At 73.6% G+C, this 56758-nt stretch carries 52 protein-coding genes (1 of these 52 only partly in view); 28 read left to right on the top strand and 24 right to left on the bottom strand.

What is annotated here, in order from left to right:
- Positions 1 to 46: 46 nt before the first annotated feature.
- Positions 47 to 1159: an SGNH/GDSL hydrolase family protein gene (locus ACFOVU_RS05545; protein WP_378530412.1), complete on the bottom strand. Its 1113-nt coding sequence runs from the start codon at positions 1157 to 1159 to the stop codon at positions 47 to 49.
- A 304-nt stretch (positions 1160 to 1463) separates the two neighbouring features.
- Between ACFOVU_RS05545 and ACFOVU_RS05550 the strand changes: the two genes are divergently transcribed.
- Complete coding sequence (locus tag ACFOVU_RS05550) at positions 1464 to 3455, top strand: acetoacetate--CoA ligase (RefSeq protein WP_378530414.1); 1992 nt, start codon at positions 1464 to 1466, stop codon at positions 3453 to 3455.
- Positions 3456 to 3523: 68 nt separating this feature from the next.
- Positions 3524 to 4807, top strand: coding sequence for a heparan-alpha-glucosaminide N-acetyltransferase domain-containing protein (locus ACFOVU_RS05555; protein ID WP_378530416.1), 1284 nt, complete (start codon positions 3524 to 3526; stop codon positions 4805 to 4807).
- Positions 4808 to 4839: 32 nt separating this feature from the next.
- Here ACFOVU_RS05555 and ACFOVU_RS05560 read toward each other — a convergent pair whose 3' ends face one another.
- The 3 genes from ACFOVU_RS05560 to ACFOVU_RS05570 form a co-directional block, all read right to left on the bottom strand.
- A complete protein-coding gene (locus ACFOVU_RS05560) occupies positions 4840 to 6324 on the bottom strand; it encodes a sensor histidine kinase (protein WP_378530418.1) in 1485 nt (494 codons plus the stop codon).
- A gap of 5 nt (positions 6325 to 6329) precedes the next feature.
- On the bottom strand, positions 6330 to 7079 hold the full coding sequence (locus ACFOVU_RS05565) for a response regulator transcription factor (protein WP_378530420.1): 750 nt from the start codon (positions 7077 to 7079) through the stop codon (positions 6330 to 6332).
- 273 nt (positions 7080 to 7352) lie between these two features.
- Positions 7353 to 8066, bottom strand: a complete 714-nt coding sequence (locus ACFOVU_RS05570; protein ID WP_378530422.1) for a TetR/AcrR family transcriptional regulator — start codon at positions 8064 to 8066, stop codon at positions 7353 to 7355.
- Between the two features lie 207 nt (positions 8067 to 8273).
- Between ACFOVU_RS05570 and ACFOVU_RS05575 the strand changes: the two genes are divergently transcribed.
- The 8 genes from ACFOVU_RS05575 (at position 8274) to ACFOVU_RS05610 (ending at position 18029) form a co-directional block, all read left to right on the top strand.
- Entirely contained in the window at positions 8274 to 9857 is a 1584-nt protein-coding gene (locus tag ACFOVU_RS05575; protein WP_378530424.1) for an MFS transporter, read from the top strand.
- 323 nt (positions 9858 to 10180) lie between these two features.
- Positions 10181 to 11011, top strand: a complete 831-nt coding sequence (locus tag ACFOVU_RS05580; RefSeq protein ID WP_378530426.1) for an AfsR/SARP family transcriptional regulator — start codon at positions 10181 to 10183, stop codon at positions 11009 to 11011.
- Between the two features lie 174 nt (positions 11012 to 11185).
- Positions 11186 to 11542, top strand: coding sequence for a DurN family substrate-assisted peptide maturase (locus ACFOVU_RS05585; RefSeq protein WP_378530428.1), 357 nt, complete (start codon positions 11186 to 11188; stop codon positions 11540 to 11542).
- A 31-nt stretch (positions 11543 to 11573) separates the two neighbouring features.
- Positions 11574 to 11816 carry a cinnamycin family lantibiotic gene (locus ACFOVU_RS05590; protein WP_378530430.1) on the top strand — a complete coding sequence of 81 codons (243 nt, stop codon included), beginning with the start codon at positions 11574 to 11576 and terminating at the stop codon, positions 11814 to 11816.
- A 72-nt stretch (positions 11817 to 11888) separates the two neighbouring features.
- On the top strand, positions 11889 to 15110 hold the full coding sequence (locus ACFOVU_RS05595) for a type 2 lanthipeptide synthetase LanM family protein (RefSeq protein ID WP_378530432.1): 3222 nt from the start codon (positions 11889 to 11891) through the stop codon (positions 15108 to 15110).
- 14 nt (positions 15111 to 15124) lie between these two features.
- Complete coding sequence (locus tag ACFOVU_RS05600; RefSeq protein WP_378530434.1) at positions 15125 to 16063, top strand: Nif11-like leader peptide family natural product precursor; 939 nt, start codon at positions 15125 to 15127, stop codon at positions 16061 to 16063.
- A 56-nt stretch (positions 16064 to 16119) separates the two neighbouring features.
- The gene (locus ACFOVU_RS05605; RefSeq protein WP_378530436.1) at positions 16120 to 17160 is read left to right on the top strand and encodes an ABC transporter ATP-binding protein; all 1041 of its coding nucleotides are present in this window, start codon (positions 16120 to 16122) and stop codon (positions 17158 to 17160) included.
- Positions 17157 to 18029 (top strand): ABC transporter permease, encoded by an 873-nt coding sequence (locus tag ACFOVU_RS05610; protein WP_378530438.1) that lies wholly within the window; start codon positions 17157 to 17159, stop codon positions 18027 to 18029. Before ACFOVU_RS05605 ends, ACFOVU_RS05610 begins: the two co-directional genes overlap by 4 nt.
- Before the next feature lie 51 nt (positions 18030 to 18080).
- On the opposite strand, the gene ACFOVU_RS05615 is transcribed toward ACFOVU_RS05610, so the two are convergent.
- The 4 genes from ACFOVU_RS05615 to ACFOVU_RS05630 form a co-directional block, all read right to left on the bottom strand.
- Positions 18081 to 19532: a PTS ascorbate transporter subunit IIC gene (locus tag ACFOVU_RS05615; RefSeq protein WP_378530440.1), complete on the bottom strand. Its 1452-nt coding sequence runs from the start codon at positions 19530 to 19532 to the stop codon at positions 18081 to 18083.
- Positions 19533 to 19554: 22 nt separating this feature from the next.
- Complete coding sequence (locus tag ACFOVU_RS05620) at positions 19555 to 19830, bottom strand: PTS sugar transporter subunit IIB (RefSeq protein ID WP_378530442.1); 276 nt, start codon at positions 19828 to 19830, stop codon at positions 19555 to 19557.
- Positions 19827 to 20300, bottom strand: coding sequence for a PTS sugar transporter subunit IIA (locus ACFOVU_RS05625; RefSeq protein WP_378530444.1), 474 nt, complete (start codon positions 20298 to 20300; stop codon positions 19827 to 19829). Before ACFOVU_RS05625 ends, ACFOVU_RS05620 begins: the two co-directional genes overlap by 4 nt.
- Before the next feature lie 209 nt (positions 20301 to 20509).
- Positions 20510 to 21190, bottom strand: coding sequence for a hypothetical protein (locus ACFOVU_RS05630; RefSeq protein ID WP_378531186.1), 681 nt, complete (start codon positions 21188 to 21190; stop codon positions 20510 to 20512).
- 204 nt (positions 21191 to 21394) lie between these two features.
- Here ACFOVU_RS05630 and deoC point away from each other — a divergent pair, with 204 nt between their 5' ends.
- The 3 genes from deoC to ACFOVU_RS05645 are packed head-to-tail and all read left to right on the top strand — an operon-like array spanning position 21395 to position 24703.
- A complete protein-coding gene (gene deoC, locus ACFOVU_RS05635) occupies positions 21395 to 22339 on the top strand; it encodes a deoxyribose-phosphate aldolase (RefSeq protein ID WP_378530446.1) in 945 nt (314 codons plus the stop codon).
- A gap of 11 nt (positions 22340 to 22350) precedes the next feature.
- Positions 22351 to 23790, top strand: a complete 1440-nt coding sequence (locus ACFOVU_RS05640) for an aldehyde dehydrogenase family protein (RefSeq protein WP_378530448.1) — start codon at positions 22351 to 22353, stop codon at positions 23788 to 23790.
- The gene (locus tag ACFOVU_RS05645; RefSeq protein ID WP_378530450.1) at positions 23783 to 24703 is read left to right on the top strand and encodes an aldehyde dehydrogenase family protein; all 921 of its coding nucleotides are present in this window, start codon (positions 23783 to 23785) and stop codon (positions 24701 to 24703) included. The genes ACFOVU_RS05640 and ACFOVU_RS05645 overlap by 8 nt, the downstream gene beginning before the upstream one ends.
- Here ACFOVU_RS05645 and ACFOVU_RS05650 read toward each other — a convergent pair.
- Positions 24690 to 25250, bottom strand: coding sequence for a GrpB family protein (locus tag ACFOVU_RS05650; protein WP_378530452.1), 561 nt, complete (start codon positions 25248 to 25250; stop codon positions 24690 to 24692). The two genes, ACFOVU_RS05645 and ACFOVU_RS05650, sit on opposite strands and share 14 nt — an antisense overlap.
- A gap of 264 nt (positions 25251 to 25514) precedes the next feature.
- Here ACFOVU_RS05650 and ACFOVU_RS05655 point away from each other — a divergent pair, with 264 nt between their 5' ends.
- The 3 genes from ACFOVU_RS05655 (at position 25515) to ACFOVU_RS05665 (ending at position 28776) form a co-directional block, all read left to right on the top strand.
- Positions 25515 to 26042, top strand: coding sequence for a GNAT family N-acetyltransferase (locus ACFOVU_RS05655; RefSeq protein WP_378530454.1), 528 nt, complete (start codon positions 25515 to 25517; stop codon positions 26040 to 26042).
- Between the two features lie 200 nt (positions 26043 to 26242).
- The gene (locus ACFOVU_RS05660; protein WP_378530456.1) at positions 26243 to 27049 is read left to right on the top strand and encodes a purine-nucleoside phosphorylase; all 807 of its coding nucleotides are present in this window, start codon (positions 26243 to 26245) and stop codon (positions 27047 to 27049) included.
- Between the two features lie 74 nt (positions 27050 to 27123).
- Entirely contained in the window at positions 27124 to 28776 is a 1653-nt protein-coding gene (locus ACFOVU_RS05665) for a phospho-sugar mutase (protein WP_378530458.1), read from the top strand.
- 29 nt (positions 28777 to 28805) lie between these two features.
- Here ACFOVU_RS05665 and ACFOVU_RS05670 read toward each other — a convergent pair whose 3' ends face one another.
- From ACFOVU_RS05670 to ACFOVU_RS05720, 11 genes are all read right to left on the bottom strand, one after another.
- The gene (locus tag ACFOVU_RS05670) at positions 28806 to 30077 is read right to left on the bottom strand and encodes a thymidine phosphorylase (protein ID WP_378530460.1); all 1272 of its coding nucleotides are present in this window, start codon (positions 30075 to 30077) and stop codon (positions 28806 to 28808) included.
- A 78-nt stretch (positions 30078 to 30155) separates the two neighbouring features.
- Positions 30156 to 30590, bottom strand: a complete 435-nt coding sequence (locus ACFOVU_RS05675; protein WP_378530462.1) for a cytidine deaminase — start codon at positions 30588 to 30590, stop codon at positions 30156 to 30158.
- Positions 30569 to 31831 (bottom strand): ABC transporter permease, encoded by a 1263-nt coding sequence (locus tag ACFOVU_RS05680; RefSeq protein ID WP_378530464.1) that lies wholly within the window; start codon positions 31829 to 31831, stop codon positions 30569 to 30571. Before ACFOVU_RS05680 ends, ACFOVU_RS05675 begins: the two co-directional genes overlap by 22 nt.
- Positions 31828 to 33255, bottom strand: a complete 1428-nt coding sequence (locus ACFOVU_RS05685) for an ABC transporter permease (protein ID WP_378530465.1) — start codon at positions 33253 to 33255, stop codon at positions 31828 to 31830. The genes ACFOVU_RS05680 and ACFOVU_RS05685 overlap by 4 nt, the downstream gene beginning before the upstream one ends.
- Entirely contained in the window at positions 33252 to 34820 is a 1569-nt protein-coding gene (locus ACFOVU_RS05690) for an ABC transporter ATP-binding protein (RefSeq protein WP_378530467.1), read from the bottom strand. The genes ACFOVU_RS05685 and ACFOVU_RS05690 overlap by 4 nt, the downstream gene beginning before the upstream one ends.
- A gap of 144 nt (positions 34821 to 34964) precedes the next feature.
- A complete protein-coding gene (locus ACFOVU_RS05695) occupies positions 34965 to 36035 on the bottom strand; it encodes a BMP family lipoprotein (protein WP_378530469.1) in 1071 nt (356 codons plus the stop codon).
- Positions 36036 to 36293: 258 nt separating this feature from the next.
- Entirely contained in the window at positions 36294 to 37046 is a 753-nt protein-coding gene (locus tag ACFOVU_RS05700; RefSeq protein ID WP_378530471.1) for an alpha/beta fold hydrolase, read from the bottom strand.
- Positions 37047 to 37143: 97 nt separating this feature from the next.
- The gene (locus ACFOVU_RS05705) at positions 37144 to 37464 is read right to left on the bottom strand and encodes a biotin/lipoyl-containing protein (protein ID WP_378530473.1); all 321 of its coding nucleotides are present in this window, start codon (positions 37462 to 37464) and stop codon (positions 37144 to 37146) included.
- 5 nt (positions 37465 to 37469) lie between these two features.
- Complete coding sequence (locus ACFOVU_RS05710) at positions 37470 to 38438, bottom strand: alpha-ketoacid dehydrogenase subunit beta (RefSeq protein ID WP_378531188.1); 969 nt, start codon at positions 38436 to 38438, stop codon at positions 37470 to 37472.
- A 50-nt stretch (positions 38439 to 38488) separates the two neighbouring features.
- Complete coding sequence (locus tag ACFOVU_RS05715; protein ID WP_378530475.1) at positions 38489 to 39529, bottom strand: thiamine pyrophosphate-dependent enzyme; 1041 nt, start codon at positions 39527 to 39529, stop codon at positions 38489 to 38491.
- 226 nt (positions 39530 to 39755) lie between these two features.
- Entirely contained in the window at positions 39756 to 40115 is a 360-nt protein-coding gene (locus ACFOVU_RS05720; RefSeq protein WP_378530477.1) for a hypothetical protein, read from the bottom strand.
- Positions 40116 to 40359: 244 nt separating this feature from the next.
- Between ACFOVU_RS05720 and ACFOVU_RS05725 the strand changes: the two genes are divergently transcribed.
- The gene (locus tag ACFOVU_RS05725; protein WP_378530479.1) at positions 40360 to 40914 is read left to right on the top strand and encodes an Lrp/AsnC family transcriptional regulator; all 555 of its coding nucleotides are present in this window, start codon (positions 40360 to 40362) and stop codon (positions 40912 to 40914) included.
- Positions 40915 to 41029: 115 nt separating this feature from the next.
- Here the strand turns inward: ACFOVU_RS05725 and ACFOVU_RS05730 are convergent, their stop codons facing one another.
- Together ACFOVU_RS05730 and ACFOVU_RS05735 are read right to left on the bottom strand one after the other, a co-directional pair.
- Entirely contained in the window at positions 41030 to 42022 is a 993-nt protein-coding gene (locus ACFOVU_RS05730; RefSeq protein WP_378530480.1) for a pectate lyase family protein, read from the bottom strand.
- Between the two features lie 390 nt (positions 42023 to 42412).
- Positions 42413 to 42958 carry a hypothetical protein gene (locus ACFOVU_RS05735; protein ID WP_378530482.1) on the bottom strand — a complete coding sequence of 182 codons (546 nt, stop codon included), beginning with the start codon at positions 42956 to 42958 and terminating at the stop codon, positions 42413 to 42415.
- A gap of 157 nt (positions 42959 to 43115) precedes the next feature.
- On the opposite strand from ACFOVU_RS05735, the gene ACFOVU_RS05740 reads away from it, so the two are divergent.
- The 11 genes from ACFOVU_RS05740 (at position 43116) to ACFOVU_RS05790 (ending at position 55613) form a co-directional block, all read left to right on the top strand.
- Entirely contained in the window at positions 43116 to 45509 is a 2394-nt protein-coding gene (locus ACFOVU_RS05740) for a phosphoketolase family protein (RefSeq protein ID WP_378530484.1), read from the top strand.
- 143 nt (positions 45510 to 45652) lie between these two features.
- Positions 45653 to 46870: an ergothioneine biosynthesis glutamate--cysteine ligase EgtA gene (egtA, locus tag ACFOVU_RS05745; protein ID WP_378530486.1), complete on the top strand. Its 1218-nt coding sequence runs from the start codon at positions 45653 to 45655 to the stop codon at positions 46868 to 46870.
- A complete protein-coding gene (gene egtB / locus ACFOVU_RS05750) occupies positions 46867 to 48225 on the top strand; it encodes an ergothioneine biosynthesis protein EgtB (RefSeq protein ID WP_378530488.1) in 1359 nt (452 codons plus the stop codon). Before egtA ends, egtB begins: the two co-directional genes overlap by 4 nt.
- Entirely contained in the window at positions 48225 to 48980 is a 756-nt protein-coding gene (gene egtC, locus ACFOVU_RS05755; protein WP_378530490.1) for an ergothioneine biosynthesis protein EgtC, read from the top strand. Before egtB ends, egtC begins: the two co-directional genes overlap by 1 nt.
- Entirely contained in the window at positions 48977 to 49939 is a 963-nt protein-coding gene (egtD, locus tag ACFOVU_RS05760) for an L-histidine N(alpha)-methyltransferase (RefSeq protein WP_378530492.1), read from the top strand. Before egtC ends, egtD begins: the two co-directional genes overlap by 4 nt.
- Before the next feature lie 86 nt (positions 49940 to 50025).
- Entirely contained in the window at positions 50026 to 50769 is a 744-nt protein-coding gene (gene dapB / locus ACFOVU_RS05765; RefSeq protein ID WP_378530494.1) for a 4-hydroxy-tetrahydrodipicolinate reductase, read from the top strand.
- 110 nt (positions 50770 to 50879) lie between these two features.
- Positions 50880 to 51569 carry an urease subunit gamma gene (locus ACFOVU_RS05770; protein ID WP_378530496.1) on the top strand — a complete coding sequence of 230 codons (690 nt, stop codon included), beginning with the start codon at positions 50880 to 50882 and terminating at the stop codon, positions 51567 to 51569.
- Positions 51562 to 53280 (top strand): urease subunit alpha, encoded by a 1719-nt coding sequence (locus ACFOVU_RS05775; RefSeq protein ID WP_378530498.1) that lies wholly within the window; start codon positions 51562 to 51564, stop codon positions 53278 to 53280. The genes ACFOVU_RS05770 and ACFOVU_RS05775 overlap by 8 nt, the downstream gene beginning before the upstream one ends.
- 17 nt (positions 53281 to 53297) lie before the next feature.
- Positions 53298 to 54053 (top strand): urease accessory protein UreF, encoded by a 756-nt coding sequence (locus ACFOVU_RS05780; protein WP_378530500.1) that lies wholly within the window; start codon positions 53298 to 53300, stop codon positions 54051 to 54053.
- Positions 54046 to 54792, top strand: coding sequence for an urease accessory protein UreG (gene ureG / locus ACFOVU_RS05785; RefSeq protein ID WP_378530502.1), 747 nt, complete (start codon positions 54046 to 54048; stop codon positions 54790 to 54792). The genes ACFOVU_RS05780 and ureG overlap by 8 nt, the downstream gene beginning before the upstream one ends.
- Positions 54792 to 55613 carry an urease accessory protein UreD gene (locus tag ACFOVU_RS05790; RefSeq protein WP_378530504.1) on the top strand — a complete coding sequence of 274 codons (822 nt, stop codon included), beginning with the start codon at positions 54792 to 54794 and terminating at the stop codon, positions 55611 to 55613. The genes ureG and ACFOVU_RS05790 overlap by 1 nt, the downstream gene beginning before the upstream one ends.
- 80 nt (positions 55614 to 55693) lie before the next feature.
- Here ACFOVU_RS05790 and ACFOVU_RS05795 read toward each other — a convergent pair whose 3' ends face one another.
- Positions 55694 to 56443 (bottom strand): MIP/aquaporin family protein, encoded by a 750-nt coding sequence (locus tag ACFOVU_RS05795; RefSeq protein ID WP_378530506.1) that lies wholly within the window; start codon positions 56441 to 56443, stop codon positions 55694 to 55696.
- A gap of 181 nt (positions 56444 to 56624) precedes the next feature.
- On the bottom strand, positions 56625 to 56758 hold the 3' end of the coding sequence (gene glpK, locus ACFOVU_RS05800) for a glycerol kinase GlpK (protein WP_378530508.1). Its footprint extends 1360 nt past the window's final position; 134 of the gene's 1494 nt are visible here — the last part of the coding sequence; the start codon falls outside the window, past its right edge; it ends in the stop codon at positions 56625 to 56627.

Here is a 56758-nt window from a genome sequence, read left to right on the forward strand (position 1 = left end):
GCCTCCCGCCGCCCGGGGCGCTTCCGTTTCCCCCGGTCCGGCGGCGTCAGTCGGCCTCGGCGGCGAGGACGTCGGGGCTCGCGTTGTCGACGGTGGAGCGGGTGGCGTAGAGCGGGCGGCCGGGCCCGGCGTCGATCTGCGCCCGGACGCGCTCCGCGAGCGCGTCCTGCCCCGCAGAGGTGGGGTGGAAGGTGCTCCGGTCGATCGAGATCCCGCTGGTGAGGTCGCGCAGCAGGACGCCGTTGAGCCAGGCCTCGTCGGTGCCGACCTCGTGCCCGTTGAGCGCGGTGAACACGTCGACGTACTCGACGCTGCCCACCTGCCCCTCGTCGCCGATCTCGGTGTCGGCCTCGGCGACGGCCTCGGCCACCTGCCCGTTGAACCGTTCCAGGGTGTCGTTGAGCCACTCCTGGTCGTTGGCGTTGAGCGTGTAGTACATGCCGTCGGGATCGGACGGGAACAGCCGCGGGTAGCCCACCACCAGCATGCGGGCATCGGGGGCGCGCTCGCGGATCTCGTCGACGAGGTCGGCGAAGGTGGCCTCGAACAGCCGCATGCGGCGCTCGATGTCGGACTCCTGGTCCTTGCACGCGGTGGTGTCGACCAGGGGCAGCCGCACCATGCAGGTGCGCAGCACCGAGGTGAAGCCGAGGTCGTTGCCGCCGATACCGATGGTGACCAGCGAGGTGTGCGCGGTCACCCGGTCGATCTGGGAGTCGGTGGAGCCCAGTTCGTCGAGCATGGCGTGGCCCCGCTGGCTGCTGCACGCGTAGAACCCCAGCCGGCCCGCGAAGTCGTAGGCCGCGGCGACCGTCTCGGGGTAGGCGTTGGCCGACCGCCAGCACCCGCCGGTGACCGCGGTCTCGGCGACGTAGTCGTCGGCGCCGTCGCCCGAAGAGTAGGAGTCGCCCAGCGCGGCGTAGTGGCCCCAGGTGGCGGCGGCTTCGGGGTCGAGCCGCAGCCGCCAGTCGGGTTCCCCGGGCCGCGGGGCCCCCGGGCCGGGGGAGCCGGGGCAGCCGGTGCCCGTGGTCCGGCACCAGGCGTCGAGCACCCCGCCGCGCGTGGCGGGCACGGCGAGAACGACGGCGCAGACCACGGCGAGCACGATGGCGGCGGCGCCCAGCAGCTGTGTCCGCCTGCTGACATCCGGTCTGCGCACGGTCCCGTCCGCCTCTCGCTCTCGGGCGTCGCCGCCCTGGCGGGCCTTCCCCAGCTCGCAGATTACCCGCAGGGGCTCCGGAACCGGCCGATCGCGGGCGACACGCTCAGGGCCGGGCCCGGCCACCCGGACGCAGGTTGAGGGAGAGGGCATCGCCACTCCCCCGCAGGCTGAGCGGGCAACAGGTCCACCCCCGGCCGAGCCGCCGCCGGGACGCGTGTTGTTAGATGATTGTCGTCACACCCGCACCGGCACGGCGTCCATCCGCGTGTGCGCGCAGTGCCGGAGAACAGGAGGCGCGAGAATGTCGGAGCGGACACAGCCACCGGTGCTCTGGGAACCCGGCGCCGAGCGGCGGGAGCGCGCCGGGGTCACCGCGTTCGCGCGGTGGGCGGGCGAGCACAAGGGTGCGCCCGCGGCGGCCGCCGACGACTACCACGCGCTGTGGCGCTGGTCGGTGACCGACCTCGACGCCTTCTGGTCGGGTATCTGGGACTACTACGGGGTGCGCTCCGACACCCCCTACGAGACCGTGCTCGCCGATGACTCGATGCCGGGGGCGCGCTGGTTCCCGGGCGCGACCGTGAACTACGCGCGGCACCTCTTCGCCGGCAAGGACGACGACACCGTCGCCATCCGGCACGCCTCCGAGCTGCGCGTCCTGGGTGAGTGGACCTGGGGCGAGCTGCGCCGCCGCACCGCCGCCATCGCCACCGGCCTGCGCCACCTGGGCGTGGGCCCCGGCGACCGGGTGGTGGGCTACCTGCCCAACGTCGCCGAGACCGTCGCGGCCTTCCTGGCCTGCGCGTCGATCGGCGCGGTGTGGTCCTCGTGCTCGCCCGACTTCGGGGTGCGCAGCGTCATCGACCGCTTCTCCCAGATCGAGCCGAAGGTGCTGCTCGCCGTCGACGGCTACCGCTACGGCGGCAAGGACTTCGACCGAACGGGCGTGATCGTCCGGCTCCGCGAGGAGCTGCCCACGCTGGAGCACACCGTCGTGCTGCCCTACCTCGGCGCGGCCGGCCCGGTCGAGGGCGCACTGTCCTGGGAGGAGTTCGAAGCGGCCGGCGAGGGCACCGAACTCGCCTTCGCACCGCTGCCCTTCGACCACCCGCTGTGGGTGCTCTACTCCTCCGGGACGACCGGCCTGCCCAAGGCGATCGTGCACGGCCACGGCGGGATTCTGCTGGAGCAGCTGAAGAACCTGAACCTGCACCTGGACGCCCAGAGCGACGACCGGGTGTTCTGGTTCACCACCACCGGCTGGATGATGTGGAACTTCCTGGTCAGCGTGTTGCTGACCGACGCCTCCATCGTCCTGTTCGACGGCAACCCCGGCCACCCCGACCTCGGGACGCTGTGGGACCTCGCCGAGCGCGCCGGGGTGACCGTCTTCGGCACCAGCGCCGGGTATCTGACGTCCTGCATGAAGGAGGACGTGCACCCCGCCCAGGGCCGGGACCTGTCGCGGCTGCACGCCATCGGCTCCACCGGCTCCCCCCTCAGCCCCGAGGGCTTCGAGTGGTGCTACCGGGAGTTCGGCGACCGCCTGTGGCTGTTCTCCACCAGCGGGGGCACCGACATCTGCTCCTGCCTGGTCGGCGGCGTGCCCACGCTCCCGGTCCACGAGGGCGAGATCCAGGCACCCTGCCTGGGCATGGCGGTCGCCGCCTGGGACCCCGACGGCAACGAGGTCGTCGGAGAGGTCGGCGAACTCGTGGTCACCCGGCCCGCGCCGTCCATGCCGCTGCGCTTCTGGGGCGACCCGGGCGGTGAGCGGCTGCGCGACAGCTACTTCTCCGTGTACCCGGGCGTGTGGCGCCACGGCGACTGGATCGAGATCACCGAGCGCGGCACCGCGATCATCTACGGGCGCTCCGACTCCACCATCAACCGCGGCGGGGTGCGCATGGGCACCAGCGAGATCTACCGCGCCGTGTTCGCGCTGGACGAGGTCGTCGACGCGCTGGTCGTGGACGTCCCCCAGCCTGAGGGCGGCTCCCGTATCGAGCTGTTCGTAGTGGTGCGCGACGGCGCCGCCCTGGACGACGACCTGACCCGGCGGCTGGCCCGCCGCATCCGCGAGGACTGCTCCCCGCGGCACGTTCCCGACGCCGTGCGCGCCATCGCCGAGGTGCCGCGCACCCTCTCCGGCAAGGTCCTGGAGGTGCCGGTCAAGCGGATCCTGATGGGCGAGGAGCCCTCCCGCGTCGCGAGCCGCGACTCGCTGGCCAACCCGGGCGCCCTGGACTACTTCAGCCGGCTCGCCGCCGAACAGGGGCGATCCGCCGGCTGAGCAGGCGGCCTGTCGTCGGGACGAACGACAGGGGACAAACCATCTCAACACCACCTAGTGTGGGCGGCGTGGATCAGCAGACCCCTGATACCCCCGCCGCTGTGACCGCCGACCCCCGGCCCGCCCGCCTCGCCGGGGTCGACGTCGCCCGCGCCCTCGCCCTGTTCGGCATGTTCACCGCCCACCTGGGCGTGGGCGCGATCGGCGTGTTCGGCCTGTTCGGCGACGACGCCGCCGAGGCGTTCTACCAGCTGACCCGGGGCCGCTCCTCGGCGCTGTTCGCGTTCCTCGCGGGCGTCGCGCTGGCGCTGACCACCGGGCGGTCCGTGCCCCTCACGGGCACCCCGCTCCAGCGCGCCCGCGTGCGCATCCTGGTGCGCGCGCTGGTGCTGGCCCTGCTCGGCGGGGTGCTCGACGCGCTCGACGCCCCGATCGCCATCATCCTCACCTACTACGGCGGCTTCTTCCTGCTCGCGCTGCCGCTGCTCCGGCTGCGCGCGCCCGCGCTCATGGCCACAGCGGCGGCCGTGGGGCTGCTCGGCCCGCAGGTGTCGTTCGTCATCCGCAGCGCCATGGGCGAGAGCGCGCCGTTCCGGCCGACCTCGATCGGCGGGTTCGGCGACTTCTTCCTGACCGGCTACTACCCGGCGCTCACGTTCATGGCGTTCGTCCTCGCCGGGCTCGCCGTGGGCCGCCTCGACCTGCGGTCGGGCCGGGTGCGCGCGCGGCTGGCCGGCGCCGGCGCCCTGCTGGCGGCCGCCGGCTACGGCGGGTCGTGGCTGCTGCTGAACACCTTCGGGGTGCTCGACCTGCTGCTGCTCAGCCAGCCCCAGGTCGTCCCCGCCGGCACCGACCCCGGTGCGCTCGACCCCGCGCTGCGCGAATCCCTCCGGCAGTGGATGGCCGAGCAGGTCAACGACCTGCACGGCCAGGTCCCCGTCGACTCCCCGTGGTGGCTGGCCGTCGCCTCGCCCCACAGCGGGACCACCCTGGAGATCGCCGGGGCCACCGGCTGCGCGCTGCTGGCGCTGGTGGCGTGCCTGGTGCTCGCCGACGCCACCGGGTGGTTGCTCGCCCCGCTGGCCGCCGCCGGCTCGATGTCGCTCACCGTCTACTGCGGCCACATCGTGGTGATCGCCGTGCTCGGTATGTCGTTCACCGACATCGCCCCGTTCCGGCTGGAGGCGTTCGTCCTCGGTGCGGTCGTCTTCGCCTCCCTGTGGCGCCCGGTGTTCGGCCGGGGGCCCCTGGAATGGGCGCTGGGCGCGGTGTCCGGGCTGGCGGCGTCGGCAGTGCCCGACCTGCCCGAGGACGGCAGGGACGGCCCGCCCCGGAATCTCACGCACTTCTGACCGGGCGGGGTGGCCCCGCTGGGGCGCCGTCCTCACCCCAGCGGGAGCACTACTGTAAACGTCGTTCCCTGATTCCCCGCATCGGCACCGCCGAGCACGACGCGTCCGTCGTGCGCGGTGACGATCGCCGCCACGATGGCCAGGCCGAGCCCGGCCCCGCCGCGGTCGCGGGAGCGGTCGCCCCCGGGCCGGTAGAAGCGGTCGAAGACGTGGGGCGCGTCGTCCGGCGCGATCCCGGGGCCGTCGTCTCGGACGCGCACGACCGCGGTCGAGGCCACCCCGGCGGGCAGCGCACCCACGCCGACCGCGCCCTCCGCGAGCGGGGCCGGGACCGTGCCATGGCCGACCTCCACCCGCACGGGGGTGCCCTCGGGGGTGTGGGTGAGGGCGTTGCCGATGAGGTTGACCAGCACCTGGCGCAGCCGCCGCTCGTCGCCGACCACGCGCACCGGCTCCGGGGCGTCGAGCGAGATGGGGGCGCCCGGGGCGCGCGCCCGTGCGTCGCCCACCGCGTCCCGGGCGAGGGCGGCGAGGTCGACGTCGTCGGGCTCCAGGGGCGGCCGCTCGTCGAAGCGGGCCAGCACCAGCAGGTCGTCGACGAGGCCGCCCATGCGGCCCGCTTCCGACTCGATCCGTTCCATCCAGTGGTCGATCTCGGGCCCGCCCTGGACCCGGCCCTGGTCCCGGCTCTGCCGGTACAGCTCGGCGAAGCCGCGGATGGAGGAGAGCGGGGTCCGCAGCTCGTGGGAGGCGTCGGCGACGAACCGGCGCATCTGCTCGGCGGTGCGGGCGCGCTCGGACAGGGAGTCGGCCAGCGTGCCGAGCATGGTGTTGAGGGCGCGGCCCAGCCGCCCGGTCTCGGTCCCGGGGTCGTCGTAGGGGACCCGCTCGTCGAGCCGTCCGGCGGCGATGGCCTGGGCGGTGCCCTCGATGCGGGTCAGCGGGCGCAGCTGGAGCCGGACGATGGTCACCGCGCCGACGCCCAGCACCACCAGCAGGACCGCCCCGATGCCGGCCTCGATGGCGATCAGCCGGTTCAGCGTGCGCTCGGTCTCGGCCAGCGAATCGGCCACCATGCGCGTGGATCCGTCGGAGGCGCGCACGGTGAGCACCCGCCAGTCGGCTCCGCCGTCGGTGCCCGGCAGGGTGAAGGGGGTTCCGGCGCGGCCGGCCAGTTCGGCGGCGCTCAGCCCCGAGATGTCGGGGCGGTCGGCGTCGTCGGTGGTCTGCCCGACGGACCAGGCGACCCGGCCTGCGGGGCTGATCTCCAGCACGCGCAGGTCGGTGGGGAGCGGCGGCGGCGAGATCGGGATGTCGGGCAGGTCCCCCGGTGCGGGGCCGGCGGCGGTGGCGCGTGCGAGGCCGCCGAGCCGGTGGTCGACGTCGGCCATGAGAGAGCGCTCCAGCAGCGCCACGCCCGTGACGCCGAAGGCGGTCAGGCACGCCGCGGTCAGGCAGAGCACGGTCAGGACGAGCCGGCCGCGCAGCCCGCGCGGCCCGAGGCGGAGCGCGCCCACTCCGGTCAGCCCCGCGTCCCCGGCGCGGGCAGCCGCAGTGAGTAGCCGATGCCCCAGACGGTCTGGATGAGGGGGGTGCCCGCGGTGTCGATCTTGCGCCGCAGGTAGCTGATGTAGGACTCCACCACGCGGCCGTCGCCGCCGTCGACCCCCCACACGCGTTGCAGGATCTGCGCCTTGCTGACGACCTTGCCCGCGTTGATCATCAGGTAGCGCAGCAGGTCGAACTCGGTGGGGGAGAGCCTGATGACCCTGCCCGCGCGCCGCACCTCGTGGCGGTCCTCGTCCAGTTCCAGGTCGGCGTAGCGGTGGCGGCCGTCCTCGCCGTCGTCGGGGCGGCCGGTGCCGGTCCGGCGCAGGATCGCGTGGATCCGCAGGACGACCTCCTGGAGGCTGAACGGCTTGGCGACGTAGTCGTCGGCTCCGGCGCGCAGGCCGGTGAGCCGGTCCTCGACGGAGTTGCGGGCGGTCAGGAACAGCACCGGCAGGCGGGGGGCGACCGTGCGCAGCTCGCGCGCGACCGCGAAGCCGTCGCGGCCGGGCAGGGAGACATCGAGTACGGCGATGTCGGGCACGGCCGCGTGCACGGCGGCCAGCGCGGAGTCGGCGTCGGCCGCGCCCCGGGCCGCGAACCCGCTGAGCGTGAGCGAGGCGGTCAGCAGCTCCAGGATGTTGGGTTCGTCGTCGACGATGAGCACGTCCGCCGCTGCGCGCTCGGATACGGCGGTGGCGGTGGTGGTGGCGCTGTGGGACACGGGGAACCTCGTAGGGCGGAAGGCCGGTGGTGGTGTGGACCCTACGCTCCGCCGCTAAGAGTTCGGTAAGAGCAACGTTGTGCGACCGTGTGTCGCGCGCGCCGGCCGGGTGGCCGGACGTGTCCTGGTTCACACCCTGGCTTCGACGTGCGGGCCGTCCGTGAAGAGGCCGGCGTATCCGCCCTGACCTGCGATGACGCCGTGATGAACGGCGCGGAAAACCACTGGCGGCGGGTCGGCGCCGGGTGCGAGCATGGGCGGGCGCGGCCCGGGTCAGGCCGGCGTCCCTGGGCCGTCCGCCGGTGGTGCCGGGCCGAGCGGCCGCGGCGAAGCGCAGGCCTCTGCCGGGCGGACTGTGTCCCACGGCTCGGTCAGCGCGGGAATGAGCTGTACGAGGCAGTGGTTGACCGATGCGATGAGGGCGTCGACCCCGCCGTCGCCGGAGCGGCAGCAGCGGATGATGCCCACGTGCACGGCCGAGCCGAACGCCGCGGCGACCAGTTCCGGACGCGGGTCATCGGCGGTGTCGGTGCCGGTGCGGTGGGCGATCAGCGAGGCGAGGAGGTTCAGGTTCACGGCGGAGCGCTGGAGGTGCGCGGCGAGCAGCTTCGGTGATTCGTCGGCGAGGCGCATGATCCGCAGGTGGGCGTTGAGCGACTGGGGGTCGAGCTCGGACCAGGTGGCGGTGAGGGCGGCGAGCAGCGAGTCCACGGGGTGTTCGGCCGTGGGCCGGTCCGCGAGCTTGAGCCGGAACGTCTCCTCGGTCTCATCCTGGACGTCCAGGATGATGTCCTCCTTGGTGGGGAAGTAGCGGAACAGGGTCCGCTGTGACACATCGGCGGCCGCGGCGATCTCCTCGGTGGTCGTGGCGCCGAACCCCTGCTCGGCGAACAGCCGCAGGGCCGCGTCGACCAGCGCCTCGCGGGTGCGGGCCTTCTTGAGCTCGCGCAGTCCGCCGTCGGTGGCCTCCATGGTGATCACGCTCACTTCAGAGGGGTGTGGGCGGAATTGTCGCTGGAATTGTCGTCACCCTCGTCGATGCTGGTCATCGCACCCCCACTCGTTCGTGTTTCCGGGATGATACCCATCCATGACAAAACTAGTCAGTCATTGCCACTTGTCAGTGGCTGACATAATCTGTTTCGGGCGGTGCCGAGCCGGCGCGCCCGCCGTGCACGCCGACCAGGGGGACCCATGACCGATACCGTCACGGCCGCGCCAGAGGCGCCGCCGAAGGCACGATTCCGCGGCGGGCCGTGGGGCACGCTCGTGGCCATCGCCTTCGGCGTGATGATGGTCGCGCTCGACGGCACGATCGTGGCCGTGGCCAACCCGGCCATCGGCGCCGACCTCAACGCATCGCTCGCCGAGCTCCAGTGGGTCACCCACGGCTACCTGCTCGGCCTCGCGGTGTTCCTGATCACTGCCGGCAAGCTCGGCGACCGCTTCGGCCACCGCAACGTCTACATGATCGGCGTCGTGGGGTTCACCGTCACCTCTGTGGCGATCGCCCTGTCGGGCACCGTGGCCGTCCTGGTCGGCCTGCGCATCCTCCAGGGGGTGTTCGGCGCCACCATCACCCCCGCCGCCATGGGCCTGCTGCGCTCCAACTTCCCGCCGCACATGCTCGGCCGCGCCTTCGGCGTGTTCGGCAGCCTGCTGGGCGCCGCCATGGCCGCCGGGCCCATCGTGGGCGGGGTCCTGGTCTCGGCGTTCGGCTGGCACTCCGCATTCCTGATCAACCTGCCCGTCGGGATCGTCGCGCTGGCCACCGCCATGTGGCTGATCGGCGCCAACCGCCCCACCGACCCCGACTCCAGATTCGACCTGCCCGGCGTGCTGCTCCTCAGCGCCGCCATCTTCGCCCTCGTCTGGGCGCTGGTCGAGGGGCCGGTCGTGGGCTGGGCGCACGCCGAGACCCTCGGGGTGCTGGGTGCGGCGCTGGTCATCGGGGTCGCGTTCGTGCTCTGGGAGCTGCGGGCGGCCCACCCGCTGCTGCCCATGGGCATCTTCCGGCTGCCCACCATCTCCATCGGCACGGTGCTCATGCTCCTGACCGCGCTCGGGCTGATGGGGTCGCTGTTCTTCGTGACCTTCTACCTCCAGGGCGTCCGCGGGCTGACCCCCATGCAGACCGGCGTCCAGCTGCTGCCGCTGACCCTGATGATCGGCCTCTTCGGCACCCCCGCCGGGCGGATCATGGACCGCTTCGGCACCCGCGTGCCCACCGTGGCCGGCCTCGTCTTCGCCGCCGTGGCCCTGTTCATGCTGTCGCGGCTGGACTTCGGCACCGGGGTCGTCTTCACCTCGGTGGCGTTCCTGCTGCTCGGCCTGGGGCTGAGCCTGGTGATGACCGGGGCGACCGCCGCCATCCTCACCAGCGCGCCGGTCTCCCTGGCCGGCGTCGCGGCGGGGATGCAGCAGGCCGCCATGCAGCTCGGCGGCTCGATCGGTACCGCGGTCCTGGGCGCGATGCTGTCGCTGACCATCGTCGGCACGCTGCCCGGCCACTTCACCGACCAGGGGCTGGCGGAGCCGGGCGCCGACGATGTCGCCTCGATGCAGAGCGCGGTCTCGCAGGGCGGGGCGGTCGTCCCCGAGTCCGCGACCGCCGAGGTCGCCGAGGCCATCACCCGGGCCAGCCACCTCGCCTTCGTCGACGGCATCCACCTCGCGTTCGGGATCGCCGCGGCGGTCATGGCGGCCGCGGCCGTCCTGGCCTGCTTCATGAAGCCGGCCGCCCGCGACGGGTCGGCGGAGCCGGTGGTGCACATCTGATCCACGGGGCGCAACCGCCCTCTCGTCGCTCCACCCGAGCACGCGGCCGTGGCCCGGCGCCGGAATTCCGGCGCCGGGCCACGGCCGTTTCCGATTGGTCGTGGATCGCCCCATGTGGCCGACGGTGGGGAATATGAGGGGCGCCGTCCTTTTATCGAAAAACGGGATGGCTGTGAATTCAAAAATGTGCGCGGCGCCTACGGGCTAAAATTCACCTGCGGCTCCTGGTGTGCGGGGTATCGCCGAGACCGAAAGTCGATTGTGGTCACGTTCTTTGCGGGTTCGTTGCGGTGCGCCCGCGTCACGGGGATGGAGAAACGGTATTGGCTCAAGGTGTGGTCTTCCGTGTCCTGGGTCCGCTGGAGGTCGTCTGCGGTGCGCGGGCGGTCCGCATCCCGGCGGGCAAGCAGCGGACGCTGCTGGCCTCGCTGCTGCTGAGCCCCAATGAAGTCGTCCCGATGGCGGACCTGGTCGGCCTGTTGTGGGACGACGCCCTCCCCGACAGCCCGCGGGCCGCGCTGCACACCTGCCTGACCCGGCTGCGCACGACCCTGGGTCGCCACGAGCAAGGCCTCTCCGGGTTGATCCACAGCTCCGCGGCCGGGTACGCGATCGACGCCGATGCCGGCAGCCTCGACCTGCTGCGCTTCCGCGCCCACATCGCGTCGTCGCACGCCGCCGCGGCGGCATGCGACGACAGCGCCGAAGCCGCCGCGCTGGTCGAGGCGCTGTCGCTGTGGCGCGGCCCCGTGCTGCCCGACGTGCGCTCGGTGTCGCTGCACCGCGATGTGGTCCCGCGGATCACCGAGGAGTGGCTGCGCGCGCGTGAACGCTGCCACGAGCTCGACCTCGCGCGTGGGCGCCACGACGAACTGGTGGGGGAGCTGCGGGTGCTGATCCGCCGCTACCCCTTCCACGAGCGCTTCTGGCACCAGCTCATCCTCTCGCTGTACCGCTGCGGGCGCCGGGTGGAGGCGCTGGAGGCGTTCCGCGATGTCAGCGGGCGCCTGCGCGACGAGATGGGCATGGACCCCAGCGAGCAGCTCCGGTCGCTGCACATGGCCATCCTGCGCGGCGACCCCGGCCTGATGGGGTCGGGCGGCCTAGTGGCCCACAGAAATGGACGTTTGGGGAAATCCGCGGAAATCGGGTGACGGATATCCCATTGGGATGAACTTCGTCAATTGCGGCGATGTGCAAGCGCTAAGAAAGCCGAGTGAAAGCCGTGCCGAATTATATTTGTCGTGCACGGAGCGGAGTAAACGGCGTAGGGCGAGCCATGACCGGCCTGCGTGCCCGCCGAGACTACCCAGCGAGGAAGGCCGTCGATGAGCGTAAAGCCCCCGACCCTTTATGAGGGCGTCGACACGATCCGCCAGATCCAGGGCCTGATGGTCCTGTGCTCACTGCTGCCGCCCGACGGCAGGCTGCGCGAAGTCCTCCAGCTCGCGCTCGCGCTCAACGAGGAGCACCTGCTCCACCGCGTCGAACCCGTGCCGGACGTGCACCCCCACACCGTCAAGGCGTGGCTCGAATCCCTCTGGTTCCACGGCAGTCCGTCCCCGGCGCTGAAGGAGGTCGCCGACTGGCAGAGCGATAACGACAACATGACCGCCGCACTCGCGGAGCTGAAGACCGTAGAAGAACAGATCGGGATGAAGCTGGTCCCGCACAAGATCCCGTGATCCGTACCGCGTCACCGTTCAGGAGGAACGTATGTCCACCACCATGATTCTGCACCAGGCCGCCGTCGACGACGAGTTCCGCAGCGCCGTGCTGGCCGACCCCGCGGCCTTCGGCGTCGCCGCCACCGACATCCCCGCCGGCGTCGCGCAGCAGGACCAGGAAGCCCTGGACGCCTTCACCGACAGCATCGTCGCCAACGAGGTCTACGCCTGCGGGACCACGTGCAGCTTCGGTCCGGCCACCATCCTCTGCGACGGCTCGACCAAGTCGTAGGAGCCGCACGGCGGCGGGCTGGCTCGCCGTGCCCGCCGCCCCCTTCGCCAACCCGGTAGGAGCCCCTCCAGTATGGGAAACGCCTATCCCGTCGACATCGCGGCGAGCGCCTGCAACCTCGCCGAACGCACGCGGATCGCAGCAGTGCTCGGCGCCCCCCGAACGGCGCAGGGATCGGGCGGCCTCCACCCCGCCGACATCTGGAAGATCGACCGCCTGGCGGGCAAGCTTGCGCTGAAGGCCGCCCGCGGAACGCGGGCGGACGGCCCCGCACCGCCCACCAAGGAGCGGCTCGCGGACGTCCTCACCTCCTACCGGCTGCATGAACTCAACCTCGGCGAGGCCGACGACCGCACGCGTCGGCTGCTCGCCGAGACCCACCGGTCGTGGCTGCCCACCTACCGCTCCGCCCTTGACCGCTTCAGCGACCCGCTCGGCGACACCGACGCCGACTGGCGCGGCGCCGATACGTACTACGGGCGGCTGGCGATCGCCGCCGAGCCGTTCCTGCTCGAACTCGGCCGCCGCCTGCGCGCCGCTCTCGAACGCTCGGCCGTCCCAGGGGGCGCGCTCATCGCCCCCCGGGTGGTCGCCGACTTCCAGCACCACCTGCTCGACCGGTTCGAACTCGCTCTGGCCTGGGCGGTCGAGGCCGACGCCAAGGTCCACTGCGCCCGTACCGGCACGGACCCGGCGACCGCCTCCAGCGACGACTACCTGCGCTACCTCGACCACACCTTCCGAGATCCCGGCGCCTATCACGACTTCTACCGGCGCTTTCCCGTGCTGGGGCGCTGGCTCGCCCAGGTCACCGGGCTCCTGGCCGACTTCGGCGGTGACCTGGTCGGCCACCTCTCCGCCGACTCCGCGGCCATCGCCGACGCCTTCTTCGACCGCGGGATCACCGCCGTGCGGTCGGTGCGGCTGGGCAACTCCGACCACCACGCCGGAGCCCGCAGCGTCGCCTTCATCGACGTCGAGCTCGACGGCGGGGCCACCGGAACCGTCGTCTACAAGCCGCGCTGCATCCGCTCCGAAGCCGGCATGCAGGCCCTGCTGCGCCGGCTCGACCGCGACGGCGTGATCGGGTTCGTCCCGCGTGCGGTCCTGCCCCGCGACGGCTACGGCTACGAGGCCTACATCCCGCCGGGCCGCAACCGGGTCGCGGCCCGCGCCGATGCCGAGCACGTCTACCGCCAGCTCGGCGGCTACCTCGGGATCTTCTACGTGCTGGGCGGCGGCGACCTGCACTTCGAGAACGTCATCGTCGCCGACGGCAACGCCTTCATCTGCGACTGCGAGACCGTCCTCGGCGTGCGCCCGGCCGGTCAGCCCGAGAAGGACGGCTCCCTCCTCGACTCCGTCTTCGGCACCGGGCTGCTGGAGTGGCCCAACTCCGCCTCGCGCAGCGGCGACCCCGCCGTCATGCACATCAGCGGCTCCACCGGCGGCACCTCCTATGAGATCCCCGTCGCGGTGCCCCGCGTCACCGGCGACCGCCTCACCTTCCGCAGCGCGGTCGCCAACGAGACCGGGGTCGAGGTCCGGCCCGACGCCGCCAACCGGGTCTTCCTGGGCGACACCCTCATGGAGCCCGGTGATTTCACCGATGCCATCGCCGACGGCTTCCGCCGGGTCTACGACTGGTTCCGGGCGGACCCCACGTCCAGCGCCGCCTGCGTCACCGACGCCTTCGCCGGCTCCTCGGTGCGCTTCATCAACCACGGCACCCAGGTCTACGCGCAGTCCCTGCTGTCGGCGCGCCACCCCAAGGCCCTCGCTGACCCGCTCGAAGTCGACCTGCTCACCACCGCGGTGGGGGCCCGCCCTCGCGCATGGGACGACGGCGGGGTGCTGATCGAGCGCGAACTCGACTCACTGTGGCGGATGGACATCCCGATCTTCACCGCCGCCGCCGACGGCCGCGGACTCACCCACGACCACCGCACCGCCATCCCCTCCTATCTCGCGCTCTCCCCGATCGACCACATCACGCGGCGCATCGGCCGGCTGTCCGACACCAACCTCGCCCGGCAGCACCACTACATCTCCGCGAGCCTGTCCACAGGCGAGATCGCCACCCCGGAGTTCGCGGCGGCCTGCCTGGACCAGGCGGCGCAAGTGGGCGAGCGCCTCTGCGACATGCTCCGCGACCACTCCGCACCCGCGCCGTGGGCGTCCTTCGACCTGAGCAACGGGCGCCCCGTGCAGACCGACGTCGAAGCCGACCTCTACCACGGCTCGGCCGGCATCGGCCTGTTCCTCGCCTACCTCGACTCCCTGGTGCCGCGGCCCGAATTCCGCTCGGCGGCCGGGCGCGCGCTGGCGCATGCCACCGTGTCTTGCGACCCCGGCCGCATCGGCGCCTTCCAGGACGTCGGCGGGCTGATCTACCTGCTCACCCACCTCTCCCGGCTCTGGAACGATCCCGCGCTGCTGGAGCATGCGGTCCGGCTCGCCCGCGGCCTGGACCACCGGATCGCCGACGACCGCCACCTCGACGTCCTCAACGGCTCCGCCGGCCTGATCCCCGTCCTGCTCGGCCTGGCCGGCGCCACCGACGGCCACGGGCTCGACACCGCGCGCAGGTGCGCCGACCACCTGCTGCGGACCGCCCATCCCGACTCCGACACCCTGAGCTGGCCGCAGGCGACCGGAGGTCCGCACCTCACCGGGTTCACCCACGGAACCTCGGGATTCGGGTGGTCGCTCATCATCCTGGGCGTGCACCTCGGCCGGGCCGACTACATCGACGCCGGACGCCGCGCGTTCGGCTACGAGTCCCGGTCCTTCGACGACACCGAGCGCGACTGGTACGACCTGCGCCCCTCAGGGGGCGGGGTGGCGCGCGGCGGCCGCCACTACGCCAACGCCTGGTGCAACGGAGCGGCCGGGATCGGGCTGGGCCGCATCGCCGCGTGGTCCGCGCTCGGCCGCGACGACGACACCCTCATGCACGATGCCCGCCTGGCGCTGGCCGCCACCATGCGCAACTTCCCGCGGCTGCGCAACGACACCCTGTGCCACGGCCGGGCCGGCAACGCCGAACTGCTCCTGCGCTTCGCCCTGCTCAACGACGAGCCCGCCTTCCGCATGGAGGCCAACGTCCAGGTGCAGACCCAGTGGCGCAACCTCGACCAGAGCCGGAGCGGAGCCACCGGCGGCGACTTCTTCCCCGGGCTGCTCCTCGGGATCTCCGGCATGGGCATGCACCTCCTGCGCCTGGCCCGGCCCGAACGGGTGCCTTCCGTCCTGCTGCTCGACCCTCCACCGACCGCAACCGACCAGAGGTAGGTGCAACCCCGCACATGTCGATCGAGTCCTGCACGGAATTCCTGCACACCGCGTACACGTCGCCGGACCTCATGCGCGCGCTCCGCGCCATGACCGGCCCCCAGGAGATCATCGCCCTGGGCGCGCGGCACGGCTACGATTTCCGGCTCGCCGACCTCGCCGCGGCGTCGTCCACGGTCTCACCCGGCTCCGCCGCATCGGGGAACGGCGCGCCGGGATCCGCGCTCTCGGCGGTCCCCGCGGCGGCCGAGGAGTCCCGCCCCCGGCCCGGTGAAAGCGGCTTCTACCACCACGAGTACGCCATCGCCGACATCCCCGGGTTCGACGCCGTGCTCCGCGAACTCCCGCGGCTCAAGATCAAGCCCGATTCCGTCGACCTCGCCCGCTTCGCCGAGAGCTTCCGCAAGGAGGACCTCCGCTCCACCGGCCTCTCGCCGGAGAGCGAGGAGTTCCGCCGCTGGCAGGACGATGTCGAGCGGGAAGACGGCGGCGGCGGCCTCCACCGGCGCAGCTTCCATCTCGTCAACCTCGACGAGCACGTCGACCACCCCGGCTACGCCGACTACCTCGACGCCAAGGGCGCCACCATCGCCGCCCTGGAGGACGCCTTCGGCACCGAGATCCGGTTCTCCGGCTCGATGTGGTACCCGCCCTCCAGCTACCGGTTGTGGCACACCAACGAGACCCAGCCCGGCTGGCGGATGTACATCGTCGACGTCGACGCCCCCTTCGACGACCCCGGCCACACCACCTTCTTCCGGTACATGAACCCCGCGACCGGCGAGATCGTCACCCTGGGGGAGCGCCCGCGCATCGTCCGGTTCTTCAAGGTGGAGCAGGACCCCCGGCACCTCTTCTGGCACTGCATCGTCAACCCCACCGAGCGCGACCGCTGGAGCTTCGGCTTCGCGGTGCCCGAGGACTGGCCGGAACGGCTTGGCCTGGCGACCTGAGCCGGGCAGGACCGTCGCCGCCCACGCGGCGGCGCGACGCCTTTGGAGGCAAGCACATGTTCAGAGATACCTGTCGCCGTCCGCGGGCGGCCCTGCCCGCACAGGCGGCCCCTCCTCCGGGCCCCGGCATCCCGGCGATCCGGGCCATCGGCCTGCGCAAGGGCTACCCGGGGATCGAGGCGGTGCGCGGCATCGACCTCACCGTGGGCCAGGGGGAGCTGTTCGGCTTCCTGGGGCCCAACGGCTGCGGGAAGACCACCACCATCGCCATGCTGTGCACGCTGGCCCGCCCCAGCGAGGGCCTCATCGAGATCGCCGGGTACGACACCATGGCCGATCCCGGAGCGGTCCGGCGCCAGCTCGGGCTGGTCTTCCAGGAGAGCACGCTCGACGGCGACCTCACCGCGCGTGAGAACCTGCGCTTCCACGCCGACCTCTACGGGCTGCCGCGGGCCATGGTGCCGGCGCGGATCGCGGAGATGCTCGACCTCGCCGGGCTCACCGATCGGCGCGACAGCCTGGTGCGCACGTTCTCCGGCGGCATGCGCCGCCGCCTGGAGATCGCCCGGGGGCTGCTGCACCGGCCACGGGTGCTCTTCCTCGACGAACCCACCCTGGGACTCGACCCCGAGGCGCGGGCGCGGGTGTGGGGGCACCTGCACGAGGTCCGCGAGCGTGAGACCCTCACGGTCTTTCTGACCACGCACTATCTCGACGAAGCCGAGCAGTGCGACCGCATCGCCATCGTCTCCGAGGGGCGCGTCGTCGCCCAGGGGACCCCCGGGGAGCTGAAGTCGGTCATCGGCGCCGACCGGGTGGTGCTGCGGACCGGCGACGACCCCGCAGCAGCGCGCGACCTGCGCGAACGGTTCGGGCTCGACCCCGTCGGGGGCCCCGACGGCGTCACGGTCACCGCCGAGGACGGCGCCCGGCTCGCCCCCCGCCTGTGCGCGGGGCTCGATGTCCCCGTCTATGCGGTGACCGTGATCCGGCCCAGCCTCGACGACGTCTTCCTGCACCACACAGGCCACCGCATCCGCGACGACCCCGCGCCGGGGCCACCGGCGCTCACCGCCCCGACGGGAGGACGCGGGTGACCCGCACCTGGAACGCGCCGGCCGCGGTCATCCCGGGGATCCTCGGCGGCCTGGCCGGCGAGGCGCGCGCCGGGCGCATGGTCTGGCGGCGCGAGATGCTGCACTTCGTGCGCGACCCGGTGCGCGCTATCGTCTCGCTGCTTCAGCCCTTGGCGTTCCTGTTCATCCTGGGCGTGGGGCTGTCGCGACTCTACTCCCAGGCGGGGGCCGGCTCCGGTCAAGGCGAGGGCTACCTCGCGTTCCTGTTCCCGGGCGTGCTGCTGATGGCCGCGCAGACGCCGGCGGTCTCCGTGGGGGCGTCGATCGTCTGGGACCGGCAGAGCGGATTCATGCGCGAGATGCTGGTGGCGCCGGTCCGCCGCTCGACCCTGCTCTTCGGCAAGTGCCTGGGCGGTGCCACCGTCGCCACCTGCACCGGCACCGCGGTGCTGGCGTGCGCCGGGCTGGTGGGCGTCCCGTACCGGTTCGGCCTGTCGGTGGTGCTCCTCGCCGAACTTGGCGTCGCATCGCTGGCCATGACCGCGTTGACCGCACTCATGGCGGTGACCATCCGCCGCGTCCAGACGTTCAACACGGTGCTCAGTGTCGTCCTGGCCCCGCTGCTGTTCCTGTCGGGGGCGTTCTTTCCCGTGAGCGCGATGCCCGCGTGGATGGCGCCCATCGCCCTGGCCAACCCGCTGACCTATGCCGTCGACGCCATGCGCCGCACCATCGCCGCCCGGATCCCCGATCCCCCGGGCGGGCCGCTGTCCGAGCCGGTCGCTTGGGGGGTCCACCACCCTCCGGTCGCGCTCGAACTGGGCCTGGTCGTGGCGTTCAGCGCGGTGGTCCTGGCGCTGGCCGCCCGCCGGTTCGCCCGGCCCGACTGAACGCGTCGCGCGCGGGCGGACCGCCGCCTGCGCCGGTGTGCCCGATGCGCCTCAGCGCTCGCTCGGGGTGCGCCGGGCGCCCGGCTCCCAGCCGGTCTCGACCAGCCGTTTCTGCACGACGATCGCGGCCACCAGCAGCACAGCCGCCACGACCAGCGCCAGCACCACCCCGACCGCGTCACCGCCGCGGAAGGCGTAGCCGATCGCGATCCCGAACCAGCCGAAGTCCGCGTCGCCGAACGTGGTGTTGGCCGTCCCGAAGCTGCCCAGCACACCGAGCAGGAACGCCGGCAGCAGCGTGATGAGTACCCCGTTGGCGAACGCGCCGAGCACCGCGCCGCGGCGACCGCCGGTGGCGTTGCCGTAGACCCCGGCCGCGCCCCCGGTGAAGAAGTGCGGGACCAGCCCGGGGAGGATGAGCGCGAGCCCGAGCACCGGGTTGAGCCACGCCGCCATGACCGCCAGCGTCGCCAGCCCGCCCAGGAAGCTCGACACGAACCCGATCAGCACGGCGTTCTGCGCGAACGGGAACACGATCGGGGCGTCCAGGGCCGGCACCGCACCGGGCACGACCCGCTCGGCGATCCCTTGGAAGGCGGGGACGAGCTCGCCCAGGATGGTCCGCACCCCGTAGAGGATCACCGCGACCCCGATCCCGAACTGGAGGCCCTGCATCGCCGACTGCATGAGGAAGTGCCCGATGGTGGGCGCCACGCCGTCGGCGGGCGGGAACATCCCCAGCGCCGCCCCGGTGCCCTCGCGCGCCCAGAACAGCAGCGCCACCGCCAGGTAGATCAGCACCATCGATAGTGCCGTGGCCACCATCGAGTCGCGCAGGAAGCGCAGGCCCTCGGGCAGCTTCATGTCCTCGGTGCTGCGGCTGCCGCGCCCGACGAGCTGGCCGGTGGCGCCCGCGGCGATGTAGCCCAGCGTCCCGAAGTGGCCGATCGCGATCTTGCCGTCGCCGCCGACCCGGCGGGTCCACGGCTGGGCCAGCGCCGGCAGCGACACCATCACCACCGCGAGCAGCACGGCGCCCAGCGCCACGGTGACCCCGGTGGGCAGGCCGCTCGCGGCCAGGATCATGGTCAGCAGGGTGGCCATGAACAGGGTGTGGTGGCCGGTGAGGAACACGTAGCGCAAGGGGGTGAAGCGGGCCAGCACCAGGCTCAGCGCGAACCCGCTGATCATGATCCAGGCCACCTGCGCGCCGAACCGCTCCTGGGCGATGGCGACGATCGCCTCGTTGGTGGGCACGACCCCCTGTGCCCCGGCGGCGCCCTGGATCATGGTGCCGAGCGGGTCCAGCGCGGCCACCACCAGCGATGCGCCCGCCCCGATCAGCAGGAAGCCCAGGACGGCCTTGATGCCGCCGCCCACGATCTGGCCGACGGACCTGCGCAGGGCGATCAGCCCGGCCGCGGTGATGAGGCCGACCATGTAGGCCGGGACGCTCAGCACCTCGTTGACGAGGAAGCGCGCGACGGCGACGATCCACTCCAATGTGGGCGCTCCTGTGCCGTGTCTAGCCGGGGAATGCGGCGCTGAGCTTGGCGCGGATCTCGTCGGCGTCGATGAAGTTGTCGATCACCAGAATGGGGATCCCGAGGTCGCCGATCTCGTCGGCGAGTTCACCGGAGGTCAGCACGATGTCGGCGGTCGCCGCGGCGCCGCGCGCGGTGCCGATGTCGGCGACCTCCACGTCGGCGTCGAGCCCCAGCTCCCGGACCGCGCGCTCGGCGTTGCTCTTCAACAGGATGCTGGTGCCGATGCCCATGCCGCACACGGCCAGGATCTTCATTCGGGGCCACTCGTCTCGTACTCGGTGATGATGGCGTGGATCCGCGCCGCGCTGGGGGCGTCCTTGAGGGACGCCAGCCGGTCGGTGTCGGCCAGCATCCGGGCCAGCCGCGACAGCGCCGCCGAATGGCCGTCGTGGTCGACCGCCGCCAGCCCGATCACCAGGTACACGGGGTCGTTGTGGGGGTGGCCGAACTCCACCGGCGTGGCCAGCCCCGCCCAGGACAGCCCGGTGCGCAGGACGGCGTCGGAGGGGCGGGCGTGGGCGAGCGCGAGCCCGGGGGCGATGACGATGTAGGGGCCGTACTCGTCGACGGCCTCCTGCATCTGGCGGACGTAGTCCTGCGTGCCCACACCGGTGGCGACCAGGAGTTCGCCGGCGGCGCGGATGGCCGCCCGCCAGTCGGACACGTGGATGCCGGTGACGATGGCCTCGACCGGCAGCAGGCTCGACAGCGACGGCTCTCCCATTGGCCTCCTCCTGGTCGTGAGGCGGTGCGCCACGTTCCCCACGTTAGGCCGTGTTCGCACGAATGTAACGTAAGGCGCTCTGCGGTGTCGTAGAGGCAAGTGTCCGGATTCGCCGCACAATCGATACGGGGGACGGAATGGGTGGTGATACCCGCCCGGCTTGCGGGGGCTGAGGCAAGGCGCCGCCGTGGTGGAGCGCCTCCTCCGGCTCACTCTCTGCGGGTGATGCGCTCCGCGGTGCGGTCGCGGTGGGCCAGGCCGTCGCTCGTGGTGCGCGACTGGACGCGCATGAGTCTGCGGGCGTCGTCGGCCGCCCGGCGGGCGGCCTCGGGGCCGGCGGGATGGCCGCGGTCGTCGGGGTCGTCCTGGGGCAGGCCGAGATCGGAGGGCAGCCCGATCCGGCCCACGATGCGCAGCTGCGCGGTCTCCTGGGACGCCGAGGGGCGGATATCGCCGGTGGCCGACTTCCAGTTGCGCAGCCGGTGCTGGAGCCATTCGATCCCGGCGTAGCCGTCGCCGCGCGGCCAAGGCGTGCCGTCGTGCCGGTGGCCCAGCGCGTGCAGGAGGTCGGCGATGGACCAGCCGGCCGAGAAGAACCGGGCGGCCTCGTCGCGCAGCGCGGGGAAGTCCACCCCGCGCAGCGAGGGGTCGCGGTGGCGCAGCAGCTCGCAGGCGCGGTGCACGTCGCTGCGGGTGTGCACGGGCTGGGCGAGGGGGTCGGGGTCGGTGCCCTGGAGGAGGGCGTCCTCGACGGTCAGGACGACGTCGCCGCCGCCGCGGTTCTCCCAGATGCCCACACGGTCGCGCGGCCACCCCTGTGACTCGGCCAGCGCCGCGGCGAGCCGCCGCAGGTCGAGGCCGTCGTCGGAGCTGATCCGGATCTCGGCCACGGTGCCGCCTCCCTCGTGCCGGCGATCGGGGCGCATGCGTCCCCGCTCTCCATCATGCACGATCCAGACCTGCCGACGGCCAGGGCCGAATCCGGGTAGAACACCACATATTCCGTGGTGTGCGCGTGGCACTATGGTGGCCGTGATCATCGGCACCGGGCCACCGGCGCCGCGGCCTCCGACTTCGACGAGGGTGGTCCGTCCGTGCCCCATTCCGCACCAGCGCCCGACCCGGCGGCGTCCAACGCCTCATGGCGGGCGTTCCTGCACGGGCTCCCCGGTGTCGACGAGGTCGGAGCCCGTGCCCGCGCCGCCGACCTCGCGACCCGGTCGATCAAGACCACGGCGAAGGCGCACGCCATCGACCTGGCCATCCGGATGGTCGACCTCACCACCCTCGAAGGCGCCGACACCCCGGGCAAGGTGCGGGCGCTGTGCGCCAAGGCCGCCCACCCCGACCCCGCCGACCCGACGGCGCCGCGGGTGGCCGCGGTCTGCGTCTACTCCGACCTGGTCGCGGCCGCGGTCGAGGCGCTCGAGGGCACCGGGGTGGGGGTCGCGTCGGTGGCCACCGCCTTCCCGGCCGGCCGGGCGCCCCTGGAGGCCAAGCTCGCCGACACCCGCCGCGCCGTGGCCGACGGCGCCGCGGAGATCGACATGGTCATCGACCGGGGCGCGTTCCTCTCGGGCGACTACCGCAAGGTCCACGACGAGATCACCGCGGTCAAGGAGGCGTGCGGGCCGGCCCACCTCAAGGTCATCCTGGAGACCGGGGAGCTCGCCACCTACGACAACGTCCGCCGCGCCTCCTGGCTGGCGATCCGCGCGGGCGCGGACTTCATCAAGACCTCCACCGGAAAGGTCGCCCCCGCCGCCACGCTCCCGGTCACCATGGTCATGCTGGAGGCGGTCCGCGACCACCACGCCGCCACCGGCCGCCGCGTCGGGGTCAAGCCCGCCGGGGGCATCCGCACCACCAAGGACGCCGTCCGCAACCTGGTGCTGGTCAACGAGGTCGCCGGCCCGGCCTGGCTCGACCCGGGCCTGTTCCGCCTGGGGGCGTCCAGCCTGCTCAACGACCTGCTGATGCAGCGGACCAAGCTGGGCACCGGCGCCTACCCCGGCCCCGACTACTTCACGCTGGACTGAGAGGCCGAGCAGTGGACGAGCAGACCTTCGCGTACGCGCCCGCGCCCGAATCGCGGTCGGTGGTGTCGCTGCGCGCCAGCTACGAGCCGTTCATCGACGGCGCGTTCGCCCCGGCCGCCACCGGCGAGTACATCACCACGGTCAACCCGGCCGACGAGGAGCCGCTGGCCCAGGTGGCGGTCGCCGGCGACGCCGACATCGACCGCGCCGTCGCCGCGGCCCGCCGCGCCTTCGACACCGTGTGGGGCCCCATGAGCGGGGCCGAGCGGGGCAAGTACCTGTTCCGCATCGCCCGGATCATCCAGGAGCGCTCCCGCGAGCTGGCGGTGCTGGAGAGCCTCGACAACGGCAAGCCCATCAAGGAGACCCGCGACGTCGACCTGCCGCTGGTCGCCGCGCACTTCTTCTACCACGCGGGCTGGGCCGACAAGCTCGGCCACGCGGGGCTGGGCCCCGACCCGCGCCCGATCGGCGTGGCCGCCCAGGTCATCCCGTGGAACTTCCCGCTGCTGATGCTGGCCTGGAAGATCGCCCCGGCGCTGGCCACCGGCAACACGGTGGTCCTCAAGCCGGCCGAGACCACCCCGCTGTCCGCGCTGGTGTTCGCCGAGATCTGCCAGGAGGCGGACCTCCCGCCGGGCGTGGTCAACATCGTCACCGGCGCCGGCGCCACCGGCCGCGCCCTGGTCGCCCACCCGGGCACCGACAAGGTCGCCTTCACCGGATCCACCGAGGTGGGGCGCGAGATCGCGCGCGCGGTCGCGGGCACCGGCAAGCGGGTCGGCCTGGAACTGGGCGGCAAGGGCGCCAACATCGTCTACGACGACGCCGCCCTGGACCAGGCCGTCGAGGGGATCGTCACCGGCATCTTCTTCAACCAGGGCCACGTCTGCTGCGCCGGGTCGCGGCTGCTGGTGCAGGAGTCCGTCGCCGACGAGGTGCTGGCCCGGCTGCGCGTGCGCATCGAGCGGCTGCGCCTGGGCGACCCGCTCGACAAGAACACCGACATCGGGGCGATCAACTCCGCCGCCCAGCTCGGCCGGATCCGCGAACTCGCGCAGGCCGGGAGCGACGAGGGGGCCGAGAGCTGGTCGCCGGCCTGCGCGCTGCCCGAACGGGGCTACTGGTTCCCGCCCACGGTGTTCACCGGCGTCAGCCAGGCCCACCGCATCGCCCGCGAGGAGATCTTCGGGCCGGTGCTGTCCGTGCTCACCTTCCGCACCCCCGACGAGGCCGTCGCCAAGGCCAACAACACCCCCTACGGCCTGTCGGCGGGGGTGTGGACCGAGAAGGGGTCGCGGATGCTGTGGACCGCCGAGCGCCTGCGCGCCGGGGTGGTGTGGTCCAACACGTTCAACAAGTTCGACCCGGCCAGCCCTTTCGGCGGCTACAAGGAGTCCGGCTACGGCCGGGAGGGCGGACGCCACGGACTGGAGGCATACCTTGGCTGAACCGGCCGAGCACGACGCCGCGACCCGTTCCGGCGGCGCCGCGCCGCACGCGGCGGAGCGCCTGGCGGTCCGCAAGACCTACAAGCTCTACCTGGGCGGGGCGTTCCCCCGCTCGGAGTCGGGGAGGTCCTACGCCGTGACCTCGCACCAGGGCGGCCACCTGGCCAACGCCGCACTCGCCTCCCGCAAGGACGCGCGCGACGCCGTCGCCGCCGCCCGCAAGGCGTTCGCCGGGTGGTCGGGGCGGACCGCCTACAACCGCGGGCAGATCCTCTACCGGGTCGCGGAGATGATGGAGGGCCGGCGCGCCCAGTTCGCCGCCGAACTCGCCGACGCCCAGGGGCTCGCGCCGGGCGACGCCGAGGAGGCGGTGTCGGCCACGATCGACCGGTGGGTCTACTACGCGGGGTGGACGGACAAGTTCGCCCAGGTCATCGGCGGAACGAACCCGGTGTCGGGCCCGTACTACAACCACTCCGCCCCCGAGCCCACCGGCGTCGTCGCGGTCCTGGCGCCGCCGGAGTCGCCCCTGCTGGGCCTTGTGTCGGTCATCGCCCCGGTGATCGCCACCGGCAACACGGCGGTCGTCGTCGCGGCCGAGGACGCGCCGCTGCCGGCGGTCACCCTGGCCGAGGCGCTGGCGACATCGGACCTGCCGGGCGGCGTGGTCAACGTGCTCACCGGGCGCGTCGCGGAACTCGCCCCGCCGCTGGCGGCGCACGGCGACGTCAACGCGCTCGACCTCGCCGGCGCGGGCGGGCTCGCCGCGGAGCTGGAGCGCACCGCCGCCACCACGCTCAAGCGGGTCCTGCGCCCCCGGCCGGGCACCGACTGGCAGCAGGCCGACCCCGGCATCGAGCGGCTGTCGCGCTTCGTGGAGATCAAGACCGTCTGGCAGCCTATCGGTACCTGAACTCCCCGGACCGGCCCAGCGCCAGGGCGACGAACGCCGACTTGGCGTCGGTGTAGCGCTCGCGGTCGTCGGGGTGCTCGCGCGCCAGGCGCCGCTTCAGCTCGGTGTAGGCGCGGCGCAGGCCGGGGTCGGCGCGCAGCGCGTCGCGGAACGCCAGCTGGTCGGCCCAGCGCGGGTGGCCCTGTTCGAGGATGTGCAGGTGGGCGCGGCGCCGCAGCCCCGACTCGTCCGGTTTGACGTAGAAGCGCCGCCAGGGCCGGCCGTCGAGCGGCGGCGGAACGTGGTGCCAGCCGTCGGCCGCGCGCCGGTCGCCCGCCTCGCGGGCCGCTTCGTCGATGCCGGTGACCGCCGCCATGAGGTCGATGACCGGCTTGGCGGCCAGGCCCGGTACGGCGGTGGAGCCGATGTGCTCGACCCCGCCGGCCAGCCATGGCGCGAGCAGGTGCGCCAGCCGTTCGGCTTCGAGGCGGGCGGCCCCCGCCCACCGCGGATCGGGCGTCGACAGTTCGACCCGCTCATACGCCCACGCGGGCACCGGTTCGGCCATGCCGCCAGCCTAGATGCAACCGCCCGCTCACTCTGCGGCGCGCCCCGGAAGCGGTGCCTCATCGGGCCGCTGCCCGTCTCGTCGCGGTTCGCCTTCGGTTCCTCCGCGGCCGCGCCGCAAGCGGACCGGGTGGCCGGATCGCGTGCCGGACTGCCCCGCCGCGGATCCGGCGCGGCCGCCGCACCGGGGGACTGTCCGGATTGGTGGTGGTTCGGAGTGGGCTGCGACACTGGGATGACGGGAACGGCGAGCGGGAGGTGACCCATGGCAGCCGCCCCTCTGCGCATCCACGAACGGATCGGCCTGCTCCGGCTCGACGGCGCGGCGCCGGACGTCGCCGAGGCGCGCGCCGCCGTGCTGCGGCTGCGCCTGGCCCCCGGGCAGCGCGCCTTCACCGCCGACGCCGCCGCGAACCTGCCGCGCGCCGACGCCGACCCCGGCCGCACCCCGTTCGCCGTCCTGCGCCGCGGCGTCCCGGTCGGCTTCGGCATCATCGACCGCCGCGTCACGCCCGGCATCGCCACGGGCGACCCGGGCGACGCGGTCATGCTGCGGGCGTTCTACGTCGCCCCCGAATGGCAGGGCCAGGGGATCGGCCGTGCCGCCTGCATGGCGCTCGGCCCCCTCGTCGGCGGCATCGCGCCCGAGGCGCGCGAAGTCCTGGTCACCGCGGCCGAGTCCAACCACGCCGCCCTGCGCGCCTACCGCGCCGGGGGGTTCGCCCCCACCGGCCGCCAGGTGGTGACCGCCGACGCCGCCGTCCAACTCGTGCTGCGCCGGCCGGTGGGATGACGCCCGCAGCGGGCATGCGCCCGCACGGCATGGAAGCGTGGCCCGGCGGCGCGGATGGGAGATGATGGCGGTCTCCGGGCCGGCGCGGGCGCGCGGGGGAGCCGCTCCGCGTCCCCGGGGCCCGGCACCGCCGCCGGGAAGGGAGGGGACCGCCGCCCGCGGGCCCGTCCGACGCACGCCACGAACGTGAGGAGACGACAGTGATCACCGAGGCCCTGGAGACCGCGCGGAAGGCCGCCGACGAGCTGCGCTCGCGCACCGGTGTCGACGACTACGGCACCGCGCTCGTCATGGGATCGGGGTGGGCGCCGGCCGCCGACGCGCTCGGCGACGCGAGCATCGAGATGCGGGCCGGCGACCTGCCCGGGTTCCTCCCGCCGGCCGTCGACGGCCACGCGGGCACCGTGCGCAGCATCCGCCGCGACGACCGGGACCTCCTCGTGTTCGTCGGCCGCACGCACCTCTACGAAGGCCACGGCGCGGTCCCGGTCGTGCACAACGTCCGCACCGCCATCGCCGCGGGCGCCTCCACCATCATCCTCACCAACGCCGCCGGGTCCCTGCGCGAGGACTTCGGCGTCGGCCAGCCGGTCCTCATCAGCGACCACATCAACCTGACCGGCCGCAGCCCGCTGGTGGGCCCCGCGTTCGTCGACCTCACCGATACCTACGGCGCCGGGCTGCGGGCGCTCGCCCGCGAGGCGGCGCCCGAGCTGCGCGAAGGCATCTACGCCTCGATGCCCGGCCCGCACTTCGAGACCCCCGCCGAGATCCGCATGCTGCGCACCATGGGCGCCGACCTCGTGGGCATGTCCACCGTGCTGGAGGCCATCGCGGCCCGCGAGCAGGGCGCCGGGGTCCTGGGGCTGTCCCTGGTGACCAACGTCGCCGCGGGCCTCACCGGGGAGCCGCTCGACCACGCCGACGTCCTGGCGGCCGGCCGCGACGCCGCCGGCGACGTGGGCGGGCTGCTCGCCGCCATCGTCGACCGGCTCCCCAAGCCCTGAGCACCGGCCGTCCCGCGGTGCGCTCCGGCGCCCGGCCGACCGATTCCGCACCCACGAGAAGGACGACGCACGACATGGGCGATACCCTCCGCGACCAGGCCCGTGCCTGGCTGGAGCAGGACCCCGACCCGCGGACCCGCGAGGAGCTGCGGCGGCTGCTGGACGACGGCGACGACGCCGCGCTGGCCGACCGGTTCGGCTCCCGCCTGGAGTTCGGCACCGCGGGGCTGCGCGGCGAACTGGGCGCCGGCCCCAACCGGATGAACCGGGTCACGGTCATGCGCGCCGCCGCGGGGGTGGCCGCGTGGCTGGGCGGGCGCGGCACCGTCGTCGTGGGCTTCGACGCGCGCCACCGGTCGGCCGACTTCGCGCGCGACACCGCCGAAGTGCTCACCGGGGCGGGGTGCACCGTGCTGCTGATGCCCGGCCCGCTGCCGACCCCGGTGCTCGCCCACACCGTGCGCGCCCGGGGCGCCGACGCCGGGATCATGGTCACCGCCAGCCACAACCCGCCGCGGGACAACGGCTACAAGGTCTACGTGGGCGGGTCGGGGCCCGACGCGGGCAGCCAGATCGTGCCCCCGGCCGACACCGAGATCTCCGCCGCGATCGACGCGGCCGGCCCGGTCGACCGGCTGCCGCTGGGGGCCGACTGGACGGTCCTGGACGGCCGGGTCGTGGACGACTACCTCGGCGCGATCTGCGCGCTGCCGACCGGCCGCGACCGCGATGTCGAGATCACCTACACGCCGCTGCACGGCGTCGGCACGCGCACCCTGCTGCACGCGTTCGCGTGGGCCGGGTTCCCGTCGCCGCGGGTGGTCATGGAGCAGGGCGAGCCCGACCCGGACTTCCCGACGGTGGAATTCCCCAACCCGGAGGAGCCGGGCGCGCTGGACCTCGCGCTGGTGACCGGCCGCGACCACCACAGCGACCTGATCCTGGCCAACGACCCCGACGCCGACCGCCTCGCGGTCGCCGTGCCCGGCCACGGCCTGCTCACCGGCGACGAGGTCGGCGGCCTCATCGCCGAGCACGTCCTGGACGCGACGACCGGCGGCGACCGGGTCGTGGCCACCACCATCGTCTCGGCCGGGCTCCTGCCCAAGATCGCCGCCGATCACGGGGTGCGCTGCGCCGAGACGCTGACCGGCTTCAAGTGGCTGGTGCGCGCCGCCGGGCCCGGTGAGCGGCTGGTCTTCGCCTACGAGGAGGCGATCGGCTACTGCGTGGGCGGTGACTCCGGTCGCCCGGTGGCCGACAAGGACGGGATCGGCGCGGCCCTGGCGGTCGCCGCGATCGCCGCCCGCGCCAAGCGCCAGGGCCGGACCCTGCTGGACCTCCTGGACGACCAGGCGCGCCGCTACGGCCTGCACACCACCGGCCAGGTCGCGGTCCGCACACCGGGGGTCGAGGTGATGGCCGAGACGATGGCGGCGCTGCGCGCGGACCCGCCGGAGGACTTCGGCGTGTTCGCGGTGGATGCGGTGGAGGACTTCGCCGGCGGCCGCGAGGGCCTGCCGCCCACCGACGCCCTGCGCTACCGCCTCCGCGGCCCCGTCGAGGGCCGCATCATCCTGCGCCCGTCGGGCACCGAGCCCAAGCTGAAGGCCTACATCGAGGTGGTGACCCCGGTCGACAACGACATCACCACGGTCCGCGCCGAGGCCAAGGGCCACCTCACCCACCTGGAAGAGTCGGTGCGCCGGTTGTTCCCCGCGGGGTGACCGCCGCCGGGCCGGGGCCCGGCGCCCGCTCACGCGATCCGGTCGATGACCAGGGGCAGGCGCTCGTCGGGGCCGTCGACCGTGAAGGCGCCCTCAAGTGCCTCAACGGCGCGCGGGAAGCGGGCGGGGTCGTCGGTGTGGAGGGTGAGGAGCGGGGTGCCGGCCGTGATGGGGTCGCCGGGTTTGGCGTGCAGGGTCACGCCCGCGCCGGGGGAGACCGGATCCTCCTTGCGGGCCCGGCCCGCTCCCAGGCGCCAGGCGGCGATGCCCACGGCGTGGGCGTCCAGCCGGGTGAGCGTGCCCGACTCCGGCGCGGGGACCTCCAGCGTCTCGGCGGCCGCGGGCAGCGGGGAGTCGGGGTCGCCGCCCTGCGCGGCGATGAGGCGCCGCCAGGTGTCCATCGCCGAGCCGTCGCGCAGCGCGTCGGCGGGGTCCTTGGCCCCGGCCATGCCCGCGGCCAGGAGCATCTCCCGGCCCAGCGTCACGGTCAGCTCCACCACGTCGGGCGGGCCGCCGCCGGCCAGCACCTCCAGCGCCTCCGCGACCTCCAGCGCGTTGCCCACCCGGCGGCCCAGCGGGGTGTCCATGGCGGTCAGCAGGGCGACCGTGCGCACACCGTTGTCGTTGCCGATGCCGACCATCGTCCGCGCCAGCTCGTGCGCCGCGGCCGGGGTCTTCATGAACGCGCCCGAGCCGACCTTGACGTCGAGCACCAGGGCCCCGGTGCCTTCGGCCAGCTTCTTGGACATGATGGAGCCCGCGATCAGCGGGATGGACTCCACCGTGCCCGTGACGTCGCGCAGCGCGTACAGCTTGCGGTCGGCGGGGGCCAGCTCGCCGCCCGCGGCGCACACCACCCCGCCCACCTCGCCGAGCAGCCGCCGCATCTCGCCGGGCGGCACCTGCGCCCGCCAGCCGGGGATGGACTCCAGCTTGTCCAGGGTGCCCCCGGTGTGGCCGAGCCCGCGCCCCGACAGCTGGGGGACCGCCGCCCCGCACGCCGCTACGGCCGGGGTAAGGGGCAGGGTGATCTTGTCGCCGACGCCCCCGGTCGAGTGCTTGTCGGTGGTGGGCCGGTCCAGGCCGGTGAAATCGAGCCGCTCGCCGGAGCGCAGCATGGCGTCGGTCCAGCGGGCGACCTCGGCGCGCGACATGCCGCGCCAGACGATCGCCATGTTCAGCGCGGCCATCTGCTCCTCGGCGACCTCGCCGCGCGTATAGGCGTCGATGACCCAGTCGATCTGCGCGGGGGTGAGCTCACCGCCGTCGCGCTTGGCCACGATGATGTCGATGACGTCCATCCGGTCCTCCTGCGGGGGGTGGGGGCGGCGGTCCGGTCCGGGCGGGCACGGCCGTGCCCGCCCGGATGGCCGGAGCCGTCAGCGGGTGAGGTCGTGGGGGCCGAACGCCTGGGGGAGTACCCGCGACATCGGCAGCACGCCCTCGGGGGTGTCCACCAGCAGCTCCGGGCCGCCGAACTCGAACAGCAACTGGCGGCAGCGCCCGCACGGCATCAGCGGGCGCTCGTCGCCGTCGACGCAGGCGAACGCCACGAGCCGGCCGCCGCCCGTTGCGTGCAGCTGCGACACCAGCCCGCATTCGGCGCACAGCCCGACCCCGTAGGAGGCGTTCTCCACGTTGCAGCCGCTCACCGTGCGGCCATCGTCGACCAGCGCGGCCGCGCCCACCTTGAACCCCGAGTAGGGGGCGTAGGCGCGGCGCATGGCGGCGCCGGCCGCGGCGCGCAGCCGCGGCCAGTCGACCGATGGCGCCCGCGCGCCGCCGGCGTCGGTCACGACGTCCCCTTCCGCCATTGCCGGCCGACCGCGGCCGGGGCCCGCAGCCGTTGCGAGGCCAGCGCCAGCACCAGCAGCGTCGCGATGTGCGGGCTGTAGGTGACCAGCTGCCCCGGCAGGGTGTCGGTGAAGGTGTACCAGGCCAGCAGCCCCACGGCCACGACCGCGGCGATCACCGCGTTGCGCACCGCGCGCCGGTACAGCAGCCACCCGGCCGCGGCCAGCAGCGCCACCCCGATCAGCAGCAGCAGGGAGTGGACCGCCGCCCCGCCGCCGCGGACCTGGAGGGCGTCGGTGTAGCCGAACAGCCCGGCGCCCATGGCCAGGCCGCCCGGCCGCCAGTTGCCGAAGATCATCGCGGCGAGGCCGATGTAGCCGCGGCCCCCGGTCTGGCCCTCCTGGTAGATGGACGACGCCACCATGGCCAGGAACACGCCGCCCAGCCCGGCGAAGCCGCCCGACAGCAGCACCGCGACGTACTTGTAGGTGTAGACCGGTACCCCCAGCGACTCCGCGGCGTCGGGGTTCTCCCCGCAGGAGCGCAGCCGCAGCCCGAACGGGGTCCGCCACAGCACCCAGAAGGTCGCGGGCACCAGCAGGATCGCCAGCAGCGTCACCACGGACATCCCCGTGGTCGCCCCGGTGATCAGCGACGCCAGGTCCGACACCAGGAACCAGCCGGAGTCGCGCACCGGCGCCAGCAGGTCCGCGACGAACGGCAGGCCCACCCGCGGGAACTCCGGCAGCGGCGGCGACTGCGAGGCGCCCGCCCCCGGGATGCCGTCGAAGAACAGCAGCGACAGGTAGCGCATCGCCCCCACGGCCAGGATGTTGATGGCCACACCCGACACGATGTGGTCGACCCCGAAGGTCACCGTCGCCAGAGCGTGGACCAGCCCGCCGGCCATACCGCCGAGGACCCCGGCCACCAGGCCCGCCCACGGGCTGCCCGTGGTGTAGGCGGCGTAGGCCGCCGTCCACGTGCCGAGCACCATCATGCCCTCGAGGCCGATGTTGATGATGCCCGCGCGCTCGGCCCACAGGCCGCCCAGGCCCGCCAGGCCGATGGGCACCGCGAAGGCCAGCGTTGCCTGGATCGTCCCGGCGCTGGTCAGCATCTGCTGCCCGGTGATGAACCGGACACCGGCCAGCGCCACGAAAGCGGCCGCCGCCAGGGCGGCCACCCGCCACCAGGTGCGCGCGGCCGTGCGCGGCGGAGCGGGCGCAGCGGGCGCCGCAGCGGTCATCTCCTGGCTCATGACGACGCCACCTCCACCCGGCCCAGCTCCTTACCGACTTGCTGCTGCTGATAGCGCAGGCCCCAGCGGTGCACGACCTCGTACACCACCACCACGGTCAGCACGATGGTCGCCTGGGTGACGACGGCGATCTCCTTGGGGATGCCGTCGATGTCCAGGATCTGCGACGCCTGGTCCAGGAACGCCCAGAACAGCGCCGCGAACGCCACCCCGACCGGGTGGTTGCGGCCCAGCAGGGCGATCGCGATCCCGGTGAAGCCCAGCCCCACCGGGAAGTCCAGGGCGTAGTAGTGCGACTGGCCCAGCAGTTGCGGGATGCCGACCAGACCGGCGATCATCCCCGAGATCACCATGGACAGCAGCACCATGCGCTTGACGTTGACCCCGCTGGCCTGGGCGGCGGTCGGGGACTGCCCGGTGGCGCGCAGGTCGAAGCCGAACCGGGTGCGGTTCAGCAGCGTCCAGTAGCCGACGCCCACCGCGACGGCCAGGACCACCAGCCCGTAGATCTCGCGGTCGGCGCCCATGAACCCCGCGGGGATCCCCGGCACCCACCCCGACTCCGGGATGGGCGTGGTGCCGATGTTGTTCGTGCTGATCTCGACCGCCAGGCGGTCGGTGTTGAGCAGGTAGGCGGTGATGCCGGTGGCGATGGCGTTGAGCATGATCGTGGAGATCACCTCCGACACCCCGCGCTTGACCTTCAGGTATCCGGCGATGCCCGCCCAGAAGCCGCCCACCGCGACCGCCACCAGCACGATGACGATCTGGTGGATGACGGGCGGCAGCACCCAGGCGCCCCCGGCCGCCGCGGCCAGCAGCGCCGCCAGGCGGTACTGGCCGTCGACGCCGATGTTGAACAGCTTCATCTTGAAGCCGATCGCCACCGCGACCGCCGACAGGTAGAACGTGGTGCCCGCGTTGATGATGCGCACCAGGTTGTCGGGCCGGGTCCCGAACTCCAGCATCCGGGAGAACGCCCGGAACGGGTCGGTGCCGCTGACCCAGAGCACCGCCGCGGTGACCGACAGGGCCAGCACGCCGGCCACCGCCACCGCGGCGAACGCCAGCGCCAGCTGCGTGGACAGCCGGCGGTGGACGGCGAACGCGCCCACCGCCCCGATCAGCGCGCCCAGCGCGTAGGCGGCCGGCTCGATCAGCCACGCGTCGAGCACCACGCCGGCCAGCAGGCCCAGCACCACCGACAGCACCAGCGCGATCGGCAGGACCAGGCTCCGGTGCACGGCCGACCCCGCATCGGGGGTGGTCGCCGTGGTCAGCGCCGCCACGACCGCGAACGCCGCGGCCACGCCGATCGCCAGCGCCGCCGGCGCCAGCAGGAACAGGTCGAGGCCGGCGGTGATGCCGGTCCCGGCCACCGCCGCCAGGACGACGGCGAGGGGTGGGGAGATGGAGGTCCTCATGCGCCGCCCTCGTCCTTCGTGTCGTCCGGCTCGCTGCCGCCGGCCCCGGTCATGGCCGAGCCCAGCTGCTCGGGGGTGACCGTCATGGGGTCCGCCGAGGCGACCAGTCGGCCGCGCAGGATCACGTGCAGGGTGTCGGACATGCCGATCAGCTCGTCGAGGTCGGCGGAGACCAGCAGCACGGCGAGCCCTTCGGCGCGCGCCCGGCGCAGGTGGTCCCAGATGGCGGCCTGCGCGCCGACGTCCACGCCGCGGGTCGGGTGCGCGGCGACCAGCACCTTCGGTGCCCCGCTCATCTCCCGGCCCACGATCAGCTTCTGCTGGTTGCCGCCGCTGAGCGCGTCGGCGATGACGTCGATGCCCGGGGTGCGCACGTCGTAGTCGGCGACGATGCGCTCGGTGTCGGCGCGGGCGCCGCCGCGGTCGATCCACGGCCCCTTGGCGCTGGGCGGACGGCCCTGGTGGCCCAGGACCCGGTTCTCCCATAAGGGGGATTCCAGCAGCAGGCCGTGGCGGTGGCGGTCCTCGGGGACGTAGCCGACCCCGGCCTCGCGGATCGCCAGGGTGGACCACGAGGTGATGTCGGTGCCGCCGAGCGCGATGCTCCCGGAGTCGGCCGGGCGCATCCCCATGACCGCCTCGATCAGCTCCGACTGGCCGTTGCCCTCCACCCCGGCGATGCCGACGATCTCACCGCTGCGGATCTCCAGTGACACGTCGTCGACCACCGCGCGGCCGCCCTGGCCGGCCACCCGCAGCCGGTCGATCCGCAGCATCACCTGGTCGGTGACGGTGGACTCGCGCAGCTCGGGAACCGGGAGCTCGCCGCCGACCATGAGGGTGGCCAGCTCGCGCGCCGTGGTGGCGCCCGGGTCGACGGTGGCGACGGTCGTGCCCCGGCGGATCACCGTGATCTCGTCGGCCACCGACAGCACCTCGTCGAGCTTGTGCGAGATGAAGATGACCGTCAGCCCCTCGCGCTTGAGCTCGCGAAGATTGTCGAAGAGCTCCTCGACCTCCTGGGGCACCAGGACCGCCGTCGGCTCGTCGAGGATGATGATCCCCGCCCCGCGGTAGAGGACCTTGAGGATCTCCACGCGCTGGCGGTCGCCGACACCCAGGTCCTCCATGAGCAGGCCGGGGTCGACGCCCATCCCGTAGCGCCGGCCCAGTTCCGCGATGCGCGCCCGCGCCTTGGCGCCGATGCCGTGCCGGCCCTCGGCGCCCAGCACCACGTTCTCCATGACCGTGAGGTTGTCCGCGAGCATGAAGTGCTGGTGCACCATCCCGATGCCGTGCTTGATGGCGTCGGAGGGGGAGTTCAGCCGGACGGGCCGGCCGTGGACCGCGATCGTGCCCTCGTCCGGCCGGTGCATGCCGTAGAGGGTCTTCATGAGGGTGGACTTCCCGGCACCGTTCTCGCCCACGATCGCGTGGACCGTGCCGGGCGCGACCGTGATGTCGATGTCGTGGTTGGCCACGACCCCGGGGAACCGCTTGGTGATCCCGCGCAGCTCAACGGCGGCGGGAGGTGCCTCCCCGCCGCCCGATGGCGTGCTGCTCATCCGACTCCTAGGTGCTGATGGCCGCCGCCCGGCGAGGATCTGCCCGCCGGCGGCGGCGGATGTGGGGCGCTATGACGCGCCGCGGCACCGGGACCAGGGCACGCTCCCTGGATCCCGGCGCCGCTGTGACCGGACCGAGCCACCCTACGGCTCGGTCGGGACCTCGATTTCGCCGTCGATGATCTGCTGCTTCAGCTCGTCGAGCTGCTCCTGGATGTCGCCGATCTGCTCCTCGTTGGCGGTGGAGTAGTCGACGCCCCCGCTGGCCAGGTCGAAGCGCTGGATGCCGGACTGGACGTCGTCGTCGGCCACCGACTGCACGAACTCGAACACCGCGGTGTCGACCTGCTTGAGGGCCGAGGTGACGACGAACGGCTTCTGCTCGTCGGTCGCCGACTCGTACTGGTCGCTGTCGACGCCGATGAACAGCCGCTCCTGCTCGGTGGCGGCCTCCAGGACGCCGTTGCCCGAGGCGCCGGCGGCGTGGTAGATGACGTCGGCGCCGCCGTCGTACTGCCCCTCGGCGGTGGACTTGCCGCGCGCGGGGTCGGAGAAGCCCGCCATGTCCGGCGGCTGGGTCAGGTAGGAGATGTCGACCTCGATGTCGGGGTCGATCTCCTCGACGCCCGCCACGTACCCGGCTTCGAACTTCTGGATGAGCGGGGTCTCGACGCCGCCGATGAAGCCGACGTGGTCCTCCTCGGTCTTCAGCGCCGCAGCGGCACCGGCGAGGAACGACGCCTGCTCCTCGGTGAACACCAGGCTGGTGACGTTGTCGAGGTCGTCGATCTCGGAGTCGACGATCGCGAAGTGGACGTCGGAGTAGGCCTCGTCGGAGGCGACCGCCCGCATGGGCTCGGCGTAGGCGAAGCCGACGCCGATGACGACGTCGAAGCCCTCGTCGGCCATGAGCCGCAGGCGCTCCTCCTTGTCGACGTCGGACTCGCCCTCCTGGGGCTCGAAGTCCTGGACGTCGTCGGCGCTGATGCCCAGCTCCTCCTGGACCCGCTCCAGCCCGCGGTAGGCGGAGTCGTTGAACGACCGGTCGCCCCGGCCGCCGACGTCATAGGCGAGGCCGACCCGCAGGCCGCCGCCCTCGCCCGAGGAGCCTTCGCCCTCCTCGCCGCCTTGGGGGCTGTCACAGGCCGTCATGGCCAGGGTCACGACGCCGGCCGCCGCGATGGCGGCGAACTTGACGGCTAGGTTCCGGTTCACTCTTCACTCCCCTTCGGCCCGCGGGCGGCCCACACGTCGGGCACACTCACCGGGTTCTGTTGCGGGACGATAGCCGTTCGGCGAATTGTCACCAATCCATCTGGAAAGGTTGTTATGAAGGCGAGAGCGGAGCGAAACGGACACCGCCCTTTGGAGCCCCGCTCGCCTGTATCACCTGGTCGCCGGGTGCGCCGCAACGGCGATTTCCGCTCAATCCGGGGCCGCGGCGTTGTGTGACCGCCGGGTCACCGATACCGCTCAGCCGATCAGGTCCGGGGTGTCCGAATCGGCCCGCGCGCCGCGGCCGAGGAATTCCACGACGCTCTTCTTGAACGCCTGCGCCGACACCGCGGTCCGGTGGTCGCGCCCGGCCACCCGCACCGCCTGAGCGCCGGTTGCGCGGGCCAGCTCCTCGACCCCCCGGGCCAGGTCATCGCGTTCACCGGCCACGAAGAGCAACGGCACCCCCCGCGGAGCGGGGGAGGCGGTGAAGGGCCGCGCCGCCTGCCCGCGGGCGCATGCGGCCAGCGCGGCGGGATCGGCGCCGGGCAGCGCCGCGGCCGCGCGGAAGACCCGGCCGAAGGGGGTGTCCGCGCTACCGGGCGAGTTCAGGTCGGTGCCTTCGAACGCATCGACCGGACCGAATCCGCCCAGGACCGCGCGCCGCACCCGATCGGGCCGGGTGAGCGCGAGCTCCCAGGCCAGCCGCGAACCCATCGAGTAGGCCACCAGGTCGGCCCGCTCGATGTCCAGGACGTCCAGCAGCCGCACGACGTCGTCGGCCATCGCCTCCGGCAGGTACGCCCGGTGCTCGTGCGGGCGCCCGCTGCCGCCGTGCCCGCGCAGGTCGGGCCCGACCGTGGTGCGCCCGGCCAGGGCGGTGTCCCAGCCGGTGCGCATCCAGTTGGCGTGGTGGCTCGTGCCGAAGCCGTGCAGCAGCACCACCGGGACCCCGCTGCCGCGGGTCACGGTGTGGTGCAGCGGTGAGTCGCCGGCCGGCGTGCGGGCCACGGGCCACCTCCGGGGTCGTCTCGGGCGGGCGGGGATACGCGGGTCCCCGGGGTCGTGCCGCCGCACCCGGGAGCGGGCCGGATGCGGCGGGGCCGCGTCACTCGGGGGGCGGCCGCAGGCGGACCCGGCGGGCCGGCTCCTCCTCGGCGGGGACGGTGCCGACGATGCCCGGCGACGGCGCCGCCTCGAAGGTCGCCAGGGGGTCGCCGACGGCGACGGTGTCGCCCTCGGCCGCGTGCAGGCGCAGGACGACGCCGGTGTGCGGGGAGGGGATCTCCACCGCCGACTTGGCGGTCTCCAGCTCCACCAGGGGGCTGTTGCGGTCGATCCGGTCGCCGGGAGCGGCCAGCCACGACAGGACGGTCGCCTCGACCAGCCCCTCACCGAGGTCGGGCAGGAGGAACGTCTGTTCGGCCATCGTCGTCAGTACTCCAGGGTCCGTTGGACCGCGAACAGGATGCGGTCGATGGTGGGCAGGTACTGCGGCTCCAGCGGGCCCGCAGGGTAGGGGACGTCGAAGCCGGTCACCCGCTGCACGGGGGCCGACAGGTCGCGGAAGCACCGCTCGGTGACCAGGGCGGCGACCTCGGCGCCCAGCCCGGCGGTCAGCGGGGCCTCGTGGACCACGACCGCCCGCCCGGTGCGCGAGACCGAGGCGGCCAGGCCGTCGGCGTCGATCGGCTTGAGCCAGCGCAGGTCGACCACCTCCAGGTCGACGCCGTCCTCCGCGGCGAGGTCGGCCGCCCTGCGGCAGCGCCCCACCATCGCGCCCCACGCCACCAGCGTGGCGTGGCGCCCGGGGCGCACGACCCGGCAGGTCCCGACCGGGTCGGGGGACGGTCCGTCGGGCCCTGTGCAGACAGGGCCCCGCTCCCAGTAGCGGGCCTTGGGCTCCATGAACACCACGGGGTCGTCGGCGCGGATCGACTGGAGCAGCAGCCGGTAGGCCTCGGCGGGATCGGCCGGGGCGACGACCTTGAGCCCCGGCACGTGGGCGAACAGCGCCTCCAGGCTCTCCCCGTGGTGCTCGGGCGCGCGGATGCCCCCGAAGCTGGGCAGCCGCAGCGTGATGGGCATGGGGGCTGTGCCGCGCGAGCGGTAGTGCATGCGCGCCATCTGGTTGACGATCTGGTCGACGGCCGGGTAGGCGAAGCCGTCGAACTGGAGCTCGGGGACGGGCCGGAAGCCGTTCATGGCCAGCCCCACCGCCAGGCCGACGATGGCCGACTCCGCCAGCGGGGTGTCGAAGACCCGCTGCTCGCCGAAGGCGGCCTGGAGGCCGTCCGTCACCCGGAAGACGCCGCCCAGGCGGCCGACGTCCTCGCCGAAGACCAGCGTGGCGGGGTCCTCCGCCAGCGCCGTGCGCAGCGCCAGGTTGATGGCCTGCTGCATGGTGAGCTCCGTGCAGGCCGCCTGGTCCTCGCGGTCGACCACCAGATCCGTCACGCCTCGACCTCCTCGTGCCAGACTCTCCGCTGCCGGGCCAGTTCGCGCGTCGGCTCGCGCAGGACGTGGGTGAACATGTCGGTTCCGGGGGGCTCCGGGGCGGCGCTCACGGCGTCGCGGATCCGCTCGGCGTCGGCCCGCGCCTCGGCCTCGGCGCAGGCGAAGAACGCGGCCCCGGCGTGGCCGGCCCGCTCCAGCTCGCGGCGCAGGCGCGGCAGCGGGTCGCGCTCGCGCCAGGCGCGCTCCTCGGCCGGGTCGCGGTAGCGGCCGGCGTCGTCGGAGGTGGAATGCGGTTCGAGCCGGTAGGTCAGCGCCTCGATGAGGGTGGGTCCCCCGCCGCCGCGGGCGCGCTCCAGGGCCTCGCGGGTGGCGGCGTGGACGGCGGCGGCGTCGTTGCCGTCGACCGTGACACCGGGCATCCCGTAGCCCGCGGCCCGCGCCGCGACGGACCCGCCCGCGATCTGGCGCTCGTTGGGCACCGACAGCGCCCACCGGTTGTTCTGGCAGATGAACACCACGGGCGCGCCGTAGACGCCGGCGAAGTTCATGGCCTCGTGGACGTCGCCCTCGGAGCTGGCGCCGTCGCCGAAGTAGGACAGGGCGCAGCCGCGCCCGCCGCGCAGCCGCTCGCCCACGGCCCACCCCACGGCGTGGGGCACGGGCCCGCCGACGACGGCGTTGACCGGGGCGAAGCGCGATGCCATCGGGTCGTAGAGGCCGCCGTGCCACAGGGCGCGGTGGCTGGCCATGTAGCCGGCCATGTCCACGCCCAGGGTCAGGGCGACGCCCATCTCCCGGTAGGTGGGGAAGACGAAGTCGGTGCCGCGCTCGGCCGCCGCGGCGCTGCCCACCTGCGCGGCCTCCTGGCCGCGCAGGGATACGTAGGCGGGGAAGACGCCCTGGCGCTGGAGGGCGATCGCCTCGGTGTCGAGCAGGCGGGTGGCGAGCATGTCGCGGTAGAGGCGGCGGCCCAGCTCCGCCGGGAGGCCCGGGGGGCCGGGTCTCGGGCCGGTGTCGGGCGGGTCGATGGTGTGCATGTCGAGCGCCTCCCCGGCCGTTCGGTCGCGACCGTTGCGGCGGGCGACGGTCGCGACGGTCGTGGGACGATTCTCGGCAATACATCGACAATCGCGCTAGATATGGCCGAAAGGTCGATACGAATGCGAACCGGCAAGCGCATTCAGTGCGCTGGTGTCGAAAATCACCCTCGGTGACGAGGGGTGAACCGGACGATCGGACACTCGGGACGAACGGCGCGTGCGCTCACAGATCCGGCAGGGGATCGGGCGGGAGCGCCGACCGCCCGGCGATCTCGGCGTCGCAGGCGTTGATGACCGACACGTACTCCTCGTCGACCTCGAAGGTGTGCCCGCCCAGGTCGAAGGTGGGGATGAGGTGGGTGTGCACCGGGCCGATCCGCACGGACCGCGGGAAGACGTGCCAGATGCTCTTGGGGCGGGTGCGGCTCCAGAACCTGTTCAGCAGCACCGTGATGGCCGAGTCGGTCACCACGAAGACGAAGTACATCGACTCGTTCCACGACGCCGGGAAGATATAGCGGATCTCGGCCCCGGCGGGCAGGAACCCTCGGGTCCGGTCGCGGACCTCCGCAGGGACGGGCATGGGGGATTCTCCTCGCGGCGGCGCCCCGTGGGGCGCGGGGGACACGCCTCCCATGCTAGGCCCCGGCCCGTCCGAGAGCCGGAAACGAGCGGGGAACGCGGCCCTCCTCCCGGCCGAGGGGGAGAGAGGAGAGGGGCGCGGCGCCGGGCGGACCGGGTATCGGGAACTCGATCGGTCTCCGGTGGACGGATGCGCCGGTTGCTGGTACTTCGTTGCTTACCGTCTACGGGTTCTGGAGTGGCCGATGGCAATCGGGGATGAGCAGGGGCACGCGCGCGACCGGTTGGGGCGGGGGCGGCCGGCCCGGCTCCCCGATCCGACCGACGAGGTCATCATCGGCGCGCTCGCCGAAGACGCACGGACCGGCATCACCGAGATCGCCGCCATGGCGAACGTGTCCCGGGCCACCGCGTACAACCGCATCAAGCGGCTGACCGAGGACGGCGTGATCCGGGGCTACTCCATGGTCCCGGACCACTCCCGGATGGGCCTGGACGTCACCGCTCTGGTGCTGATCTCCGGCAGCCAGCCGGACTGGCGGGCGAACCGGGAGATCCTCTCGTCCTACCCGGAGATCGAGTACTGCTGGTACGTGGTGGGCTCCGCCGACATCGTGCTGCTCGTCCGGGTGGCCGACACCAACCAGCTGCGCGACCTCATCCTTACGCGGCTCCAGTCGCTGCCGGGGGTGACCGCCACGCAGACCCTCACCGTGATCGACGAGGTCGTGCACCGGCCCGTGGTGCGCCGCCCGGCCGACCCGGCGCCCGGGGACGCCACGGGCCGGCCCGCCGGCTGACCCGGCCGCCGGCAGGGCGGCGGCGGGCCGCCGGATCGGGACGGCGCGCGGTGGGGTAAGCGCTTACCCCGGAGGGATGCGGTGGGTGCTCCCTCCGGGGCGGTGCGGGTCGGGATCAGAGGTTGCCGGGGCCGGCTCCACCGCTGACGATGCCCGGGATGCTGTCAGCGCCGTCCAGCGTGTAGCTGTAGGGCACCTCCGGGACGCTGCCCGCGGCCTCGGGCTCGCCGGAGCCGTCGTAGACGTTGTCGCGCTCGACCAGGCGGCCGGGCTCGGAGTCCGCGTATCCCACGTGGGTGGGGTTGTCGACGCCCTCGAAGTAGTTGCCCTCGACGATCACGCCGGCGTCCATCGTGGAGGCCACGCCGTACTCGGCGTTGCCCCGGTAGTAGTTGTTGAACACGTGTACCTGGTCGGCGAAGCGCACGCGCGGGTGGCGCGAGCCGGTGCCGTCGAAGAAGTTGTGGTGGTAGCTCACCCGCAGGTGCCCGACGTCCTCGGTGTGGTCGTCGGAGTGGCCCAGCAGCGCCGTCTTCTCGTGGTCGAAGTAGTGGTTCCACGAGATCGTCACGTAGTCCGACTCGCGCTTGACGTCGGTCGCGCCGTCGTAGCCGTTGGTGAAGCTGTTGTGGTCGATCCAGATGTTGGTCGACCCTTCCTGCACGTTGATCGCGTCGTCGTCCCAGCCGCTGAAGGCGATGTTCTGGACGATGACGTTGCTCGAGCCGCTGATGTTGAGGCCGCCGCCGGTGATCTCGGCGTCGGAGCCGACCCCGAGCACCGTCTTGTCGGAGGCGACGTCGTTCATCCCGGAGAGGCCGATCGAGCCCTCGACCTCGATGACCGCCGGGCCATCCTGCTCCAGCGCATCGGCCAGCGCGCCGCCGTCGGTCACGCGGACGGTCTCGCCGCCCTCGCCGCCGGTGGTGCCACCGTTCTCGGCCGCCCAGCCGACCGGGGAGCCGACCAGGGGGGCGGCCTCTTCGGCCGCGCTGGGGAGGGTCGTCGCGAAGAGGACCGCGGCGGCGCCGACGGCGGCGAACGCCCCGGTGGCGGCGACGGTGTTGGTTCGGAGGGTGGAAAGGTGCTGCTTCACATTGGTCCGCATGGTGCGGATCTCCTTGTGGGGAGGGGGCTGCCCGGTGGTGTTCCGGGCCGGGGGGAGTGGGCGGTGCGGCGTGGGGAGGCCGCGGTCCGCCAGGGGCCCCGGACCCCGTCGGGTGGCCGGGGTGGTGTGCGGGCTTCCGCGGTGCCCGCCGGGTGGGTCGGTCCGGTGAGGCGGCGCCGTGCCTCCACGAACCTTGGGAAGCGCTTTCCAATGCTGGAAAAGTACGGGAACGTAACCATCCTGTCAACAGGGTGTTATCAAAGAATTTCCGGCGGGACCCCGTGACCTCGGGCGGCAGGAGCCCGGACCGCGAGAAAGACCGGGCGCCCGTCGCGTGGACGGGCGCCCGATGGCGGATCGAGGACGGAGGGAATCGCGGACCCCCCCGGGTCACATGCCCATGGGCACCTGGGGCTGGGGCTGGGGCGGCGGGACCATCACGTAGGTGGTCACCGAGAGGACCACGAAGATCACGCCCACCACGATGGCGGCCATGGCCGCCCAGCGGGCCCACGGCCGGGTGTCGGCGTTGGCGAGGACTAGGCCGAGGCCGCCGAGCACGGCGCCCAGAACGGCGGTTCCGGCGTCGCCCATGATGATCGCGGTGATCGCGGAGAGCTGGTCGGCCGAGCGCACGCTCGCCCACATCTCCGCCAGGCGGGTGCCGATGAGCGACGCGCCCACCAGCAGGACCGCGACGATGGCGAAGGTCTCGGCCGAGAACACCCCCGCGGGCCGGGGCCGGTCGAGCTCCCAGCCGGTGTCCTCGGGGCGGCCCTCCTCCCCGGAGTCGTCGCCGGAGCCCTCGGCGGGTTCCGTTCCGGCGTCGTCGTGCTCCTCGGGGGCCTCGCCGGTGTCGGGTCCGTCTGCGGCGGAAGCACCGTCCGCCGCCGACGAGGTGGTCGTTTCGTTGGGGTCTTCCGATCGCGTGTTCATTGGGGGCCAACCTACCGGCCGCAACGGTGTGGTCACACGAACGTCGCGCGCGGGCGCGCCTCGCCGCCACGCGTCCGGCGCCCGGCCCGTGTGAGGCGGCCGGAGCCGGGCAGTGGGGGGAGGGCACGCGGCGGACCGGGACAGCGGGAGAGGCGGCATGGCGGCGATCACGACGGCGGCAGCGGCGGCGCCCATCAGCGGGCGGGGAGCGACCCCCGAGGACCTGAACGGGATCGACCTGTACTGGCGCGCGGCGAACTACCTCTCCGCCGGCCAGATCTACCTGATGGACAACCCCCTGCTGCGCGAACCGCTGCGGCCGGAGCACATCAAGCCGCGGCTGCTGGGGCACTGGGGGACCACGCCCGGCCTGAACTTCGTCTACGCCCACCTCTCGCGGCAGGTCCGGCTGCGCGGCACCGACATGATGTGGATCGTCGGCCCGGGCCACGGCGGGCCCGCCGCGATCGCCACCGCCTGGCTCGACGGCACTTACAGCGAGATCTACCCCGAGGTCGGCCGCGACGCCGAGGGGATGCGCCGGCTCTTCCGCCGGTTCTCCTTCCCCGGCGGCGTCCCCAGCCACGCCGCGCCTGAGACACCGGGGTCCATCCACGAGGGCGGCGAGCTGGGCTACGCGCTGTCGCACGCTTACGGGGCCGCCTTCGACAACCCCGGCCTGGTGGTCGCCGCCGTCGTGGGCGACGGCGAGGCCGAGACCGGGCCGCTGGCGGGCAGCTGGCTGGCCGGCCGGTTCGCCGACCCCGTGCGCGACGGCGCGGTGCTGCCCATCCTGCACCTCAACGGCTACAAGATCGCCGGTCCCACCGTGCTCGCGCGCATCCCCGAGCGCGACCTCGCGGCGTTGCTGGAGGGCCACGGCTACCGCCCCTACGTCGTCTCGGGGGAGGACCCCGCGGCGATGCACCAGCGCATGGCCGCGGTCCTCGACCTCGTCCTCGACGAGATCGCCGACATCCGGCACCGGGCGCGCGAGAGCGGGCCGGCCGCGGAGGTGCGCTGGCCGATGATCGTGCTGCGCAGCCCCAAGGGGTGGACGGGCCCCGGCGAGGTCGACGGCCTGCCGATCGAGGGGACCTGGCGGTCGCACCAGGTGCCGCTGGCCAACGTGCGCTCCGACCCCGCCCACCTGCGCCTGCTGGAGGGGTGGCTGCGCGGGTACCGCCCCGAGGAGCTGTTCGACGACGACGGCGCCCCCGTCCCCGAGAGCACCGCGCAGGTCCCCGAGGGGCCGCTGCGCATCAGTGCCAACCCCCACGCCAACGGGGGGCTGCTCCTGCGGGACCTCGCCATGCCCGACGTCCGCGACCACGCGGTGGAGGTCCCCGCCCCCGCCCGCGCCACCTCCGAGGCCACGCGGGTACTCGGCGGGTTCCTGCGCGACGTCATGGCCGCCAACCCCCGCGACTTCCGGCTGATGGGCCCCGACGAGACCGCCTCCAACCGGCTCGACGCCGTCTTCCAGGCCACCGACCGCGCCTGGGACCTGGACCGGATGCCGGGCGACGACCACCTCGCCCCCGAGGGCCGGGTCATGGAGGTCCTCAGCGAGCACCTGTGCCAGGGGTGGCTGGAGGGCTACCTGCTCACCGGCCGGCACGGCCTCTTCAACTGCTACGAGGCGTTCGTGCACATCGTCGACTCGATGGTGAACCAGCACGCCAAGTGGCTCAAGGTCAGCCGCGGCCTGCCCTGGCGGCGGCCGATCGCCTCGCTGAACTACCTGCTGAGTTCGCACGTGTGGCGCCAGGACCACAACGGGTTCAGCCACCAGGACCCCGGCTTCATCGACCACGTCGTCAACAAGAAGCCTGAGATCGTCCGCGTCTACCTGCCCCCGGACGCCAACACCCTCCTCGCCACCGCCGACCACTGCCTGCGCTCCCGCGACTACATCAACGTGATCGTCGCCGGGAAGCAGCCCGGCCCCGACTACCTGGACATGGACCGGGCCGTCGCCCACTGCGCGCGCGGCGCGGGGATCTGGGAGTGGGCGAGCACCGATGTGGCCTGCGAGCCCGATGTCGTGCTGGCCTGCGCCGGCGACGTCCCCACCCTGGAGACCCTGGCCGCCGCCCAGCTCCTGCGCGACTACCTGCCCGGGCTCGCCGTGCGGGTCGTCAACGTCGTGGACCTCATGCGGCTGCTGCCCGCCGAGGAGCACCCGCACGGGCTGGCCGGGAGCGCCTACGACGCGCTCTTCACCCCGGACAAGCCCGTCATCTTCGCGTTCCACGGCTACCCGTGGCTCATCCACCGGCTCACCTACCGCCGGACCGGCCACGAGCAGCTGCACGTGCGCGGCTACAAGGAGGAGGGGACCACGACCACCCCCTTCGACATGGTCATGCTCAACGACCTCGACCGATTCCACCTGGTCATGGACGTCATCGACCGCGTACCCGGGCTGAGCGTGAAGGCCGCCCGCCTGCGCCAGCACATGCAGGACGAGCGGCTGCGCTGCCGCGCCCACACCCGGGAGTACGGGGACGACGCACCCGACATCCGCGACTGGACCTGGCGCGGCTGAACCCCCGGGAATTGGGGCGGAAGCGCCCCTTGTTTCAGGGCGGACGGGTGGGATGGGGCTTTGGCCACTCATGGGATGTCCGCATGTTCGGGCGGGCGAGAAGCCGGGCAGTAAAGGTCGTGCGCCACTCGAAGGAGCGACCGATGCGGTATCTCACCGAGACCGACGTCCACGACTACATCCGCGGCATCTGCTTCAAGACCGGCCCGCCAGGGTCCGTCGGTGCCGAAACCGAATGGCTCATCACCGATCCCGCACGCCCCGACGAACCCGTCGCCCTCGACCTGGTGTCGAGCCTGGTCGACCAGGCCGGACCGCCGCCCAACGGCAGCGCGGTCAGCTACGAGCCCGGAGGGCAGCTGGAGCTCAGCTCGCCGCCCTTCAACGGGCCCGCCACGGCGCACGCGGCCCTCACCGCCGACATCGCCCACATCCAGAAGCACCTCGACGCCGCCGGCCTGTGCCTGGAGGGCCGCGGCATCGACCGGTTCCGCCCGCCCGTCCGCCAGCTCACCCTGCCGCGCTACGCCGCGATGGAGCGCTTCTTCGACATGGGCGGCGGCCGCGGCGGCCGGACCATGATGTGCAGCACCGCCTCCCTCCAGGTGTGCCTGGACATCGGCGCCGACCCCGCCGACGCCGCCCGGCGCTGGCGGCTCGCCCACCGGCTCGGCCCGCTGTTCGTCGCCGCGTTCGCCAACTCCGCCGTGTACCGCGGGCGCCCCACCGGGTGGCGGTCCACGCGCTGGGCCATGTGGGACGCCATCGACCACACCCGGACCCTGCCCGCCCGGCCGGCCGGCTCCGACGACCCGGCGGGCGCCTGGGCGGGCTACGCCCTGGACGCCACGGTCATGACCATCCGCCGCGACGGCGCCCCCTGGGTGGTCGCCCCGGGGTTCTCGTTCCGGGAGTGGCTGCGCGGCGGCGACCACGGCCGCCCGACCCACGACGACCTCCTCTTCCACCTCAGCACGCTCTTCCCGCCCGTGCGCCCGCGCGGCTGGCTGGAATTACGGATGATCGACGCGCTCCCGCTGGCCTGGTGGCCCGTTCCCATGGCCGTCGCGGCGGCGCTCTTCGACGACCCGGCGGCGACCGATAGTGCAACGGCCGCCGCCGATCGCCTGTGGCACGGCGCCGACCCCGGACGCGCGGAATGGGCCACCGCCGCCCGCGACGCCCTCGGCGACCCCGGCCTGGCGGCTGCCGCCCGGACCTGTTTCGAGGCGGCGGGCGCGGCCCTGCGGCGCATGGACGCCGCCGACCTGGCCCGGCTCGTCGACGCCTACCGCGAGAACTTCATCGAGCGCGGGCGGTGCCCCGCCGACGCCGAACCCACCCAGGAGGTCCCGGCATGAGCCGCGCACACCCCCAGCGGGGGACCCCCACCGATGCGGCCGGCGCCGAGCGGCTGCGGCGGCGGATCGCCGACGAGCTCGACCACGGGCGGCGGCGCAGCCACGGGCTGACCGTCGAGGCGCTGGACGAGGCCGAGCTGGTCGGCCAGCACTCGCCGCTGATGTCGCCCCTGGTGTGGGACCTCGCCCACGTCGGTAACTACGAAGAGCAGTGGCTCGTCCGGGCGGCCGCCGGGCAGGACGCGCTGCGCCCCGACATCGACATCCTCTACGACGCCTTCGAGAACCCCCGCGCCGACCGGGTCGCCCTGCCCCTGCTGTCGCCGGAGGAGGCCCAGGACTACAACGCGCGCGTCCGCGCCCGGGTGCTCGACGCGCTGGACCGCGAGACCTTCGACCCCGGGAACCCGCTGAGCGGCGGCGGGTTCGTCTACCACATGGTGATCCAGCACGAGCACCAGCACGACGAGACCATGCTCGCCACCCACCAGCTCCGCCGCGGCGACCCGGTGCTCGCCGACCGGCCCTACCCCGCTGTCCCGGCCGGCGCCGACGCCGGTGGCGGCGAGGTGCTGATCGAGGCCGGCCCCTTCACCATGGGCAGCACCGGCGACCCGTGGGCCTACGACAACGAACGGCCCGCCCACACCGTGCACGTCGACGCCTTCCACATCGGCGTCCACCCCGTGACCAACGCCGCCCACCAGGCCTTCATGGCCGACGGCGGCTACGACGACCCCCGCTGGTGGAGCGACGCGGGATGGCAGTGGCGCACCCGGACGGGCAAGCGCGCGCCCGCCTTCTGGCGCCGGGAGGGGGGCGGCTGGTGGCGCCGCCGCTTCGGCCGCGTCGAGCCCGTCCCGCCCGATGAGCCCGTCCAGCACGTCTGCTTCCACGAGGCCGAGGCGCACGCCCGCTGGGCCGGCCGTCGGCTGCCCACTGAGGCCGAGTGGGAGAAGGCGGCCCGCCACGACCCCGCCACCGGCACCTCGCGCCGCTTCCCGTGGGGCGACGGGGAGCCGGCCCCGCACCACGCGAACCTCGGCCAGCACCTGCTGCGCCCCGCCCCGGCCGGCGCCTACCCGGCCGGGGCCTCGCCCTCGGGCGTGCAGCAGCTGATCGGCGACGTGTGGGAGTGGACCTCCAGCGGGTTCACCGGCTATCCGGGTTTTCAGGCGTTCCCCTACCGGGAGTACTCCGAGGTCTTCTTCGGCGGCGACTACCGGGTCCTGCGCGGCGGCTCCTGGGCCACCCACCCGACCGCGGTGCGCGGGACCTTCCGCAACTGGGACCTGCCCATCCGCCGCCAGATCTTCACCGGCTTCCGGCTGGCCCGCGACGCGGAGGCGGCCTGATGTGCCGCCACCTCGCCTATCTCGGCGCGCCCGTGGGCCTGCACGACCTGCTCTTCGGGCCGCCGCACGCACTGCACGTGCAGAGCTACGCGCCGCGCGAGCAGGCGCACGGGACCGTCAACGCCGACGGTTTCGGGGTCGGCTGGTACGACCCCGGCCACGCCGCCCCGCTGCGCTACCGCCGCGCCATGCCCATCTGGGGCGACTCCTCCTTCGCCGACGCCGCCCGGGTGATCCGCTCGGGCTGCGTGGTGGCGGCGGTGCGCGACGCCACGCCCGGGTTCGGCGCCGACGAGTCGTGCGCCCAGCCCTTCCGCGGCGACACCTGGCTGTTCAGCCACAACGGGGCGGTCGCCGACGACGGGGCCCTGGCCGACCGGCTGACCGCCCCGCTGCCCTCGGGGGTGCTCGACGCGCGCACCCCCGTGGACTCCGCGCCGCTGTTCGCCCACGCGATGCGGCTGTGGCGCAAGGGCGAGCCCCTGGGCCCCGCCCTGGCCGCAGTCGTCCGCGAGGCGCGGGAATGCTCCGCCGGCCGCTACAACCTGCTCGCCGCCGACGGGGAGCGCCTGGCCGCCACCGCCTCCGGCGACACCCTCTACACCCTGCGCCGGCCCCACGGCGTGTGGATCGCCTCCGAACCCCTCGACGACGACCCCGCCTGGCAGCGGGTACCCGACGGCCACCTCGTCACCGCGGACCGCGGGGGCACGGCCATCACCGCGATCGACGACGAGGGGCGGGGGACCCGGTGATCCGCATCGACCACCATCTGACACCCGACGACCTGGCCAAGGCGCTGCGCCGCGACGTCGCCGAAGGCCTGGCGGCCCACCCCAAGGCGCTGCCGCCCAAGTGGTTCTACGACGAGCGCGGCAGCCGCCTCTTCGAGGAGATCACCCGGCTGCCCGAGTACTATCCGACGCGCGCCGAGCGGGCGATCCTCGTCCGGCACGCACCCGAGGTGGCCCGCGCCACCGGCGCCGACACGCTCGTGGAGCTCGGGGCGGGGTCGGGGGAGAAGACCCGGCTGCTGCTGGACGCCCTGCGCGACGCCGGGACCCTGCGCCGGTTCGTTCCGGTGGACGTCAGCGGCGACTTCCTGTCCGAGTCCGCCGGCCGTATCGCCGCGGAGTACCCGGGGCTGGAGGTGCACGCGGTCGTCGCCGACTTCGAGCGCCACCTGCACCTGCTGCCCGCCGAAGGGCGCCGCACCGTGGCGGTGCTCGGCTCCACCATCGGCAACCTCGTCCCCGCTGCGCGCGTGGCGTTCCTCGGCGACCTGCGCAGCACGCTGCGGGCCGGGGAGACGCTGCTGCTCGGCGTCGACCTGGTGAAGGACCCAGCGCGGCTCGTCGCCGCCTACGACGACGCCCGGGGGGTGACCGCCGAGTTCAACCGCAACGTCCTGCGGGTGATCGACCGCGAGCTCGACGCGGGGTTCGACCCCGGCGCCTTCGACCACGTGGCCCTATGGGACCCCGAGGCCGAGTGGATGGAGATGCGGCTGCGCGCCCGGGCGCCCATGCGGGTCCGGGTGGGCGCCCTGGACCTGACGGTCGGCCTGGCCGCGGGAGAGGACGTGCGCACCGAGATCTCGGCGAAGTTCCGCCGCACGGGCGTGGCCGACGAGCTCGACCGCGCCGGGCTGGCCCTGGAACACTGGTGGACCGACCCGGACGGGGACTTCGCTCTGCTGGTCGCCCGCGCGTGAGGGCGTGACCAGAGAAGACGCCGGATGCACCCGCCGCCCGGCGGGTGCATCCGCCGCGGCGCACGCACTCCGGTACGGTGAACCCCGTGATCAAGGTAGGAGTGTTCGGCGCCCACGGGCGCATGGGGTCCGAAGTCGTCGCGGCGGTCCAGGGGGCGGCCGACACCGAGTACGTGGCGGGGGTCGATAGCGGCGACGACCGCGAGGCGGTCCGCGGCGCAGATGTCGTGGTCGACTTCACCCACCCCGACGCCGTCATGGACAACCTGCGCTGGCTGATCGAGCAGGGCATCCACGCCGTCGTCGGCACCACCGGGTTCGACGACGCCAAGCTCGCCGAGCTGCGCGGGCTGCTGGACGCCCACCCCGGCGCCAAGGTGCTGCTCGCGCCGAACTTCGGCATCGCCGCGGTGCTCATGATGCACTTCGCGAAGCTCGCCGCGCCCTACTTCGAGTCCACCGAGATCATCGAGCTGCACCACCCGAACAAGGCCGACGCCCCCAGCGGAACGGCGACCCGCACCGCCGAGCTGGTCGCCGCGGCCCGGCGCGACGCCGGCGCGGCGGCGATGCCCGACGCCACCACCGCCGAGGTCCCGGGGGCGCGCGGCGCCGACATCGACGGCGTGCGCGTCCACGCGCTGCGCATCACCGGCATGATCGCCCACCAGGAGATCGTCTTCGGCACGCACGGCGAGACCCTGACCATCCGCCACGACTCCATGAACCGGGCATCGTTCATGCCCGGGGTGCTGCTGGGCGTGCGCGAGGTCGCCGGCCTGCCCGACCCGCTCACCATCGGCCTGGAGCCCCTGCTCGGCCTGGAGTAGCCGACGGCTCCAGCGAGCTCTTTTAACCCGGACGTAACACTCCGGAAACGGTGCTTCCGCGAGATCGGCCAGCATGGCCTGACCGGCGTTGTCACGTGGTGGGAGGAAAGTTGTTCCTGACTCCGGCCGATACCGAGAAGCTGCTGCTCAGCGTGGCCGGGATGGTGGCGCGGGACCGTCTCGAACGCGGTGTGCTGCTCAACCATCCGGAGTCCGTCGCCCTGCTGTCCTGCTGGGCCATGGAGCGCGCCCGCGAGGGCGCCACCGTCGAGCAGCTGATGGCCGAGGGCGTGCACGTGCTCACCGCCGAGCAGGTCATGGCGGGCGTCCCCGAGATGATCCCCGATCTCCAGGTCGAGGCGACCTTCCCCGACGGCCGCAAGCTCATCCCGCTCAGCCACCCCATCCGGCCCGGAGCCGCCGACGACCCCGTCGACGCCCCGGGAGCGGCCGCCGCCGAACCGCCGGGCGCCCTGCGCGTGCGCGAGGGCGTCATCGAGCTGAACGCCGGCCGCGAGAAGCGCACCGTCATCGTCCGCAACGACGGCGACCGGCCCGTGCAGATCGGATCGCACATCCACCTCGCCGACACCAACCGCGCCCTCGTCTTCTTCGCCGAGGACGACCCCGGCGAGACCCCCGACCGCACCCTGGTCGACGGCTTCCGGCTGGACATCCCCGCCGGGACCTCCCTGCGCTTCCAGCCCAACGACGTCAAGCGCGTGACCGCCGTGGCCCTGGCCGGGCGCCGCGTGGTGCCCGGTCTCCAGATCCGCCACGAGGCGGTGTCCGGTGAGTGAGCTCTCCCGCGGCGACTACGCCGCCCTCTACGGCCCCACCACCGGCGACCAGGTGCGCCTGGGCGACACCGACCTGTGGATCGAGGTCGAGCACGACCACTGCGCGGGCGGCGACGAAACCGTCTTCGGCGGCGGCAAGTCCATCCGCGAGTCCATGCTGCAATCGACCCTGACCCGGGCCGAGGGCGCGCTCGACCTGGTCATCACCAACGTCGTGGTGCTCGACCACTGGGGCATCGTGCGCGCCGACGTCGGGGTGCGCGAGGGCCGCATCGTCGCCGTCGGCAAGGCCGGCAACCCCGACATCCAGGACGGCGTGCACCCCGGGCTGGTCATCGGCCCCGCGACCGAGGTCCTGGCCGGCGAGGGCCGCATCCTCACCGCGGGCGCGGTCGACACCCACGTGCACCTGCTCAACACCGACGCCCTGCACGAGGCGCTGGCCACCGGCACCACCACCGTCGCGGGCGGCGGCACCGGGCCGGCCGAGGGCACCAAGGCCACCACCGTCACCCCCGGCCCGTGGAACCTCGCGATGGTCCACCGCGCCCTCGACGAGGTGCCGGTCAACCTGCTGCTGCTGGGCAAGGGCAACACGGTGGGCGCCGCCGCCCTCGCCGAGCAGGCGCTCGCGGGCGCCGCCGGGTACAAGGTCCACGAGGACTGGGGGTCCACGCCCGCCGCCATCGACGCCGCCCTGCGCGCCGCCGGGGAGTACGGCCTCCAGGTGGCCCTGCACGCCGACAGCCTCAACGAGGCCGGCTACGTCCAGGACACCATCTCCGCCATCGGCGGCCGCGGCATCCACGTGTTCCACTCCGAAGGCGCGGGCGGCGGGCACGCCCCCGATGTCATCGTGCTCGCCGGCCAGCGCAACGTGCTCCCGGCGTCCACCAACCCCACCCTGCCCTTCACCGTCAACACCGTGGCCGAGCACCACGACATGCTGATGGTCTGCCACCACCTCAACCCCGACGTCGAGGCCGACGTGCAGTTCGCGGACTCCCGCATCCGCGACACCACCATGGCGGCCGAGGACATCCTCCAGGACATGGGCGCCATGTCCATCACGTCCTCCGACGCCGAGGCCATGGGCCGCATCGGCGAGGTGATCTGCCGTACCTGGCAGGTCGCCCACGTCATGAAGGCCCGCCACGGCGTCCATTCCCAGCTGCCGGCCGACAACGAGCGGGCCCGGCGCTACGTCGCCAAGTACACGATCTGCCCCGCGGTCGCGCACGGCATCGACCACGAGGTCGGGTCGGTCGAACCCGGCAAACTCGCCGACCTGGTGCTGTGGGACCGCGCGTTCTTCGGCATCCGCCCCGCCGCCGTGGTCAAGGGCGGAGCCATCGTCCACGCCCCTCAGGGCGACCCCAACGCCGCCATCCCCACCGCCCAGCCCATGCTGCTGCGCCGCGGCCTGGCCGCCACCACCGCCAACGCCCCGCACCTGTCGGTGAGCTTCGTCGCCCAGGCGGCCCTCGACGACGGCCTGGCCGGCCGGCTGGGGCTGCGCCGCCGGCTGGCGGCGGTGCGCGATACCCGCGGGGTGCGCAAGGAGCACCTGCCCAACAACACCGCGCTGCCCGACATCTCCGTCGACCCCGAGACGTTCCGGGTGACCATCGACGGCTACGAGGTCGACCCCCACGGGGCCGACCACCCCGTGGCCGAGCTGCCGCTCACCCAGCGGTACACGATGTTCTGACCGGCCCGGGACCGCCGATGACGACGACAGGAAACGGGCAGGACCACCGGGCCCGCGACGCGGCGGCGATCGCCGGAGAGGGAACCGGCGGCACCGGCGCGCTGGGCGCGCTGCTGCTGGCCGATGCGCGGCTGCCCACCGGGGGGCACGCCCACTCCGCGACGCTGGAGGGCGCCATGGCGGCGGGGCTCACCGCCGGCCTGGTGCCCGCCTACATCCGCGCGCGGCTGCGGACCGTGGCCCTGACCGAGGCCGCCGCGGCGGTGCTGGCGCTGCGCCACGCCGCGGCGCCCGCACCCGACTACGCGCCCGTGCAGTCCGCGCTGGCCGCCCGCACCCCGAGCCCCGCCCTGCGCGACGCCTCGGCCCGGCTGGGCCGCGGCCCGACGCGCCTCGCCCGCCGGATCGCCCCCGCCCACCCGGCCGTCACCGCCCTGGACACCGCGTCCGCCGCCACACCGGGCCTGCGCCCCCTGCGGCCCGTGGTCCTGGGCGCGCTGGCCGCCGTGTTCGGCATGGGCCCCGAGGCGACCGCGCGCGCCGCGCTCTACGACGACGCCCAGACCGTGACCGCCGCCGCCCTCAAACTCGACCCCGGCGACCCGCTCACCGCCGTCCGGTGGCTGCTCGACGCCGCCCCGGACATCGAGGAGGGCGTGCGGTGCGCCGCCGCGGTCCGGTCACCCCGGGACATCCCCGCACGCTCCGCCCCGCTCATCGACCAGTGGGCGGGCGAGCACGCCGACGCCACAAGGAGGCTCTTCGTTGCCTGACACCCCCGCCCCCGAGAACGCCGCCCCCGCCGCGCCGCGCCGCACCCTGCGCCTGGGGGTGGCCGGCCCGGTCGGCACCGGTAAGAGCTCGCTCATCGCCACGCTGTGCCGGGAGCTCTCCGCCGACCTGGCCATGGCCGTCGTCACCAACGACATCTACACCGACGAGGACGCCCGCTTCCTGCGCTCGGCGGGGGTCCTGGACGCCGACCGCATCCGCGCCGTCGAGACCGGCGCCTGCCCGCACACCGCGATCCGCGACGACATCACCGCCAACCTCGACGCCGTCGAGGACCTGGAGGCGGAGTTCGCCCCGCTCGACATCGTGCTGGTCGAGAGCGGCGGCGACAACCTCACCGCCACCTTCAGCCCCTCGCTCATCGACGCCCAGATCTTCTGCCTGGACGTCGCGGGCGGCGGCGACGTCGCCCGCAAGGGCGGCCCGGGGATCGGCCGCGCCGACGTGCTCGTGGTGAACAAGGCCGACCTCGCCCCCTACGTCGGCGTGGACGTCGGACAGATGGTCGCCGACGCCGAGAAGGCCCGCGACGGGCGCCCCGTCCTGGCGGTGGCGCGCGACGACGCCGCCTCGGTGGCCCGCCTGTCCGACTGGGTCCGCGACGTGCTCGACGAGCACCGCGCGGGCACGCACGTCCCGCAGGACCCCGGCCCCATGGCCCCGCACGGCCACGGCCCCGGCGACGCCGGGCACGGCCACGGGCACGGCCACGGGCACTGATGGGATCCGCCATCGCCGACGCGGGCACGGCGGCGGCCGGGCCCGGCGTCGCGCCGTCCGGGCGGCCCCCGGCTGCGGCCGCCCGCGTCCGGCCGGGGCTTGTTCCCGCCGTCCCCGCGGTCGTGGCCGTCCGCCGCTCCGGGGGGCGCACCCACCCGCGGCGGCTGGAGACCGGCACGTTCCTGCGCCCCCGCGTGATGCGCCGCCCCGGCACCGCCCTGCGGGTCGCGCTGGCCGCCGTGCGGGCCTCGTTGTGCGCCGGCGACGACCTGGAGCTGCACGTCGACGTCGGCCCCGGAGCGGAACTGGAGCTGGTCGACCCCAACGGCACGGTGGCCTACAACGCCCGGGGCGGGCAGGCCGCCTGGCGGGCGCGCATCCGCCTGGCCGAAGGCGCCCGCATGACCTGGAGCGAGCCGTCGTTCATCGTCGCCGACGGCGCCGACGTGCTGCGCAGTATCGACGTCGACCTCGCGCCCGGCGCGGAACTGCTGTGGCGCGAGACGCTGGTGCTGGGCCGCAGCGGCGAGCGCGGCGGGGCGCTGCGCTCGCGCACCGATGTGCGGCTGGCCGGCCGCGAGCTCTACGCCGAGGACCTGGACCTCCGTTCGCCTGAAACGCGGGAACTCCCCGGGGTGATCGGTCCGGCCCGCGTCATCGGCCAGGTCGCCGCCTTCGGGCGGACCCCCGGCGGCCCCCACGGCCCGGCCCGGATGGACCTCGCCGGCCCGGGTGCCCTATGGCGGTCGGTGGCCGCCCGGACCTACCGTGCCGACGCCGAACTGGACCCGGTCTGGCACGCCTGGGGCGGCGGCCGGTAGGCCGATCCCTGCGGGAACAGCGGAGCGGCGGGGGCCGCACGCCGCGGCCCCCGCCGCTCACGGAGGAACGTCCCTCCGGGCTACCCGCCGAACCCGAGGAGCCCGAACACCTGCGCGGCCAGAACGCCGCCCACGATCGGGCCGACCACCGGCACCCAGGAGTAGGACCAGTCGGAGCCGCCCTTCCCGGGGATCGGCAGCACCAGGTGCGCCAGCCGCGGGCCCAGGTCGCGGGCGGGGTTGATGGCGTAGCCGGTCGGGCCGCCCAGGGACAGGCCGATGGCCGTCACCAGCAGGCCGACCAGCAGCGGCGCGAACCCGGTACCGAACAGCGCGGCCAGGTTGGCGTCGCCCTCACCGATCGGGTTCATGTTGGCGTTGATGCCGAGGATGCCGAAGACCAGCAGGAAGGTGCCGATGACCTCGGTGAGCAGGTTCGCCGGGATGCTGCGCACGGCCGGGATCGTGCTGAAGACGCCCAGCTTGGTCTCCGCATCCTCCGTCTCGCCCCAGTGCGGTAGGTAGGCGAGGTAGACCAGCACCGCACCGGTGAAGGCCCCGGCCATCTGGGCGGCGATGTAGCCGGGGACGAGCGCGAGCTCGAAGTCGCCGGTCGAGGCCAGCGCCAGCGTGACGGCGGGGTTCAGGTGCGCGCCGCTGTACTGGCCGGTGACGTAGACGGCCATCGCGACGGCCATGCCCCAGCCGAGCGTGATGACGATCCATCCGCCGTTGTTGGCCTTGGACTTCGCGAGGGTGACGCCGGCGACCACGCCGCCGCCGAGGAGGATGAGGATCGCGGTGCCGACGAATTCGGCCAGGTATTCCATGGGGGCCTCCGCCATGAGGGGTGGGGCCGGGACGCGGGGTCCCGGATGGGCGTGCGGTCGCTGCGGGGTCAGGCGGGGAAGGGACGGCGGCCCGGGCCGCGAGCGGCGGTCCCGGGCCGCGGAACGGGGCCGGACGGGCGCCTGCCGGCGCCCGCCGGACCGGCGGGGGAGGCGCCGCCCGTCAGGCCGGGCGCTCGACCCAGCCGAGGGTGCGCTCCACCGCCTTCTGCCAGTTGTGGTACTCGCGATCGCGCACCGCGGGCTCCATCTTGGGCGCCCACTCGGCGGCCTTGTGCCAGTTGGCGCGCAGGCTGT

The sequence above is a fragment of the Nocardiopsis sediminis genome, from assembly GCF_042650565.1.
GTDB lineage: Bacteria > Actinomycetota > Actinomycetes > Streptosporangiales > Streptosporangiaceae > Nocardiopsis_B > Nocardiopsis_B sediminis.

Excerpts from the sequence above, each read along its gene's own strand:
- ACFOVU_RS05715 (WP_378530475.1), bottom strand. The coding sequence starts at position 39,529 with ATGCACACCATCGACCCGCCCGACACCGGCCCGAGACCCGGCCCCCCG.
- ACFOVU_RS05730 (WP_378530480.1), bottom strand. The coding sequence starts at position 42,022 with ATGCGGACCAATGTGAAGCAGCACCTTTCCACCCTCCGAACCAACACC.
- ACFOVU_RS05670 (WP_378530460.1), bottom strand. The coding sequence starts at position 30,077 with ATGGACGTCATCGACATCATCGTGGCCAAGCGCGACGGCGGTGAGCTC.
- ACFOVU_RS05605 (WP_378530436.1), top strand. The coding sequence starts at position 16,120 with ATGTTCAGAGATACCTGTCGCCGTCCGCGGGCGGCCCTGCCCGCACAG.
- ACFOVU_RS05600 (WP_378530434.1), top strand. The coding sequence starts at position 15,125 with ATGTCGATCGAGTCCTGCACGGAATTCCTGCACACCGCGTACACGTCG.
- ACFOVU_RS05625 (WP_378530444.1), bottom strand. The coding sequence starts at position 20,300 with ATGGGAGAGCCGTCGCTGTCGAGCCTGCTGCCGGTCGAGGCCATCGTC.
- ACFOVU_RS05685 (WP_378530465.1), bottom strand. The coding sequence starts at position 33,255 with ATGAGGACCTCCATCTCCCCACCCCTCGCCGTCGTCCTGGCGGCGGTG.
- ACFOVU_RS05725 (WP_378530479.1), top strand. The coding sequence starts at position 40,360 with ATGGCAATCGGGGATGAGCAGGGGCACGCGCGCGACCGGTTGGGGCGG.
- ACFOVU_RS05705 (WP_378530473.1), bottom strand. The coding sequence starts at position 37,464 with ATGGCCGAACAGACGTTCCTCCTGCCCGACCTCGGTGAGGGGCTGGTC.
- ACFOVU_RS05595 (WP_378530432.1), top strand. The coding sequence starts at position 11,889 with ATGGGAAACGCCTATCCCGTCGACATCGCGGCGAGCGCCTGCAACCTC.
- ACFOVU_RS05650 (WP_378530452.1), bottom strand. The coding sequence starts at position 25,250 with ATGGCCGAACCGGTGCCCGCGTGGGCGTATGAGCGGGTCGAACTGTCG.
- ACFOVU_RS05665 (WP_378530458.1), top strand. The coding sequence starts at position 27,124 with ATGGGCGATACCCTCCGCGACCAGGCCCGTGCCTGGCTGGAGCAGGAC.
- ACFOVU_RS05795 (WP_378530506.1), bottom strand. The coding sequence starts at position 56,443 with ATGGAATACCTGGCCGAATTCGTCGGCACCGCGATCCTCATCCTCCTC.
- ACFOVU_RS05655 (WP_378530454.1), top strand. The coding sequence starts at position 25,515 with ATGGCAGCCGCCCCTCTGCGCATCCACGAACGGATCGGCCTGCTCCGG.
- ACFOVU_RS05740 (WP_378530484.1), top strand. The coding sequence starts at position 43,116 with ATGGCGGCGATCACGACGGCGGCAGCGGCGGCGCCCATCAGCGGGCGG.
- ACFOVU_RS05585 (WP_378530428.1), top strand. The coding sequence starts at position 11,186 with ATGAGCGTAAAGCCCCCGACCCTTTATGAGGGCGTCGACACGATCCGC.
- egtC (WP_378530490.1), top strand. The coding sequence starts at position 48,225 with ATGTGCCGCCACCTCGCCTATCTCGGCGCGCCCGTGGGCCTGCACGAC.
- ACFOVU_RS05735 (WP_378530482.1), bottom strand. The coding sequence starts at position 42,958 with ATGAACACGCGATCGGAAGACCCCAACGAAACGACCACCTCGTCGGCG.
- ACFOVU_RS05680 (WP_378530464.1), bottom strand. The coding sequence starts at position 31,831 with ATGAGCCAGGAGATGACCGCTGCGGCGCCCGCTGCGCCCGCTCCGCCG.
- ACFOVU_RS05790 (WP_378530504.1), top strand. The coding sequence starts at position 54,792 with ATGGGATCCGCCATCGCCGACGCGGGCACGGCGGCGGCCGGGCCCGGC.
- ACFOVU_RS05780 (WP_378530500.1), top strand. The coding sequence starts at position 53,298 with ATGACGACGACAGGAAACGGGCAGGACCACCGGGCCCGCGACGCGGCG.
- ACFOVU_RS05710 (WP_378531188.1), bottom strand. The coding sequence starts at position 38,438 with ATGCAGCAGGCCATCAACCTGGCGCTGCGCACGGCGCTGGCGGAGGAC.
- ACFOVU_RS05690 (WP_378530467.1), bottom strand. The coding sequence starts at position 34,820 with ATGAGCAGCACGCCATCGGGCGGCGGGGAGGCACCTCCCGCCGCCGTT.
- ACFOVU_RS05675 (WP_378530462.1), bottom strand. The coding sequence starts at position 30,590 with ATGGCGGAAGGGGACGTCGTGACCGACGCCGGCGGCGCGCGGGCGCCA.
- ACFOVU_RS05720 (WP_378530477.1), bottom strand. The coding sequence starts at position 40,115 with ATGCCCGTCCCTGCGGAGGTCCGCGACCGGACCCGAGGGTTCCTGCCC.
- ACFOVU_RS05590 (WP_378530430.1), top strand. The coding sequence starts at position 11,574 with ATGTCCACCACCATGATTCTGCACCAGGCCGCCGTCGACGACGAGTTC.
- ACFOVU_RS05620 (WP_378530442.1), bottom strand. The coding sequence starts at position 19,830 with ATGAAGATCCTGGCCGTGTGCGGCATGGGCATCGGCACCAGCATCCTG.
- ACFOVU_RS05550 (WP_378530414.1), top strand. The coding sequence starts at position 1,464 with ATGTCGGAGCGGACACAGCCACCGGTGCTCTGGGAACCCGGCGCCGAG.
- egtA (WP_378530486.1), top strand. The coding sequence starts at position 45,653 with ATGCGGTATCTCACCGAGACCGACGTCCACGACTACATCCGCGGCATC.
- egtB (WP_378530488.1), top strand. The coding sequence starts at position 46,867 with ATGAGCCGCGCACACCCCCAGCGGGGGACCCCCACCGATGCGGCCGGC.
- ACFOVU_RS05575 (WP_378530424.1), top strand. The coding sequence starts at position 8,274 with ATGACCGATACCGTCACGGCCGCGCCAGAGGCGCCGCCGAAGGCACGA.